52 protein-coding genes and 1 other RNA gene (1 of these 53 running past the window's edge) are annotated in these 56,228 nt (G+C 61.7%); 26 read left to right on the top strand and 27 right to left on the bottom strand.

Annotated features, from left to right (window positions below; all coding sequences use genetic code 11):
- Both LCH64_RS17515 and LCH64_RS17510 read left to right on the top strand, forming a co-directional pair.
- Positions 1-1,707, top strand: partial view of a type II/IV secretion system protein gene (locus LCH64_RS17515; RefSeq protein WP_226500862.1) — the 3' portion only. Its footprint begins 78 nt before the window's first position; only the last 1,707 of its 1,785 coding nucleotides appear in the window; the start codon falls outside the window, past its left edge; the stop codon is at positions 1,705-1,707.
- A gap of 65 nt (positions 1,708-1,772) precedes the next feature.
- Complete coding sequence (locus LCH64_RS17510) at positions 1,773-2,093, top strand: DUF2388 domain-containing protein (protein ID WP_177434708.1); 321 nt, start codon at positions 1,773-1,775, stop codon at positions 2,091-2,093.
- Between the two features lie 188 nt (positions 2,094-2,281).
- Here LCH64_RS17510 and gcvP read toward each other — a convergent pair whose 3' ends face one another.
- On the bottom strand, positions 2,282-5,155 hold the full coding sequence (gcvP, locus tag LCH64_RS17505) for an aminomethyl-transferring glycine dehydrogenase (protein ID WP_226500861.1): 2,874 nt from the start codon (positions 5,153-5,155) through the stop codon (positions 2,282-2,284).
- A gap of 156 nt (positions 5,156-5,311) precedes the next feature.
- Here gcvP and LCH64_RS17500 point away from each other — a divergent pair, with 156 nt between their 5' ends.
- Positions 5,312-6,454, top strand: coding sequence for a DegT/DnrJ/EryC1/StrS aminotransferase family protein (locus LCH64_RS17500; protein WP_226500860.1), 1,143 nt, complete (start codon positions 5,312-5,314; stop codon positions 6,452-6,454).
- A gap of 56 nt (positions 6,455-6,510) precedes the next feature.
- On the opposite strand, the gene gcvH is transcribed toward LCH64_RS17500, so the two are convergent.
- From gcvH to LCH64_RS17455, 9 genes are all read right to left on the bottom strand, one after another.
- Entirely contained in the window at positions 6,511-6,894 is a 384-nt protein-coding gene (gene gcvH, locus LCH64_RS17495) for a glycine cleavage system protein GcvH (RefSeq protein WP_226500859.1), read from the bottom strand.
- Between the two features lie 48 nt (positions 6,895-6,942).
- Entirely contained in the window at positions 6,943-8,025 is a 1,083-nt protein-coding gene (gene gcvT, locus LCH64_RS17490) for a glycine cleavage system aminomethyltransferase GcvT (protein WP_226500858.1), read from the bottom strand.
- 156 nt (positions 8,026-8,181) lie between these two features.
- Complete coding sequence (locus LCH64_RS17485) at positions 8,182-9,798, bottom strand: iron ABC transporter permease (protein WP_003229293.1); 1,617 nt, start codon at positions 9,796-9,798, stop codon at positions 8,182-8,184.
- Between the two features lie 200 nt (positions 9,799-9,998).
- On the bottom strand, positions 9,999-11,003 hold the full coding sequence (locus LCH64_RS17480; protein ID WP_226500857.1) for an extracellular solute-binding protein: 1,005 nt from the start codon (positions 11,001-11,003) through the stop codon (positions 9,999-10,001).
- A gap of 220 nt (positions 11,004-11,223) precedes the next feature.
- Entirely contained in the window at positions 11,224-12,441 is a 1,218-nt protein-coding gene (locus LCH64_RS17475; protein WP_226500995.1) for a 2-octaprenyl-3-methyl-6-methoxy-1,4-benzoquinol hydroxylase, read from the bottom strand.
- A gap of 9 nt (positions 12,442-12,450) precedes the next feature.
- Complete coding sequence (locus tag LCH64_RS17470) at positions 12,451-12,936, bottom strand: DUF4442 domain-containing protein (RefSeq protein WP_103483640.1); 486 nt, start codon at positions 12,934-12,936, stop codon at positions 12,451-12,453.
- Positions 12,929-14,116 (bottom strand): 2-octaprenyl-6-methoxyphenyl hydroxylase, encoded by a 1,188-nt coding sequence (ubiH, locus tag LCH64_RS17465; protein ID WP_226500856.1) that lies wholly within the window; start codon positions 14,114-14,116, stop codon positions 12,929-12,931. The genes LCH64_RS17470 and ubiH overlap by 8 nt, the downstream gene beginning before the upstream one ends.
- Positions 14,113-15,447, bottom strand: coding sequence for a Xaa-Pro aminopeptidase (gene pepP, locus LCH64_RS17460; RefSeq protein WP_226500855.1), 1,335 nt, complete (start codon positions 15,445-15,447; stop codon positions 14,113-14,115). The genes ubiH and pepP overlap by 4 nt, the downstream gene beginning before the upstream one ends.
- A 27-nt stretch (positions 15,448-15,474) precedes the next feature.
- On the bottom strand, positions 15,475-16,035 hold the full coding sequence (locus LCH64_RS17455) for a YecA family protein (RefSeq protein WP_226500854.1): 561 nt from the start codon (positions 16,033-16,035) through the stop codon (positions 15,475-15,477).
- Positions 16,036-16,169: 134 nt separating this feature from the next.
- Here LCH64_RS17455 and LCH64_RS17450 point away from each other — a divergent pair, with 134 nt between their 5' ends.
- From LCH64_RS17450 to LCH64_RS17435, 4 genes are all read left to right on the top strand, one after another.
- Positions 16,170-16,379, top strand: coding sequence for a TIGR02449 family protein (locus LCH64_RS17450; RefSeq protein WP_103483758.1), 210 nt, complete (start codon positions 16,170-16,172; stop codon positions 16,377-16,379).
- Positions 16,376-16,693: a cell division protein ZapA gene (locus tag LCH64_RS17445; protein WP_007967943.1), complete on the top strand. Its 318-nt coding sequence runs from the start codon at positions 16,376-16,378 to the stop codon at positions 16,691-16,693. The genes LCH64_RS17450 and LCH64_RS17445 overlap by 4 nt, the downstream gene beginning before the upstream one ends.
- A 30-nt stretch (positions 16,694-16,723) precedes the next feature.
- Positions 16,724-16,902, top strand: a non-coding RNA gene (ssrS, locus tag LCH64_RS17440) — 6S RNA.
- A gap of 80 nt (positions 16,903-16,982) precedes the next feature.
- A complete protein-coding gene (locus tag LCH64_RS17435; RefSeq protein ID WP_201136289.1) occupies positions 16,983-17,588 on the top strand; it encodes a 5-formyltetrahydrofolate cyclo-ligase in 606 nt (201 codons plus the stop codon).
- Positions 17,589-17,623: 35 nt separating this feature from the next.
- On the opposite strand, the gene LCH64_RS17430 is transcribed toward LCH64_RS17435, so the two are convergent.
- The gene (locus LCH64_RS17430) at positions 17,624-17,779 is read right to left on the bottom strand and encodes a hypothetical protein (RefSeq protein WP_003229308.1); all 156 of its coding nucleotides are present in this window, start codon (positions 17,777-17,779) and stop codon (positions 17,624-17,626) included.
- A 197-nt stretch (positions 17,780-17,976) separates the two neighbouring features.
- Between LCH64_RS17430 and LCH64_RS17425 the strand changes: the two genes are divergently transcribed.
- From LCH64_RS17425 to LCH64_RS17410, 4 genes are all read left to right on the top strand, one after another.
- A complete protein-coding gene (locus LCH64_RS17425) occupies positions 17,977-18,426 on the top strand; it encodes an EVE domain-containing protein (protein ID WP_103483644.1) in 450 nt (149 codons plus the stop codon).
- Positions 18,427-18,547: 121 nt separating this feature from the next.
- The gene (locus LCH64_RS17420; RefSeq protein ID WP_226500853.1) at positions 18,548-19,513 is read left to right on the top strand and encodes an efflux RND transporter periplasmic adaptor subunit; all 966 of its coding nucleotides are present in this window, start codon (positions 18,548-18,550) and stop codon (positions 19,511-19,513) included.
- Entirely contained in the window at positions 19,510-22,236 is a 2,727-nt protein-coding gene (gene rbbA, locus LCH64_RS17415; protein WP_226500852.1) for a ribosome-associated ATPase/putative transporter RbbA, read from the top strand. Before LCH64_RS17420 ends, rbbA begins: the two co-directional genes overlap by 4 nt.
- The gene (locus LCH64_RS17410; RefSeq protein WP_226500851.1) at positions 22,236-23,354 is read left to right on the top strand and encodes an ABC transporter permease; all 1,119 of its coding nucleotides are present in this window, start codon (positions 22,236-22,238) and stop codon (positions 23,352-23,354) included. Before rbbA ends, LCH64_RS17410 begins: the two co-directional genes overlap by 1 nt.
- A gap of 16 nt (positions 23,355-23,370) precedes the next feature.
- Here LCH64_RS17410 and LCH64_RS17405 read toward each other — a convergent pair whose 3' ends face one another.
- Complete coding sequence (locus LCH64_RS17405) at positions 23,371-23,778, bottom strand: flagellar basal body-associated protein FliL (RefSeq protein ID WP_027610485.1); 408 nt, start codon at positions 23,776-23,778, stop codon at positions 23,371-23,373.
- A gap of 150 nt (positions 23,779-23,928) precedes the next feature.
- On the opposite strand from LCH64_RS17405, the gene LCH64_RS17400 reads away from it, so the two are divergent.
- On the top strand, positions 23,929-24,906 hold the full coding sequence (locus LCH64_RS17400) for an NADPH:quinone oxidoreductase family protein (protein ID WP_226500850.1): 978 nt from the start codon (positions 23,929-23,931) through the stop codon (positions 24,904-24,906).
- A 90-nt stretch (positions 24,907-24,996) separates the two neighbouring features.
- On the opposite strand, the gene LCH64_RS17395 is transcribed toward LCH64_RS17400, so the two are convergent.
- Together LCH64_RS17395 and LCH64_RS17390 are read right to left on the bottom strand one after the other, a co-directional pair.
- Positions 24,997-25,221: a hypothetical protein gene (locus LCH64_RS17395; protein WP_226500849.1), complete on the bottom strand. Its 225-nt coding sequence runs from the start codon at positions 25,219-25,221 to the stop codon at positions 24,997-24,999.
- Positions 25,222-25,398: 177 nt separating this feature from the next.
- Positions 25,399-26,028: a flagellar basal body-associated protein FliL gene (locus LCH64_RS17390; protein ID WP_226500848.1), complete on the bottom strand. Its 630-nt coding sequence runs from the start codon at positions 26,026-26,028 to the stop codon at positions 25,399-25,401.
- A 226-nt stretch (positions 26,029-26,254) separates the two neighbouring features.
- On the opposite strand from LCH64_RS17390, the gene glpT reads away from it, so the two are divergent.
- A complete protein-coding gene (gene glpT / locus LCH64_RS17385) occupies positions 26,255-27,604 on the top strand; it encodes a glycerol-3-phosphate transporter (protein WP_003229323.1) in 1,350 nt (449 codons plus the stop codon).
- On the opposite strand, the gene LCH64_RS17380 is transcribed toward glpT, so the two are convergent.
- Positions 27,580-28,248, bottom strand: a complete 669-nt coding sequence (locus tag LCH64_RS17380; RefSeq protein WP_045122668.1) for a gamma-glutamylcyclotransferase — start codon at positions 28,246-28,248, stop codon at positions 27,580-27,582. The two genes, glpT and LCH64_RS17380, sit on opposite strands and share 25 nt — an antisense overlap.
- Before the next feature lie 354 nt (positions 28,249-28,602).
- On the opposite strand from LCH64_RS17380, the gene LCH64_RS17375 reads away from it, so the two are divergent.
- Positions 28,603-29,079: a hypothetical protein gene (locus LCH64_RS17375; RefSeq protein WP_003229327.1), complete on the top strand. Its 477-nt coding sequence runs from the start codon at positions 28,603-28,605 to the stop codon at positions 29,077-29,079.
- 23 nt (positions 29,080-29,102) lie between these two features.
- Here the strand turns inward: LCH64_RS17375 and LCH64_RS17370 are convergent, their stop codons facing one another.
- The 6 genes from LCH64_RS17370 to LCH64_RS17345 all read right to left on the bottom strand — a co-directional run bounded on the left by LCH64_RS17370 (position 29,103) and on the right by LCH64_RS17345 (position 36,379).
- Positions 29,103-30,071, bottom strand: coding sequence for a CDP-6-deoxy-delta-3,4-glucoseen reductase (locus tag LCH64_RS17370; protein ID WP_226500847.1), 969 nt, complete (start codon positions 30,069-30,071; stop codon positions 29,103-29,105).
- A complete protein-coding gene (gene ubiD / locus LCH64_RS17365) occupies positions 30,071-31,537 on the bottom strand; it encodes a 4-hydroxy-3-polyprenylbenzoate decarboxylase (RefSeq protein WP_003229330.1) in 1,467 nt (488 codons plus the stop codon). Before ubiD ends, LCH64_RS17370 begins: the two co-directional genes overlap by 1 nt.
- A gap of 80 nt (positions 31,538-31,617) precedes the next feature.
- Positions 31,618-33,573 (bottom strand): acyltransferase family protein, encoded by a 1,956-nt coding sequence (locus tag LCH64_RS17360; protein WP_226500846.1) that lies wholly within the window; start codon positions 33,571-33,573, stop codon positions 31,618-31,620.
- Between the two features lie 141 nt (positions 33,574-33,714).
- Positions 33,715-34,974: a transcription termination factor Rho gene (rho, locus tag LCH64_RS17355; RefSeq protein ID WP_003229334.1), complete on the bottom strand. Its 1,260-nt coding sequence runs from the start codon at positions 34,972-34,974 to the stop codon at positions 33,715-33,717.
- 247 nt (positions 34,975-35,221) lie between these two features.
- Positions 35,222-35,551 (bottom strand): thioredoxin TrxA, encoded by a 330-nt coding sequence (trxA, locus tag LCH64_RS17350; protein WP_003206727.1) that lies wholly within the window; start codon positions 35,549-35,551, stop codon positions 35,222-35,224.
- Between the two features lie 120 nt (positions 35,552-35,671).
- The gene (locus tag LCH64_RS17345; RefSeq protein ID WP_226500845.1) at positions 35,672-36,379 is read right to left on the bottom strand and encodes an FCD domain-containing protein; all 708 of its coding nucleotides are present in this window, start codon (positions 36,377-36,379) and stop codon (positions 35,672-35,674) included.
- A 256-nt stretch (positions 36,380-36,635) separates the two neighbouring features.
- Here LCH64_RS17345 and LCH64_RS17340 point away from each other — a divergent pair, with 256 nt between their 5' ends.
- The 5 genes from LCH64_RS17340 (at position 36,636) to ppx (ending at position 41,193) form a co-directional block, all read left to right on the top strand.
- A complete protein-coding gene (locus LCH64_RS17340) occupies positions 36,636-37,421 on the top strand; it encodes a transporter substrate-binding domain-containing protein (protein ID WP_201136280.1) in 786 nt (261 codons plus the stop codon).
- A gap of 22 nt (positions 37,422-37,443) precedes the next feature.
- Positions 37,444-38,112, top strand: a complete 669-nt coding sequence (locus LCH64_RS17335; RefSeq protein WP_103483655.1) for an amino acid ABC transporter permease — start codon at positions 37,444-37,446, stop codon at positions 38,110-38,112.
- Entirely contained in the window at positions 38,109-38,759 is a 651-nt protein-coding gene (locus tag LCH64_RS17330) for an amino acid ABC transporter permease (RefSeq protein WP_226500844.1), read from the top strand. Before LCH64_RS17335 ends, LCH64_RS17330 begins: the two co-directional genes overlap by 4 nt.
- A complete protein-coding gene (locus LCH64_RS17325; protein ID WP_103483657.1) occupies positions 38,746-39,483 on the top strand; it encodes an amino acid ABC transporter ATP-binding protein in 738 nt (245 codons plus the stop codon). The genes LCH64_RS17330 and LCH64_RS17325 overlap by 14 nt, the downstream gene beginning before the upstream one ends.
- A gap of 207 nt (positions 39,484-39,690) precedes the next feature.
- A complete protein-coding gene (gene ppx / locus LCH64_RS17320; RefSeq protein WP_003229345.1) occupies positions 39,691-41,193 on the top strand; it encodes an exopolyphosphatase in 1,503 nt (500 codons plus the stop codon).
- Between the two features lie 248 nt (positions 41,194-41,441).
- On the opposite strand, the gene ppk1 is transcribed toward ppx, so the two are convergent.
- Complete coding sequence (gene ppk1 / locus LCH64_RS17315; RefSeq protein ID WP_003229347.1) at positions 41,442-43,667, bottom strand: polyphosphate kinase 1; 2,226 nt, start codon at positions 43,665-43,667, stop codon at positions 41,442-41,444.
- A gap of 18 nt (positions 43,668-43,685) precedes the next feature.
- Positions 43,686-44,699 (bottom strand): porphobilinogen synthase, encoded by a 1,014-nt coding sequence (gene hemB / locus LCH64_RS17310; RefSeq protein ID WP_226500843.1) that lies wholly within the window; start codon positions 44,697-44,699, stop codon positions 43,686-43,688.
- Between the two features lie 207 nt (positions 44,700-44,906).
- Between hemB and LCH64_RS17305 the strand changes: the two genes are divergently transcribed.
- Positions 44,907-45,557, top strand: coding sequence for a DedA family protein (locus tag LCH64_RS17305; RefSeq protein WP_003229351.1), 651 nt, complete (start codon positions 44,907-44,909; stop codon positions 45,555-45,557).
- Here the strand turns inward: LCH64_RS17305 and LCH64_RS17300 are convergent.
- Positions 45,538-46,773: a sterol desaturase family protein gene (locus tag LCH64_RS17300; protein WP_226500842.1), complete on the bottom strand. Its 1,236-nt coding sequence runs from the start codon at positions 46,771-46,773 to the stop codon at positions 45,538-45,540. The two genes, LCH64_RS17305 and LCH64_RS17300, sit on opposite strands and share 20 nt — an antisense overlap.
- Positions 46,774-46,887: 114 nt before the next feature.
- Here LCH64_RS17300 and elbB point away from each other — a divergent pair, with 114 nt between their 5' ends.
- A complete protein-coding gene (gene elbB / locus LCH64_RS17295; protein ID WP_201136275.1) occupies positions 46,888-47,556 on the top strand; it encodes an isoprenoid biosynthesis glyoxalase ElbB in 669 nt (222 codons plus the stop codon).
- Between the two features lie 130 nt (positions 47,557-47,686).
- Here elbB and LCH64_RS17290 read toward each other — a convergent pair whose 3' ends face one another.
- The 3 genes from LCH64_RS17290 to LCH64_RS17280 all read right to left on the bottom strand — a co-directional run bounded on the left by LCH64_RS17290 (position 47,687) and on the right by LCH64_RS17280 (position 51,133).
- Positions 47,687-48,142: a YaiI/YqxD family protein gene (locus LCH64_RS17290; RefSeq protein ID WP_226500841.1), complete on the bottom strand. Its 456-nt coding sequence runs from the start codon at positions 48,140-48,142 to the stop codon at positions 47,687-47,689.
- A 109-nt stretch (positions 48,143-48,251) separates the two neighbouring features.
- Positions 48,252-50,147 carry an FTR1 family protein gene (locus tag LCH64_RS17285; protein WP_226500840.1) on the bottom strand — a complete coding sequence of 632 codons (1,896 nt, stop codon included), beginning with the start codon at positions 50,145-50,147 and terminating at the stop codon, positions 48,252-48,254.
- A gap of 86 nt (positions 50,148-50,233) precedes the next feature.
- Positions 50,234-51,133, bottom strand: a complete 900-nt coding sequence (locus tag LCH64_RS17280) for a LysR family transcriptional regulator (RefSeq protein WP_226500839.1) — start codon at positions 51,131-51,133, stop codon at positions 50,234-50,236.
- 193 nt (positions 51,134-51,326) lie between these two features.
- On the opposite strand from LCH64_RS17280, the gene LCH64_RS17275 reads away from it, so the two are divergent.
- From LCH64_RS17275 to LCH64_RS17255, 5 genes are all read left to right on the top strand, one after another.
- On the top strand, positions 51,327-52,721 hold the full coding sequence (locus tag LCH64_RS17275) for a hypothetical protein (protein ID WP_226500838.1): 1,395 nt from the start codon (positions 51,327-51,329) through the stop codon (positions 52,719-52,721).
- A 214-nt stretch (positions 52,722-52,935) separates the two neighbouring features.
- Positions 52,936-54,330 (top strand): hypothetical protein, encoded by a 1,395-nt coding sequence (locus tag LCH64_RS17270; RefSeq protein WP_226500837.1) that lies wholly within the window; start codon positions 52,936-52,938, stop codon positions 54,328-54,330.
- Positions 54,331-54,345: 15 nt separating this feature from the next.
- On the top strand, positions 54,346-54,720 hold the full coding sequence (locus tag LCH64_RS17265; RefSeq protein ID WP_003229363.1) for a YcfL family protein: 375 nt from the start codon (positions 54,346-54,348) through the stop codon (positions 54,718-54,720).
- Positions 54,721-54,756: 36 nt separating this feature from the next.
- A complete protein-coding gene (gene lpoB / locus LCH64_RS17260) occupies positions 54,757-55,344 on the top strand; it encodes a penicillin-binding protein activator LpoB (protein WP_003229365.1) in 588 nt (195 codons plus the stop codon).
- Between the two features lie 3 nt (positions 55,345-55,347).
- The gene (locus LCH64_RS17255; protein ID WP_003229366.1) at positions 55,348-56,091 is read left to right on the top strand and encodes a hypothetical protein; all 744 of its coding nucleotides are present in this window, start codon (positions 55,348-55,350) and stop codon (positions 56,089-56,091) included.
- Positions 56,092-56,228: the final 137 nt, after the last annotated feature.

The raw sequence follows: 56,228 nt of genomic DNA, 5'->3' as shown, positions 1-56,228 counted from the left end.
ATCAGCCAGGATTCGGCGGAGCAGGCGCTCAATGCCCGGCGCCGCCACGCGCCCCACGGCCAGCAGCATCCGCTGGAATTCATTGCCAGCCAGCAACTGGATGACCTCAGCCGTCCGGGCAAGCATCTGGATCTGGAAAGCCTGACCCTGTGGCTGGCGCAACAGGCCGGCCAGCCGTACATGCGCATCGACCCTTTGAAGATCAACGTTGCGGCGATCACCCCGCTGATGTCCTACGCCTTTGCCCAACGCCACAAGATTCTCGCGGTGGCGGTCGACCGCGACGCGGTGGTCGTGGCCAGCGCCCAGCCCTACGTCACCGGTTGGGAGGCTGACTTGACCCACGTGCTGAAGCTGCCGATCAAACGGGTCGTCGCCAACCCGGCGGATATCCAGCGTTTCAGCGTCGAGTTCTTCCGCCTCGCCAAATCGGTCAGTGGCGCCAGCAATGCCGACGCGCAGAGCGGCAACCTCGGCAACTTCGAACAACTGCTCAACCTCGGCGCCAGTGATCAGGAGCCGGACGCCAACGACGCGCATATCGTCAACATCGTCGACTGGTTGTTTCAGTACGCCTTCCAGCAGCGCGCCAGTGATATCCATATCGAACCGCGCCGCGAACAGGGCACCGTGCGTTTCCGCATTGATGGCGTGTTGCACAACGTCTATCAATTTCCGCCGCAGGTGACCATGGCGATCGTCAGTCGCCTGAAAAGCCTCGGGCGGATGAACGTCGCCGAGAAGCGCAAACCCCAGGACGGCCGGGTCAAGACCAAGACCCCGGACGGTGGCGAGGTGGAGCTGCGGCTCTCAACGTTGCCCACCGCGTTTGGCGAAAAAATGGTCATGCGGATTTTTGACCCGGAAGTGCTGCTCAAGGACTTCGACCAGCTGGGCTTTTCCGCTGACGACCTGCGCCGCTGGCAGGACATGACCCGTCAGCCCAACGGCATTATTCTGGTCACCGGGCCAACCGGTTCGGGCAAGACCACCACGCTCTACACCACGCTGAAGAAACTGGCGACGCCGGAGATCAACCTCTGCACCATCGAAGACCCGATCGAAATGGTCGAGCCGGCGTTCAACCAGATGCAGGTCCAGCACAACATCGACCTGAGTTTCGCCGCCGGGGTACGCGCGCTGATGCGGCAAGACCCGGACATCATCATGATCGGCGAGATTCGCGACCTGGAAACCGCAGAAATGGCGATTCAGGCTGCACTCACCGGCCACCTGGTGCTGTCGACCCTGCACACCAACGATGCCCCCAGCGCGATCAGTCGGCTATTGGAACTCGGCGTGCCGCACTATCTGATCAAGGCTACGGTGCTCGGGGTCATGGCCCAGCGCCTGGTGCGCACGCTGTGCCCGCACTGCAAGGCGCCGCTGACGCTGGAAGAGGAAGACTGGCAAACCCTGACCCGGCCCTGGCAGGCGCCGCTGCCGGGCAATGCGCAACGCGCTATCGGTTGCCTGGAGTGTCGCGACACCGGTTATCGCGGACGCGCCGGGGTCTACGAAATCATGCAGTTGAGCGACAGCCTCAAGGCCTTCATCACCCCCGACGCCGACCTCACCGCGATCCGGCGGCAAGCCTTCAAGGAAGGCATGCGCAGCCTGCGCCTGTCGGGCGCACAAAAGGTTGCGGCGGGGCTGACCACCATTGAGGAGGTGCTGCGGGTAACACCGCAGAGCGAACAGAAATAGGCCACTACGGAACCGGATTGGCGAATCGTTATCCAACGCCTTAGATAACCCCCAGGAGTCACTCAATCATGCGTCTCAAACTTGCTGTCGCGACCCTTGCCTTGCTGTCCCTTCCCGTTGGTTCAGCGATGGCCGACGGCTTTTGGCGTAACGTCATTTCCTCCGGTGCCACCACCGGTTCGACCTACCTGACTTTCAAGGATCACAAGCTGATCGTCGCCGCGCAGGACGACGCCGGCAGCTTCGTCGCCAGCGACGGCGGTATCCGCGGGCCGTACCTGGAAGCGGCGATGCAGAAAGTCCGCGCCGACAACCCGGGCCTGCAGGCCACGGACATGGAACTGGCGAATGCGATTCTGGCGAAGAACGCGGTGGAATCCGAGTAAGCCTTGCGCCGACAAAAATGCCGCTCGATCGAGCGGCATTTTTTTGCCCGTCATTCCGAATTCACCACGCCACCCCGTGGGAGCGGGCTTGCTCGCGAAGGCGTCCGGTCAGAAAAAATACATATGCCTGACCCACCGCCTTCGCGAGCAAGCCCGCTCCCACAATGGGTCTGTGTGTTTCCTGAGGATCAGCGGTAATCGTCCACCGGAACGCAGGCACAGAACAGATTGCGATCCCCATAAACGTTATCGACCCGATTCACCGCCGGCCAATACTTGTGCGCTTTGGTATGCGCATCCGGGGTGATCCCCTGCTCGATGCTGTAAGGCCGCTCCCACACTCCGGTGACATCCGCCAGGGTATGCGGCGCGCGCTTGAGCGGGTTGTCCTCCGCCGGCCAGTTGCCGTTCTGCACTTCGCTGATTTCCGCGCGGATGCTCAGCATCGCGCCGATGAACCGATCGAGTTCGGCCTTGGACTCGCTCTCGGTTGGCTCGACCATCAACGTCCCTGGCACCGGGAAGGACATGGTCGGCGCATGGAAGCCATAGTCCATCAGGCGCTTGGCGACGTCCTCTTCGCTGATCCCGGTCTGCGCCTTCAACGGCCGCAGATCGAGAATGCACTCATGGGCCACCCGCCCGTTGCGCCCGGTGTACAGCACCGGAAATGCGCCGGATAAATGCTGCGCCAGATAATTCGCGGCGAGGATCGCCACTTCGCTGGCATCTGCCAACTGCGGCCCCATCATCGCGATGTACATCCAGCTGATCGGCAAAATGCTCGCACTGCCCCACGGCGCCGCGCTGACTGCGCCGTTCTGTGGCAACGGGCCGTCAATCGGCACCACCGGGTGATTGGCAACGAACGGCGCCAGATGCGCGCGAATGCCGATCGGCCCCATGCCCGGCCCGCCGCCGCCATGGGGAATGCAGAAAGTCTTGTGCAGGTTCATGTGCGACACGTCGGCGCCAATGTCCGCCGGCCGGGCCAGCCCGACCTGCGCATTGAGATTGGCGCCGTCCATGTACACCTGCCCGCCGTGCTGGTGGATAACTTCGCAGATCTCGCTGATGCCCTCCTCGTACACACCATGGGTCGACGGATAGGTCGCCATCAGACACGACAACTTGTCCCCCGCCGCGGCCGCCTTGGTTTTCAGGTCGTCCAGATCGACGTTACCGGCCTCGTCGCACTCGACGATCACCACGCGCATCCCCGCCATCTGCGCCGAGGCCGGGTTGGTGCCGTGGGCCGAAGACGGGATCAGGCAAATGTCCCGCGCGCCCTGCTGCCGGCTTTCGTGATATTTGCGAATCGCCAACAACCCGGCGTATTCGCCCTGGGCTCCGGAGTTGGGCTGCATGCAGATCGCATCGAACCCGGTGATCGCGCACAACCAGCGCTGCAGTTCTTCGATCATCAAGGTGTAACCGACCGCCTGCTCCCGAGGCGCAAACGGGTGCAGGTTGGCGAACTGCGGCCAGGTGATCGGGATCATCTCGCTGGTGGCGTTGAGTTTCATGGTGCAGGAGCCCAACGGGATCATCGACTGGTTGAGCGCCAGATCCTTGTTCTCCAGTTGCTTGAGGTAGCGCAACATCTCGGTTTCGCTGTGATGCGCATTGAACACCGGATGGCGCAGGTACGGCGTGTTGCGTTGCAGGTGCTCGGGAATCCCGGAAACCAGCTCTTCTGCATCAATTTCGTCGACGTTCAACCCATGATCGGCACCCAACAGCACATCAAACAGTTTGGCCACCGTGTTTGCATCGCAAGTCTCGTCGAGGCTCAACCCCACTCGGCCACGGCCGAGAATCCGCAGGTTGATCTGCGCGGCCCTGGCGCTGTCGATGATCGCGCTTTGCGCGCCGCCCACCTCCAGCGTGAGGGTGTCGAAAAACTGCCCGTTGACCCGCTGGATGCCATGGCGCTCAAGGCCCGCGGCCAGAATGCAGGTCAAGCGGTGCACACGCTGGGCGATGCGTTTCAAGCCTTGCGGCCCGTGATACACCGCGTAGCAACTGGCGATGTTGGCCAGCAGCACCTGCGCGGTGCAGATGTTCGAATTGGCCTTCTCGCGGCGAATATGCTGCTCACGGGTTTGCAGGGCCATGCGCAACGCCACATTGCCTCGGGCATCTTTCGACACGCCGATGATCCGCCCCGGAATCGCCCGTTTGTACTCTTCGCGGCTGGCAAAAAACGCCGCATGCGGGCCGCCGTAGCCCATCGGTACGCCAAAGCGCTGGGACGAACCGAACACCACATCCGCGCCCAGTTCACCCGGCGGCGTCAACAGCAACAGGCTCAGCAGATCGGTAGCGACACAGGCCAACGCCTGCTGCGCGTGCAGCTGATCAATGACCGGGCGCAGATCACGGATCTCGCCGTGGCTGTCGGGATACTGCAGCAACGCGCCGAACACCTGATGCTGGCTGAGGTTATCCACAGCGTCGATGATCAGCTCGAAACCGAAGCCTTCGGCGCGGGTCTGCACCACGGAAATGGTCTGCGGATGACAGTTTTCATCAACGAAAAACAGATTGCTCTTCGACTTCGCCACACGCTTGGCCAGGGCCATGGCTTCCGCGGCGGCCGTGGCTTCGTCGAGCAACGAGGCGTTGGCCAGTTCAAGTCCGGTGAGGTCGATGGTCAGTTGCTGAAAATTCAGCAGCGCTTCGAGACGGCCCTGGGCGATCTCCGGTTGATACGGGGTGTACGCGGTGTACCAGCCGGGATTTTCCAGCACGTTACGCAAGATGACGGTTGGCGTCAGCGTGCCGTGGTAACCCATGCCGATCAGGCTGGTCCAGACCTGATTCTGCTCGGCATACCCGCGCAGCTTGGCCAACGCCGCCTGCTCATCGAGGGCTGGCGGCAAATCCAGCGCCCGATTCAGACGAATGCCCGGCGGCACCGTCTGCTCGATCAGTTCGACCCGGCAGCCGAGGCCGAGGCTGTCGAGCATCGCCTGCTGTTCGGCGGCGTCGGGGCCCAAATGGCGACGCAGGAAGGCTTCGGGGTCGCGTAACTGGCTCAAGGATGGCAACTGGGACATGACGGGCTCTCTCTTGGCTGGCGCTCGGCGTCAATGCAACACGGTCAAACCAGCATAGCAGCCGATCCCGACGCGCACGGCTTGGCGGCAGAGGGGGTTCCGGGGCATGCTGTAGCGCCTGCATCAGGCGTCCAACTTTCGGATGATCGAATCCTCATGAGCCAACTGCCGTTCCTGCCGTTTTCCAAACCTGTCATTGATGAAGCCACGATTGCCGCCGTCGGCGATGTGCTGCGCTCCGGCTGGATCACCAGCGGGCCGAAGGTCCAGGCCTTTGAAGCACAACTGTCGGAATACTTCGGCGGGCGCCCGGTGCGCACCTTCAACTCCGGCACCTGCACCATGGAAATCGCCTTGCGCATCGCCGGCATCGGGCCGGGTGACGAAGTGATCACCACGCCGATTTCCTGGGTCGCCACCGCCAACGTGATCCTCGAAGTCGGCGCCACACCAGTGTTTGCCGACATCGATCCGGTGACCCGCAACATCGATCTGGACCAGTTGGAAGCGGCCATCACCCCGCGGACCAAAGCGGTGATTCCGGTGTACCTCGCCGGCCTGCCGGTGGACATGGAGCGCTTGTACGCCATCGCCCGCAAACACAACTTGCGCATTGTCGAAGACGCCGCTCAGGCCCTGGGTTCGAGCTGGAACGGTCAGCGCATCGGCGCCACCGGCGATTTCGTCTCGTTCAGTTTTCAGGCGAACAAGAACGTCACCTGCTCCGAGGGCGGCTGTCTGGTGCTGAACACCCCGGAAGAAGCACGGCTGGCGGAGAAGTACCGCCTGCAGGGCGTGACCCGCAACGGCTTCGACGGTCTGGACGTCGACGTGCTCGGCGGCAAGTTCAACATGACCGACGTCGCCGCCACCATCGGCCTGGGTCAATTCGCGCATATCGAGGCGTTGACCGCCCATCGTCAGGAACTGGCCCGGCACTACTTCAAATGCTTTGGCGATGACTTCGAAGCGACCTATGGCGCGCAACTGCCGCCAGCGGATTTCACCCAGAGCAACTGGCACCTGTTCCAGCTGGTCCTGCCCGAGCGCAAGGACGGCTTGCCGGCCCGCGCCACGTTCATGGAACAGATGCAGGCCAAAGGTATCGGCATCGGCTATCACTACCCGCCGATCCACTTGCTGAGCCTGTACCGCGAGCGCGGGTTCAAGGAAGGGATGTTGCCAGTTGCCGAGCGCGTTGGACGCTTGATCGTGTCATTGCCGATGTTCACCAGCATGGCCAAGGACGACGTCGAGCGGTCGGTGGCGGCGGTGAAAGCGGTATTGCGCGACGCCTGATCGACGCCCACAAAAAAGCCCCGAGAGATCGGGGCTTTTGCAGTATTACAGTCTGCTTATTCGCCGATGGCAGCCTTGTAGGCAGCAGCGTCCAGCAGCTTGTCCAGCTCGGCCTTGTCGCTTGGCTTGAGCTTGAAGATCCATGCAGCGTACGGATCGTTATTCAGTTCTTCAGGCGAGTCAGCCAGCGCTTCGTTGACCGCGATCACTTCACCGCCGACCGGGGAGTAGATGTCGGACGCGGCCTTCACCGACTCGACAACACCTGCTGCATCACCGGCGCCAAACACCTTGCCGACTTCGGCCAGTTCAACGAACACCACATCACCCAGCGCTTCCTGCGCGTGATCGCTGATGCCCACGGTTACGGTGCCGTCGGCTTCCAGACGTGCCCACTCATGACTTTCGGCAAAACGCAGTTCAGCGGGGATATTGCTCATGCTCGGTGTCCTCAAGAAATTGTCAGCGGTCAGGCCCGCCGGAAAAGGTTAGATCAAGGTTTTGCCATGGCGCACGAAGGTCGGTTTGACCACTCGTACCGGATACCACTTGCCACGGATTTCCACTTCGGCGCGGTCGGCTGTGGCCATCGGTACACGCGCCAGGGCAATCGATTTGCTTAGCGTAGGAGAGAAACTACCACTGGTGATCTCTCCTTCGCCAACATCGGCGATACGAACCACTTGATGGGCGCGCAAAACACCCCGCTCCTCAAGCACCAGCCCCACCAGTTTGTGCGCAACACCGGCAGCTTTTTCCGCTTCCAGCGCAGCACGGCCGATGAACTGCCGCGAGGCCGGTTCCCAGGCAATGCTCCAGGCCATATTGGACGCCAGCGGCGAGACATCTTGATGAATGTCCTGGCCGTAGAGGTTCATCCCGGCCTCGACCCGCAGCGTATCGCGGGCACCGAGACCGATGGGAGAAATGCCGGCGCCGACCAGATCGTTGAAGAAGCCCGGTGCCTGCTCGGCCGGCAAGGCGATTTCCAGCCCGTCTTCACCGGTGTAACCGGTGCGCGCAATGAACCAGTCGCCATCGACTTCGGCTTCGAACGGTTTGAGGTGCTGGATCAGTGCGGCGCGGGACTGGGTCACCAGTTCGGCAATCTTGTGCCGGGCCTGCGGGCCTTGAATGGCGAGCATCGCCAGTTCCTGGCGCTCGTGCAGTTGCACCTGGTAACCGGCGACATGCGCCTGCATCCACGCCAGATCCTGGTCGCGGGTGGAGGCGTTGAACACCAGGCGATAACGGTCTTCGAGGCGATAGACAATCATGTCGTCGACGATGCCGCCACGCTCGTTGAGCATGGTGCTGTAGAGCGCACGGCCGGGGCGGTGCAGGCGTTCGACGTCATTGGCCAGCAAATGCTGCAGCCAGGCCTTGGCCTGGGGGCCATCAACGTCGATCACGGTCATATGGGAAACATCGAACACCCCGCAATCGCGGCGCACCTCGTGGTGTTCCTCGACCTGCGAGCCGTAATGCAGTGGCATGTCCCAACCGCCAAAATCGACCATCTTCGCGCCGAGGGCAAGATGCAGGTCATACAGAGGCGTACGCTGTCCCATGGGTTTCTCCTTCCGGGCGTGGCGAAGGTGCGGACAGCCGCTGTACGGGGTGAAAGCCACGAAATAGAAGGCTTTCAGCCGATTTCAGCGAACGGGTCTATCAGACGAACCGCACCGAATGCCGCGCATTGTAGCCGCATGATTCAGGACTCACTACTAAGTGTTTCGGTGCGCCGAGCGGCGGATCAGGCCGATGACCGGCAATAAACCAACCAACACCAGGGTCAGCGCCGGCAGCGATGCACGCGCCCACTCGCCCTCGCTGGTCATTTCAAAGATCCGCACGGCCAGCGTGTCCCAGCCAAACGGGCGCATCAGCAGGGTGGCGGGCATTTCCTTGAGCACATCGACAAACACCAGCAACGCCGCGCTCAGCGTGCCGGGCAGCAACAACGGAAGATACACTTTGAAAAACAGTCGCGGCCCACTGACACCCAGACTACGTGCCGCTTCGGGCAATGAAGGCCGTATACGCGCCAGACTGTTTTCCAGCGGCCCGTAGGCCACCGCGATAAAGCGCACCAGATAGGCCATCAGCAACGCCGCCAGACTGCCCAGCAGCAGCGGCTTGCCGGCGCCGCCGAGCCAGCCCGACAGCGGAATCACCAATGCGCGGTCGAGATAACTGAACGCCAGCATGATCGACACTGCCAGCACCGAACCCGGCAGCGCATAACCGAGATTGGCCAGACTGACTCCGGAACGGATCGCCCGGGTCGGCGCCAGACGTCGGGCAAACGCCAGCAACAGCGCGACGCTGACGGTGATCAACGCCGCCATAGCGCCCAGATACAGGGTGTGCAGGATCAGCCCGGCGTAACGCTCATCCAGATCGAAGCGCCCGCGCTGCCAGAACCACACCAGCAGTTGCAGCAGCGGAATCACGAACGCGCAGGCAAACACCACCAGGCACCAACCGGTCGCCGCGAACGCTTTGAGTCCGCGCAGCTGATACAGCGCCTTGACTCGTGGTCGCTCGTTGCTCGCCCGGTTGGCGCCGCGCGCGCGTCGCTCGCCGTAGAGCACCAGCATCACCACCAGCAGCAACAGGCTGGCCAGTTGCGCCGCGCTCGGCAGGCTGAAGAAGCCGTACCAGGTCTTGTAGATGGCGGTGGTGAAGGTGTCGAAGTTGAACACCGACACCGCGCCGAAATCCGCCAACGTCTCCATCAGCGCCAGTGCGACACCGGCGCCAATCGCCGGACGCGCCATCGGCAACGCCACCCGCCAGAACGCCTGCCAGGGCGACTGGCCGAGTACCCGCGCTGCTTCCATCAGGCCTTTGCCCTGCGCGAGAAACGCGGTGCGCGCCAGCAGGTAAACGTAGGGATAAAACACCAGCACCAGCACCACGATCACCCCGCCGGTGGAGCGTACCCGTGGCAGGCGCAAGCCGCTGCCGAACCACTCACGCAGCAGCGTTTGCACCGGGCCGGCGAAATCCAGCAGGCCAACGAAGACGAACGCCAGCACGTAGGCGGGGATGGCGAACGGCAGCATCAGCGCCCAGTCGAGCCAGCGCCGTCCGGGGAATTCGCAGAGGCTGGTGAGCCACGCCAGACTGACACCGAGCAGCGTCACGCCGACACCGACGCCAAGCACCAGCATCAACGTGTTGCCCAGCAGGCGCGGCATCTGGGTTTCCCACAGGTGCGACCAGATTTGCTGATCGATGGTCTGCCACGACAGCAGCAGGACACTCAGGGGTAACAGCACCAGCGCGGCAATGGCGAGGACGATGGGATACCAGCGGCGTTGGGCGGGGTGGGCCAAGGGGGTTCTCTGCAAGAGGGCCAACGCCCATTCGACGTCGACCACATGTTGTGGCGAGGGAGCTTGCTCCCGCTCGGCTGCGAAGCAGCCGCAGGAAGTTAACAGTTCAATTCACGCCAGACGCAAGGGCGCCAGGGGCCGCTTCGCGACCCAGCGGGAGCAAGCTCCCTCGCCACAGAGGGCTCGCCGTGGTGGCCGGCTTAGTTCCAGCCCGCGCGGTCCATCATGCGGATCGCTTCCGCCTGACGCTTGCCCGCCACTTCCACCGGCAAGGTATCAGCGACGAACTGGCCCCACGCCGCCACTTCCTCCGAAGGTTTCACCGCCGGGTTGGCCGGGAATTCCTGGTTCACGTCAGCGAAGATCTTCTGCGCCTCAGGCGTGGTCATCCACTCGACCAGCGCCTTGGCTGCTTCCGGGTGCGGCGCATGCTTGGTCAGGCCGATGCCCGACAGGTTCACGTGTACGCCGCGGTCGGCCTGATTCGGCCAGAACAGTTTCACCGGCAGGTCGGGCTTCTGCTTGTGCAAACGCCCGTAGTAGTAGGTGTTGACGATGCCGACGTCGCACTGGCCGGCATTGATCGCCTCCAGCACTGCGACGTCATCGGAGAACACATCGGTGGACAGGTTGTTGACCCAGCCCTTGAGGATCTTTTCGGTCTTCTCGGCGCCGTGCACTTCGATCATGGTTGCGGTCAGCGACTGGTTGTAGACCTTCTTCGCCGTGCGCAGGCACAGGCGCCCTTCCCAATTCTTGTCGGCCAGCGCTTCGTAGGTGGTCAACTCGCCCGGTTTCACCCGTTCGGTGGAATAGGCGATGGTCCGCGCGCGCAGGCTCAGACCGGTCCAGGCGTGACTGGAGGAGCGGTATTGCGCAGGAATGTTGCTGTCGATGGTTTTCGAGGTGAACAGCTGCAGGATGCCCATCTGCTCGGCCTGCCAGAGGTTGCCGGCATCGACGGTGAGCAGCAGGTCGGCAGTGGCGTTTTCGCCTTCGGCCTTGATGCGCTGCATCAGCGGCGCTTCCTTGTCGGTGATGAACTTGATCTTCACCCCGGTTTTCGCGGTATAGGCGTCGAACACCGGTTTGATCAGCTCATCGATACGCGAGGAGTAGACCACCACCTCGTCGGCGGCCTGGGCGGCGGCGCTGCCGATCAGGGTCAGGGCCAGTGCGGTCAGAAGACGCTTGGGTGCCAACATGGGAGTGGTCTCTCGGTCGGAAAATGTGGGCCAAATGATAAGGACTCACATTTACCAGCTCAATCGAACACTTGAGCAAGGAGTTACCAGATGTTGCACAAGCTGAAATTCATGGCGTCGGTTCTGGCCCCTTCGCGAGCAAGCCCGCTCCCACCCTTGAAATGCATTCCAATGTGGGAGCGGGCTTGCTCGCGAAGGGGCCATCAGCCTCAAACAGATCTCAGGGTTTGGCCAGTACCGGCAGATCCCCGGTCAACCCCAGCGCCTCACGCACAAACAACGCCTTCGCCTCGGGCATCTGCTCCACCAGCTTCAACCCGGCGTTGCGCAACCAGCGCAGCGGCAGCGGATCGGCCTGGAACAGACGCTCGAAGCCCTCCATCGCCGCCATCAACGCCAGGTTATGCGGCATGCGCCGGCGTTCGTAGCGGCTCAGCACTTTCACATCGGCCAGACGCTCGCCACGTTCGGCGGCCTGCAACAGCACTTCAGCCAGCACCGCCGCATCGAGGAAACCAAGGTTCACACCCTGCCCGGCCAACGGGTGAATGGTGTGCGCGGCGTCGCCGATCAGTGCCAGGCCTTCGGCCACGTAACGTTTGGCGTGGCGTTGACGCAACGGCACGCACAGGCGCGGATCAGCGCTGATCACCTCGCCCAGGCAGCCTTCGAACGCCCGCTCCAGTTCACGGCAGAACGCGGTTTCATCCAGCGCCATCAGGCGTTCGGCTTCACTCGGGGTGGTCGACCAGACGATCGAGCACCAGTCCTGCTGCCCGTCACGCTCCAGCGGCAGAAACGCCAGCGGCCCGTGATCGGTGAAGCGCTGCCACGCGGTCATCCGGTGTGGCTTGCTGCTGCGCACACTGGTGACGATGGCGTGGTGCAAGTAATCCCACTCGCGGGTGGCGACGCCGGTCAGGCGGCGCACCGCCGAGTTGGCGCCGTCCGCGGCAATCACCAGCGGCGCACGCAACTGGCGACCGTCGGCCAGGGTCAGCAGCCAGTCGTCGCCGGAGCGGCGCATCTGCTCCAGCCGTGCGTTGGCCAGCATGCCCAGATCGCAATCGTGCAAACGATCGAGCAAGGCATCCTGCACCACGCGGTTTTCGACGATATGGCCGAGCACTTCGGCATGCACACTGCTCGCCGAAAAATGAATCTGTCCGGTGCCGCTGCCGTCCCACACGTGCATGTCGGTGTACGGGCTGCTGCGACGCTGGGCGATGCCGTCCCAGACGCCGAGGCGTTCGAGAATCCGCTGGCTGGCCGCCGACAGCGCGCTGACCCGCGGCTCGAACGACGCGTCGGCATCGAACGGTTTGACGCTCAGCGGGCTGCCGTCGAGCAGCAGCACTTCCAGGCCACTGTCCTGCAACGCCAACGCAAGGGCGCTGCCGACCATTCCGGCTCCGACAATCAGCAGATCTGCGCGCATTTCCATGCTTTAAGCCTGTCTCGCTTGCGGCTTGAGCCGCACGTAAAGGGTTTTTCCGACTCGCGCCACGAGGTTGCCGGCGCCGTCATGAATGTCGACCTGCAACTGCGGCAGGTATTTCTCGCCACTGGCGGTCTGCCGGCGGATCTCGTCGAGCAGGGTGTCGTCGATGTTGAACCGGGCAAACACCGGGCCCTTGCCGGGGGCGATGAAATCGATGTCGGCCGCTTTGTCCCAGACGATGTAACGCGGCCCGAGGTTCTCCATCAGCATCAGCATGTAGAACGGATCGACCATCGAGTACAGGCTGCCGCCAAACTGGGTGCCGACGTAGTTGCGGTTGTACCAGCCCAGCCCCATCGACACCTGAACGTCGCGAAAATCATCGCTGATGTGCCGCACCCGCACCCCGGAGCCGAGGTACGGTGGGTAGAAGGTCATCACCCAGCGCATCAAGCGCGCCTTGCCGAACGAACGGCTCAACCACTCAAGCATCCGGCCGCGTCCCCAGCCCCATGGCCTGACGGGCGAACCAGCGTTTGGCCGGCGGCAGCAGATCGAGGCCGAGCAGGCCGATGTTGCGCCCCAGCGAGACCAGCGGCTGGGTGCTGCCGAACAGTCGGGTGACCTGATCGGAGAAGCCCACGGTAAGCTCCTGATCCAGGCGCTGCCGCTCGCGGTACGCCTGCAATGTAGGGAAGTCGCCCAGCGGTTTGTCGCTGGCAAGCAGTGCGGCGGCCAAGGCATCGGCATCACGCAGCGACAGGTTGAAACCCTGTCCGGCAATCGGGTGCAGGCTGTGCGCGGCATTGCCCAGCACGGCCAGATGCGAGCGCACCTGCTCCTCGGCCTCGACCAGCGACAACGGATACAGATGCCGCGCACCGACCTGTTTCAAGGTGCCGAGGCGGTAGCCGAACACGCTTTGCAGTTCACTGAGGAAATCGCGTTCGCTCAAATCGGCCAGGCGTTGCGCGTCCATGCCCAGACGGGTCCAGACCAGCGCGCAACGGTTGTCCGGCAGCGGCAGCAAGGCCATCGGCCCTTCGTCGGTGAAACGCTCGAAGGCCATGCCGTTGTGCGCTTCGCTCGGGGTGATGTTGGCGATCAGTGCGCTCTGGTTGTACGGACGCTTGCGCACGTTGATGCCCAGTTGCTCGCGCAGACCGGAACGGCCGCCATCGGCGAGCACCGCCAGATCGCACTCGACGGTTGTTTCATCGTTGAGGGTCAGGCGATAGCCGTCGGGCAGCGGCTCCATGCGCGTGACTTCCGCCGGGCAGCGCCAGCTGATCACGTCTTTATCCAGATGCTGCCACAGGCATTGGCCGAGCCAGGCGTTTTCCACCACGTAGCCCAAGGCCGGCACGCCCTCTTCCATCGCCGACAGACGAGCGGTGGAAAAGCGACCACGGTCGGAGACGTGAATCTGTTTGATCGGCTCGGCGCGGCGGGAAATTTCCTGCCACACGCCCAGCCGCTGATAGATCTGCCGCGAGCCGAAGGACAGCGCCGACGAACGTGCGTCGTAGCTCGGCTGCCAGCTGTCGCCGGGGGCGAACGGTTCGATCAGGACGATTTTCCAGCCACGCGCCTTGGCCCCGGCCTGCAAGGCCAGCGCCAGGCTGGCGCCGACCAGGCCGCCACCGATGATTGCCAGATTGACTCGACTCATGCCGCGTGTGTCCGTGCTTGCGCCATCAGCGCTTCGATTTCGGCGACGGTTTTCGGTACGCCGTTGGTCAATATTTCACAACCGGTCTTGGTCACTACCACGTCATCCTCGATGCGCACGCCAATGCCGCGCCATTTCTTCGCTACGTTCTGGTTGTCCGGGGCGATGTAGATGCCCGGCTCGACGGTCAGCGCCATGCCGACCTCCAGCACCCGCCATTCGCCGCCGACCTTGTACTCGCCGACGTCGTGTACATCCATGCCCAGCCAGTGGCCGGCACGGTGCATGTAAAACGCTTTATAGGCTTCGGTCGCGATCAACTCATCGACCTCGCCTTGCAGGATTCCGAGCTTGACCAGTCCAGTGGTAATGACCCGCACCGTGGCTTCGTGCGCCTGATTCCAGTTTTTGTTCGGGGCGATTTCAGCGAATGCGGCTTCCTGCGAGGCCAGCACCAGTTCGTAAATCGCTTTCTGCTCGGGTGAAAACTTGCCGTTGACCGGCCAGGTGCGGGTGATGTCGCTGGCGTAGCAGTCGATCTCGCAACCGGCGTCGATCAACACCAGATCACCGTCCTTGAGCAGCGCGTCATTCTGCTGGTAATGCAGGATGCAACTGTTGCGCCCGGCAGCGACGATCGAACCGTAGGCCGGCATCTTCGCCCCGCCCTTGCGGAACTCGTAATCGAGCTCGGCTTCCAGGCTGTACTCGTACAGTCCCGGCCGGCTGGCCTGCATAGCGCGGATATGCGCCTGAGCGGAAATCCGTGCGGCTTCGCGCATCACCTTCACTTCTGCCGCCGATTTATACAGGCGCATGTCGTGCAGCAGGTGATCCAGGGCAACGAATTCGTTCGGTGGCTGGGCGCCGAGGTGCGCCTTGGAGCGGATCACGTTGATCCAGTCCATCAGGTGCCGATCGAATTCCGGGTTGCTGCCCATTGCCGAATACACCCGGTCGCGGCCTTCGATCAGGCCCGGGAGGATGTCGTCAATGTCGGTAATGGGGAACGCGTCGTCGGCGCTGTAATCACGGATCGCGCCTTCCTGGCCGGCGCGCAGGCCGTCCCATAACTCGCGTTCGGCATTGCGTTCACGGCAGAACAGCACGTACTCGCCGTGCTCGCGGCCGGGCATCAGGACGATGACCGCCTGTGGCTCGGGGAATCCGCTGAGGTACTGGAAGTCGCTGTCCTGGCGGTAGACGTGCTCGACGTCGCGGTTGCGGATCGCGACCGCGGCGGCGGGCAGGATCGCGATGCTGTTGGGTTCCATCTGCGCCATCAGGGCCTTGCGGCGACGGCTGTATTCCGCTTTGGGGATATGGGTCATGGGCAGATGGCTTTCCCTGGCACGCGATTAATGCAGCGACGGCTTGGCGGCTGGCGGCACGTCGGCTTTTTTGGTTTCCGAGAACAGCAGCAGCGGCGCGACGCGCAGGTATTCCATGACTTCCATGTAGTCGCTTTCGCCGTCTTCGGATTCTTCCAGAGCGTCTTGCACCTGGGAGATCGCCGCGAGATCCTGCAGCACTTCGGTGGCTTCGGTGCTGAGCATGCTGCTGTCGCGGCAGTTCAGGCCGAAACCGCTGAGGAAGCCCTGGCACCATTGGCCCAGTGCGGCGGCGCGGTCGGCCAGCGGCGCGTCATCGGTCGGCAGCAGCAGAACGACGGTGACGTCGCTGCCGGTCAACTCACCCTTGACCATCTCTTGCAGGCCGATCAGGGCGTTGCGGACGTTGTCCTGTGGCTCGTTTTCCAGAAGTTCGGCGGCATCGATCAGCCACTCGTCGGCGTCGAAGCCGGCACCGGCGCAGCTGCGGCCGAGCAGCAGGCCATGCAGTTCGGCAGGCGAGACGTTGTGGCCGCTGGCAGTCAGCAGGGTGGCAAAGGCTTGGTACGGGGAATTCGCAATGGTCATGGGCAGCTAGGCGCCAGACGGCGCTATGTCTAGAATGAAGGCCTTGTATCCTACATCGACAGACTCGCCAAGACTATTAAAGGCTGTCCGCCAGCCAGGCGCCTGCCGCCCATCAGATGAATTCAGTGGACACAATGGAAGACACCGACCTGCAAGCGCTGATGGCCAGACTCGAGAAGCTGATTACCCGAGTCGAGCAACTAAAGAGTCAAAACGCACTCTTACTAGCTCAGGAAAAGACCTGGCGCGAGGAACGCGCTCACCTCATTGAAAAAAACGAAATCGCCCGGCGTAAGGTCGAATCGATGATTTCGCGCCTCAAGGCCCTGGAGCAAGACTCATGAGTTCAAGCAATAGCGTTACCGTGCAGATCCTCGACAAAGAATATTCGATCATCTGCCCCCAGGAAGAACGCAGCAATCTGGTCAGCGCCGCCCGCTACCTGGACGGCAAGATGCGCGAGATCCGCAGCAGCGGCAAAGTCATCGGCGCCGACCGTATCGCCGTGATGGCCGCGCTGAACATCACCCACGACCTCTTGCACAAAGAAGAGCGCCCGGACATCCAGGCCAGCGGCTCGACTCGTGAACAGGTGCGCGACTTGCTCGATCGTGTCGATCTGGTGCTGGCCGACGATCCGGACATCAGCAAGGGCTGATTCGCCAGGCCGCTTGGGGTATACTCGCCGCACTCCCTGGGGTGCTTGCCAGTTGACGATGTCCCTGAGCCGATTCGCACTACCCTGGAAGTTGCACGTTGGGCTGGTGTGCATGTCCGCCAGACGGAAAGCCTTAAAGTCTACTGCATCTTCCACCTTGAACTTTCGGGTTCAAGGGCTAAGTTGACAGCGGTTCATCCGGGGAGCCTGATTCGAATCCGATGCCGGTTTTTGCCGGCATCGGATTTTTTATGCGTGCGTTTTCGCCCTCACCTGCCGAAGCCGAACCATGACCGAACCTGCGCTGCTGCCCCGCCCGCAACTCCGCCGCCTGCTGCGCAAGGCGCGCCGTGCACTGACTCCCGGTGAACAACGGCAGGCCGCCAAAGGCTTGTTCCGGCAACTGGCGCAAGACCCGCACTTTCGCCGGGCCAGACACATCTCTCTGTACCTGCCCACCGATGGCGAAATCGATCCGCGCCTGCTGCTGCGCGAAGCCCAGCGTCGCGGCAAGGCCACCTACCTGCCGGTGCTCAGCGCCTGGCCGCGAACCAAAATGGTGTTCCAGCGGATTCGCCCCGGCGACAAGCTCAAGCCCAACCGCTTCCGCATTCTCGAACCACGAGCCAATCTGGCCCATCAGCGCAAGATCTGGACCCTGGATCTGGTGTTGTTGCCACTGGTGGGGTTTGACGATGCTGGCGGACGCCTGGGGATGGGCGGCGGATTCTACGATCGCAGTCTGGCGTACCTGGCCCGGCGCAAAAACTGGCGCAAGCCGACGTTGCTGGGCCTGGCCCATGAATGTCAGAAGGTCGAACGCCTGGCGCAGGCCAGCTGGGATGTACCGTTGCAAGGCACGGTCACCGATAAGGCGTGGTATTTCGCGGGATAGACGCCGCGCAGATCAGCGGCGTCGGGAAGGCAGTTTCAGCGCTTGAAGGCGGTCGACTGTTGGACCTGTTGCGCGACTTCAACCGGAGCATCGGTCTTGCTCGTCCACAGACTTTGCGCGTAACCGGTGGTCACGACGCCAAGGCCGAACAAAATAACCAAAGTCCATAGCAAATCCGGTTTGCGTTTCATCGATTGCCCCCCTCAAGGCACATCATCACGATGACAGCAGCGGTTTCCATTCGTAGGCCGTGCAGCAGCGTCAAGCTTTAAAGGCCGGCATTTTGCGACAACGTGAACCTCGGCGCAAACGCTGACGTCAACCGACCGTCGGTTTGTCATAAAATTGCCCGACAACCTGCCCAATGACCGCTTGAGGAGCAAAAGACATGGCCTATTGGCTGATGAAATCCGAGCCCGACGAACTCTCGATCAAAGATCTGGAGAAACTCGGCAAAGCGCGCTGGGACGGGGTTCGCAACTATCAGGCGCGCAATTTCCTACGGGCGATGGCGGTCGGCGATGAGTTCTTTTTCTACCACTCCAGCTGCCCGGAGCCGGGTATCGCCGGAATCGGCAAAATAATCGAGGCGGCGTACCCGGATCCCACCGCACTGGAACCCGAGAGCCATTACTTCGACCCCAAGGCCACACCCGATAAAAACGCCTGGACTGCGATTGATGTGGCGCATGTCGAGACGTTTGCCCGGGTGCTGAAGCTCGATTATCTGAAACAGCAGACCGCCCTGGCTGAAATGCCGTTGGTGCAAAAAGGCAGTCGTCTATCGGTGATGCCGGTGACAGCCGAACAGTGGGCCGCCGTGCTCGGCTTGCGCTGAGAACTTGCCGGTCACGGTTTTTAGCGACAAAAGGGGCTAGGCTTGACGCTCATTTGACTGACATCAAGCGAACGGAACGCTTGAACAGTCAGACTGCAAGCCACTGCCGCAGGATGCCCCCATGTCGACGCACAGCCGTTCTTCACTTGTATACGCCGGTTCGCTCCTGGTGTTACTCGCCGCCGCTGGCGGATTGGGTTACTGGATGTCCATCAGCAGCCGCCTGGTCGAAGGACTGTCGATGGGCAACGGGAGGCTGGAAGCCACCGAAGTGCAGATCGCCAGCAAGACTCCCGGGCGCCTCGCCGAGGTGCTTGTGGATGAAGGCGACAAGGTCAGTAAAGGGCAACTGCTGGCGCGCATGGACACCCGAACCCTCGAAGCCCAGCGCAATCAGGCCGAAGCCGAAGTGTTGCGCGCCCGGGAAAATCTCAACGCCGCTCAGGCCAATGTGCAATTGCGCCAGAGTGAGCTGTTGCTGGCCCAGCAAGAGCTCGGGCGTTCGCAATCACTGTTCAAGCACGGTTATGTCAGCGCGCAAATCATCGATCAACTGCAGTCACGTCTTGGCACCGGTAATGCCGCCGTTGTCGCCGCCCGGGCCCAGGTGTCTGCTGTCAGTGCGGCGATTGGCGCGGCACAGGCTCAAGTCGCGCAGTTGACCAGCGAAATTGACGACAGCAGTCTGCGCGCGCCGATTGATGGCGTGATCCAGCTGCGCATGGCCGAGCCCGGCGAAGTGCTGGGAGCCGGGGGCCGGGTCTTGCTGCTGATCGATCCCAACGACCAGTACATGAACCTCTATCTGTCAGCCGCGGTGGCCGGACGCCTGGCGGTGGGCGACGAGGCGCGAGTGCTGCTCGATGCCTTGCCCGATAAACCGCTGCCGGCAAAAATCAGTTTCGTCGCGGCCAAATCGCAGTTCACCCCCAAAGAGGTCGAGACCCGCGACGAGCGGCAAAAACTGGTGTTCCGTGTCAAGCTGCGCCTGGTCCAGCCCAGCGCCGTGCCGCAGGCCAAACCCGGCATGCCCGGCGCCGGCTACGTGCGGATCGCGCCCGTCGAATGGCCGGCCAATCTGCAATGAGCGGCCTTGCGGTTCAAGCGAACGGTATCGCCCACCGCTATGGCAAACAGCAAGCGCTGTGCGACATTGCCTTCAGCCTGCCCACCGGCACCCGCTGCGGGCTGATCGGCCCCGATGGTGCGGGCAAGTCCAGCCTGCTGGGATTGATTGCCGGCGTGAAGACCTTACAGCAAGGGCAACTGGAGGTGCTCGGTGGCGCGATCGAGGATCGCCGGCATCGCGACACACTCTATGCGCGCATCGCCTTCATGCCGCAGGGGCTGGGCGGCAACTTGTACCCCGAGCTGTCGATCCGCGAAAACATCCAGTTCTTTTCGACGTTGTTCGGCCTGTCCAAGGCTGAAAGCGAGCAACGCATGCATAGCCTGCTGCTCGCCACGGATCTGCTGAAGTTCGCCGAGCGCCCCGCCGGCAAGTTGTCCGGCGGCATGAAGCAGAAACTCGGGCTGTGCTGCGCGCTGATCCATGAACCGGATCTGCTGATCCTCGATGAGCCTACCACCGGCGTCGACCCACTCTCGCGCCGGCGCTTCTGGGAGTTGGTCGACGATGTGCGACGCCAGCGCCCGCAACTGACGCTGCTGGTTGCCACGGCCTATATGGAAGAAGCCGAGCAGTTCGAGCATTGCCTGATGCTCGACGCCGGCAAGTTGATCGCCACCGGCCTGAGTCGTGAGCTGGCGACCGTCACCTCCAGCGGCAAGCTCGATGACGCCTTCACTCACTTTCAGGGTGACAGCCATCACGACGTTCAGCCGCTGGTGATTCCACCGCGCACCGGCAACAGCAGCGACATCGCCATCGAAGCCCACGATCTGACGCTGCGCTTCGGCGATTTCACCGCTGTGGATCACGTCAGTTTTGCCATTGGGCGTGGCGAAATTTTCGGCTTTCTTGGCTCCAACGGATGCGGCAAGACCACCACCATGAAAGTCCTGACCGGGTTGATGCCGGCCAGCGAAGGCAGTGCAACGCTGCTCGGCAACCCGGTGAACGCCAAGGATCTGGCCACGCGCAAGCGGGTAGGCTTCATGTCGCAGAGTTTTTCGCTGTATGGCGAACTGAGTGTGCGGCAGAACCTCGAGCTGCACGCGCGGCTGTTCGATCTGCCAAAAACCGAGAGTGCACAACGCATCGAGGCATTGATTCAGCGCTTCAATCTGCTTGCGGTCGCCGACCAGCCTTCCGGGGCGTTGCCATTGGGACTGCGCCAACGTCTGTCACTGGCGGTGGCGGTGCTGCACCGCCCGGAAGTGCTGATCCTCGATGAGCCGACTTCCGGCGTCGATCCGGCGGCTCGCGATGACTTCTGGCGACTGTTGATCGAGTTGTCCCGCGAGCAAGGCGTGACGATCTTCCTCTCCACGCACTTCATGAACGAAGCGCAGCGCTGCGACCGCATCTCACTGATGCACGCCGGCAAGGTCCTCGCCTGCGACACCCCGGCGGCGCTGCAACGCCAGTTTGCGGGAGAGACGCTGGAAGCGGCCTTCGTCACCTGCCTGGAACAGGCTCAGGGTGCTCAGGCATCAGCGCCTGTGGCCGAGCCGCAAATGGCGCCGCCGAGCGCTGCGACAACACCAGTGCCCCAGCACGGTTTCAGCCTCGGTCGCCTGTTGGCCGTGGCCAGTCGCGAAGGCAAGGAGCTGCTGCGCGACAAAGTGCGTATGGCATTTGCCCTGGCCGGGGCGATTTTCATGATGGTGATCTTCGGTTACGGCATCTCGCTGGACGTGGAAAACCTCGCGTTCGCCGTGTACGACCAGGATCAGACACCGCAAAGCCGAGCTTATCTGGAGGCGTTTCGCGGCTCCCGGTACTTCGACGAACAGCCGGCCATTCATGACCCGCAGGAACTGCACCGACGCCTGCAACGCTCGGAAATCAAACTGGCGCTGGAGATCCCCCCCGGATTCGGCCGCGATCTGTACGCCGGGCGCCAACCCGCCGTGGCGGCGTGGCTGGATGGCGGCATGCCGTTTCGCGCCGAAACCAGCCGTAACTATGTTGAAGCCGTGCACCTGGGCAATCTGCAACAGCTGGCCGAGCAGAGCAGCCCCGCGCTGGCCCACCCGGCGGCCGCTAGTCTGGAAACCCGCTTTCGCTACAACCAGGACGTGGTCAGCGTCAACGCCATCGGCCCCGGGGTCATGGCGCTGATCCTCGCCTTCATTCCGGCGATGCTCACGGCTCTCGGCATCGTCCGCGAAAAGGAGCTGGGGTCGATCACCAATTTCTACGCCACGCCCCTGACCCGTCTGGAGTTTCTGCTGGGCAAACAGGCGCCGTACCTGCTGGTCAGTCTGGTCAACCTCGCAGTGCTGGTGGCGATGAATCGCTGGCTGTTCGGCGTGCCGTTCAAGGGCAGCCTGCTGACGCTGGCATTCGGCGGACTGCTGTATGTGTTGGCCACCACCAGCATGGGCCTGCTGATTTCGGCATTCACCCGCACACAAATCGCCGCGATCCTCGGCACCATGATCATCACCAGCCTGCCGACCATCCAGTTCTCCGGATTGATCGTGCCGCGCTCTTCACTGGAAGGTGCGGCAGCAGTGATGGGCATGCTGTTTCCGGCGGGGCACTTCCTCGACATTGCGGTGGGCACGTTCACCAAAGCGCTGGACTTGCGTCAGCTGTGGCCGCAGTGCCTGGCGCTTTTCGGGTTCTTTGTCGGATTCACCGGGCTGAGCCTGATCATGCTGAAAAAGCAGGAGGCCTGATGCACAAGTTCGCGCACATCCTGCGCCTGGGACTCAAGGAACTGACCAGCCTGCGCCATGACAGCGTGTTGCTGCTGTTCCTGTTCTACGCTTTCACCGTGGCGATCTACATGCCCGCCGCCGGTTCGGTGATCGGCGTGCACAACGCCAGCGTGGCCATCGTCGACGAAGACCACAGCGCCCTCTCACGCCAATTGGCCCAGGCCCTGCAGCCGCCGGAATTCCAGACGCCGGTGTTGTTGCCTTATGCGCAGCTGGACCAAGTGATGGACAGCGGCCAGTACACCTTCGTGATCAATATTCCGGCGGGCTTTCAAACCGACCTGCTGGCGGCGCGGCAACCGGCGATTCAGGTCAACGTCGATGCCACCGCCATGAGCCAGGCGTTCATGGGCGCCGGTTACATCGGCCGGATTTTCCAGCGCGAACTGCTCGACTATGCCGGTCAGGGCAACGCAGCGGCCAAGGCACCCGTGCTACTGACCACCCGCGCGCTGTTCAACACCAATCTGGAGGGTGGCTGGTTTCTGGCGGTGATTCAGATCGTCAACAACATCACCATTCTGGCGATCATCCTCACCGGTACGGCGCTGCTGCGCGAACGCGAACACGGCACGCTCGACCATTTGCTGGTGCTGCCGCTGACGGCGCTGGAAATCATGCTGGCGAAAATCTGGAGCAACCTGCTGGTGGTGGTGTTGTGCACCTGGCTGTCGCTGGAGGTGGTGGTCAAAGGCCTGTTGAATGTGCCGCTGGCCGGCTCGATGAGCCTGTTTTTGCTGGTGACTGCGGTTTATCTGTTTGCCAGTACCGCGCTGGGTATCTTTCTGGCGACGCTGGCGCGCTCGACGCCGCAGTTCGGTCTGCTGGCGATTCCGGTGATCATCCCGATGCTGCTGCTGTCGGGCGGCAGCACGCCATTGGACAGCATGCCGCAGTGGCTGCAATGGGTCATGCAGGGCTCGCCGTCCACACACTTTGTCAGCCTCAGCGCCGCGATTCTGTTTCGCGATGCCGGGCTGAGCGTGGTCTGGCCGGACTTGCTGGCGCTGACGACCATCGGCCTGCTGTTCTTTCTCATCGCGCTGGCGCGCTTTCGCAAGAGCCTGGCGTCCTGAACAGCGGCCAGCGTGGTTACTGAATGATCAGGTTGTTGAACAACAGATCTTCAACCACCGGCTTGCCGGTCTCGTCATTCATCACTTGCTGGGTCTGCTTCAGGGCTTCCTGACGCAGCTTTTCCTTGCCTTCGATGCTGCCCATCGCCTCGGTGGTCTGCTGAGTGAACAGCGCCACCAGTTGATTGCGGATCAGCGGCTCGTTGGCCTTGACCAGTTTGGTCGCCTCTTCGCCGGTCACACGCAGCGCCACGTCGGCCTTGTAGACCTTCAGCTTGGGCGTGCCGTCCAGCCCGTAGTTGCCCACGAACGGCGGGCTCAGGGTGATGTAGTTGACCTTCGGCGCCTCGCCTTCTTTGGCTTCTTCGGCCAGCGCTGCCACAGGCAGAGACAGGGCCAGCAACAACATGATCCACGCTTTCACAATTCGCTCCTTATCCGGTTTGCGGCCTAGCATAACGACCCGCCGCGCAAGCACAAGCTTATGGCTGACTATCAGGGCCGGGCATGCTCGTTGACCCGTTGACTGACACACCTACACTTATCGGCCATCACTCCCAAAGGAATAGCCCTGATGAAAGCCGTGCTGTGCAAAGCCTTCGGCCCTGCCGAATCGCTGGTGCTGGAAGACGTCACCAGTCCTGTCGCGAAGAAGAACGAAATCCTGCTGGAGGTGCACGCCGCCGGGGTCAACTTCCCGGACACGCTGATCATCGAGGGCAAGTATCAGTTCAAGCCGCCCTTCCCGTTTTCGCCGGGGGGCGAAGCGGCCGGCGTGGTCAGCGCCGTCGGTGAGAAAGTCAGCCACCTGAAAGTCGGCGACCGGGTCATGGCCCTGACCGGCTGGGGCAGCTTCGCCGAACAGGTCGCGGTGCCGGGTTACAACGTGCTGCCGATCCCGCCGTCGATGGATTTCAACACCGCCGCCGCGTTCAGCATGACCTACGGCACTTCGATGCACGCCCTCAAGCAACGGGCCAACCTGCAACCGGGCGAGACCCTGCTGGTGCTCGGCGCTTCCGGTGGCGTGGGCCTGGCGGCAGTGGAAATCGGCAAAGCCATGGGCGCCAGGGTCATCGCCGCCGCCAGCAGTGCAGAGAAACTCGCCGTGGCCAAGGCCGCCGGTGCCGATGAACTGATCAACTACAACGAAACCAGCCTCAAGGACGAAATCAAACGCCTCACCGACGGCCAGGGCGCGGACGTGATCTACGACCCGGTCGGCGGCGACCTGTTTGACCAGGCCATTCGGGCCATCGCCTGGAACGGCCGCTTGCTGGTGGTCGGCTTCGCCAGCGGGCGCATCCCCGAACTGCCGGTCAACCTTGCCCTGCTCAAGGGCGCGGCAGTGGTCGGCGTGTTCTGGGGCTCCTTCGCCCAGCGCCAGCCACAGGACAACGCGGCGAACTTCCAGCAGTTGTTCAGCTGGTTCGCCGAGGGCAAGTTGAAACCGCTGGTATCGCAGGTGTATCCGCTGAGCAACGCGGCGCAGGCGATCAATGATCTGGGGCAACGCAAGGCTGTGGGCAAGGTGGTGGTGCAGGTGCGCTGAGTTTTTCAGGCCGGTGACTTCCCGCAACCGGCTTGAGCCGCGCACAGCAGCGACGCAGCGTCACCCTCAGCGGCGCTGCGTCGCCACCTGTCAAAGCAAATCACGAACCTCCCCCGGCAGAAAACTCATGTATCTACGCATAGGGTTTTCCCGGCAGCCCCTGACGATCATCGGTACGCGCCGGTTCATCTCGGCGATGATCGCCAGTCGCTGCTCATAGGCCAACTGACTCTTATGGATCACGTTGAGCAACCCTTCCGCTGCCAGCGCGAGGCTGAAGATCATCAATAAAAGCCCAGCAAAAAACCATCGCATGATCCCGCCTCTTCCCTAGTGAAATGCCTGTTCGGCAACTACAGAAAGGTTACGGAGCAAGGTCCTTTAACTGAATGGCGCAGCTTCGCTTTGCGATGCAGGACATTTCCTGATCTCGGTGGGAATTCTGGCGAGTCCCCTGCGCAAAGGGCTGCAGGTACATTTTCTGACGGACGTTTAGCCGCCGTTTGCACCAGCGAGGTCGCCCGGCAACAGGTGTTCCTGCACTTTATGGCTGCGAGACGGGATCAGTCGCCCGTTCTCATCGAAGCGCAGGACGATCAGCCAGTCGAATACATCATCCGGCCATTTTTCCTGTCCCATCAGCGCTGTCGCGTCGCCACCGAAAGCCTTGATCAGCTTATTGATATGGCCGTGATGCCAGGCGATCAGCACCGTCGGCGCCTGATTGCTTTTGCGCAACAACCCGACCAGTTGATGGAGATCGCCATTGAGGTAGGGCTGCTCGATCGGCAGTTTCAAACGCTCGGACAGCGGCGTCAGCGTCAGGCGCGAGCGCGAACTCTCCGGGGTGTCGCCGGCAGCGATCAAGCGCTGGGGGGTGAGCGTCTGGCCGTCGAGTTTCAGCGGATTGAAATAGTCGACGTAGGCGGCCGCACGCTGTTCGCCGCGGGCATTGAGTAGCGATCCCGCATCCGGCTTTTCCGCGTGCCGAATGATCAGCACCGTGGCGTTGCGCAGACCGGAATGGGCCGGATGATCGGTGACGATCAAGAGCAGCATGACAACGGCGATTCCAGCCGCCACCAAAAATCTCGGCACCAACATGCGAACCTTCAGTGACATTTCTTATCTCGGCTGATCAATCGGCTGAACGGGCCGCGAGTCTAAGTCACCCAATGTTAATAAGGGGTGAAAACGCTCTGTTCTTACAGCTGAGCGACAGGTTCGTAAAAGAACGTGCGACTTCCAACATTTTCCGCTGTTTTGCCGATGCGAACCGGTGCTATTTTCGGTAACGAAACTGTAACATTCGCATCCGCAGTCAAAACAAGAAATCTGGAGCTCTTGAATGTTTGCTTTCTTTCGACCTGCCGCACATCAGGCTCCATTGCCTGAAGAAAAAATAGACAGTACTTACCGACGCCTGCGCTGGCAGATCTTCGCCGGTATCTTCTTTGGTTACGCCGGTTACTACCTGCTGCGCAAAAACTTCTCGTTGGCCATGCCGTACCTGATCGACGAGGGCTACAGCCGTGGCGATCTGGGTCTGGCGATGTCGGCCATCGCCATTGCCTACGGCCTGTCCAAGTTCCTGATGGGCCTGGTCTCCGACCGTTCCAACCCACGCTACTTCCTGCCGTTCGGTCTGCTGGTGTCGGCGGGAGTGATGTTCATTTTCGGTTTCGCGCCGTGGGCGACGTCCAGCGTGACCATGATGTTCATCCTGCTGTTCATCAACGGCTGGGCCCAGGGCATGGGCTGGCCGCCGAGCGGTCGCACCATGGTGCACTGGTGGTCGCAGAAGGAACGTGGCGGCGTGGTTTCGGTATGGAACGTGGCGCATAACGTCGGCGGCGGCCTGATCGGCCCGCTGTTCCTGATCGGCATGGGCCTGTTCAACGACTGGCACGCAGCCTTCTACGTTCCGGCAGCGGTGGCGCTGGGCGTGGCGGTGTTTGCCTTCATCACCATGCGCGACACCCCGCAATCGGTCGGCCTGCCGCCGATCGAAAAGTACAAGAACGACTACCCGGAAGGCTACGACGCCAGCCACGAAGACGAATTCAGTGCCAAGGAAATCTTCGTCAAATACGTGCTGCGCAACAAAATGCTCTGGTACATCGCCATGGCCAACGTCTTCGTCTACCTGCTGCGTTACGGCGTACTGGACTGGGCGCCGACCTACCTGAAAGAAGCCAAGCACTTCGACGTCGACAAGACTTCGTGGGCCTACTTCTTCTACGAATGGGCGGGCATTCCGGGCACGCTGCTGTGCGGCTGGATGTCGGACAAGATCTTCCGTGGCAACCGTGGCCTGACCGGCATGGTGTTCATGGCGCTGGTGACCGTTGCGACCCTGGTTTACTGGCTGAATCCGGCCGGCAACCCGACCGTGGACATGATCGCGCTGTTCTCCATCGGCTTCCTGATCTACGGCCCGGTGATGCTGATCGGCCTGCAGGCGCTGGAACTGGCACCGAAGAAAGCCGCCGGTACGGCAGCGGGCTTTACCGGTCTGTTCGGCTATCTGGGTGGTTCGGTCGCGGCAAGTGCGGCGATGGGCTACACCGTTGACCACTTCGGCTGGGACGGTGGTTTCGTGCTGCTGGTGGGCGCTTGCCTGCTGTCGATGGCCTTCCTGGCGCCGACGCTATGGCACAAACAAGTCGCCAGTCAGAGTCGTGAAGCCGTCGCCTGATCGGCTTTTGACTGACAGCGCTTGAGCCGCGCCTCCAGATTTCGATCCGGCATGGCGTGGCTGCGCAGGGCGTGGGCGGTCTGCTCGACATAATCGCGAGTGGTGCCGTAGCGCCCGCAAGCGCTTTCGAACACCTGACTCAGCACATGATCCGGCAAGTTGCCGGCATAGCTGGGCAGGTGTCGCTCCAAAACAAACCCCAACGCCTGAACCTGGCTACCGTCCTCAAGACGGCAGTTGAGCCAGTGTGGGCGATAGGACGGAAACGGCATCTCGCGTTTCCACAGTGCGTACAGCGCAGCGTCGAGATTTTCTTCCGGCAGCCGATAGGCAAAGCCGCTGCACGAACCGCCGCGATCCAGACCGAATACCAGCCCGGGCATTTCCGGCGTCCCACGGTGCTCGTGCGACCACAGATACAAACCGCGATGATAGCCATGCACTCGCCCGCGCACCCGCTCCACCGCCGAACATTCCGGGCGCCAGATCAGCGACCCATAGGCGAACAGCCACACCGGCCCGCCCTTGTGGCGCGCCATGGTCGATTGCATGGAAGCGAGAAGTTGTTCGTGAGTGAGCTGCGGCCCCAGATCGAGCCGCGGAGGATAAGCCAGATTCAGAAAAGCAGATTCTATGGCTGTCATGACGGAAGTGTTCGGCCCCGCAAGTATTACAAGATGTAAGCGCAATTCGTTCGATAGAACATATAGCAGTAAATCTAAAACGAAAAGTGCTAAAGGATGTATGACCTGCTCGATAGCGCTAAATCGGGTGTATCAGTCAACGCTATGCGGTTTCATATAGCCTAATACCATTGCCGAAATATCTTAAATACCCGAATGAAATATGCATAAGCCTTCGCTTGTTCAGGATTGGTTCAAGAAAGCGCAGGAATCTTCCTACTAAACTGTCGGACTTTCTGTCTTTCCCGTCGCTGAACGCCTACGTATAACGGCCTTCCTCTGGCGCAAGCCATCCCGTTTAACCGAGGCTGCACAATGAAGAAACCAAGGCTTTTGGCCGCATTGCTATTGATTCAAACCGACCAGGCGCTGGCCGAGGATGACACTCAAAAAGACCAGGGCTTCTGGTATGCACAGACCAGTGTCTATACCCGACATTATTCGCCCGACCCCGAACACAATAATCATCAGGACTTGATCGGCATCGAACGCAATCAGGCTTCCGGCTGGGTATTTGGCGGGGCAACTTTCCGTAACTCTTTCCGCCAGCGATCGAATTACGCCTATGCCGGCAAACGCTATGACAGCAGCGAGTATCCGGTGTATCTGAAAGTCACGGGTGGGCTGTTGCAGGGCTATCGCGGTGATTACAAGGACAAGATTCCACTGAACCGCTACGGCGTTGCGCCGGTGATCATTCCGTCCGTCGGCACTCACTACGGCCCATTGGCCGCCGAGCTGGTGTTTCTCGGCGCCAATGCGGCGATGGTGACGACCGGCGTGCGTTTCTAAGGGCGCGGCTCAATTCGCACGGATCAGGATCGAGGCGCGTAGGCAAATACGTCGGCGCGCATCTGGTGTGCATCCATGCCGGCTTCCACCAGAGCATCCAGCGTGCCGTAGACCATCGCCGGCGAGCCGCTGGCGTAGACGTGCAGGGACTTCAGATCGGCGAAGTCTTCACACACGGCCTGGTGCAACATCCCGCAGCGCCCTTCCCAACCGCACTGGTCGCTGACGACTTTGTGCAGGAACAGATTGGGCAGCTTCAACCATTCGTCCCAATGCTCGATCTCGTAGAAATCTTCCGGACGGCGTACACCCCAATACAGATGCACCGGGTGTTTGAAGCCGTTGGCACGGCAGTGTTCGATCAGGCTGTGGATCTGGCCCATGCCGGTACCGGCGGCGATCAGCACCAGCGGCCCGTCGGGCAATTCGGCGAGGTGAGTGTCACCGAACGGCAATTCGACGCGCACCAGCGGGTTGCGCTGCAGTTGCTCGATCAGACTCAGGGCACTGGCTTCGCGGGCCAGTACGTGGATTTCCAGGTCGCGCCCGCCGTGCGGCGCCGAGGCCATGGAGAACGCCGACTTCTCGCCGCTCTCACGCTCGATCATCAGGTACTGCCCGGCGTGATAACGCGGCGGCTTGCCGGCCGGCGCCCGCAGACGCACACGCCAGGTGTCGCCGCCGACGTCCCGGCATTCGATGACCTGACACGACAGGCTGCGCACCGGCAGTTCTCCCAACGCGAGCACGCCATCCCACAGCAGGACGCAGTCTTCCAGCGGCTCGGCTATGCAAGTGTAGAACTCGCCGTGGTCGTGCACCTTGCCGGCCTGTTCGACCCGGCCTTCCACCAGCAGCGCCGCACACACATGGCAATTGCCGTTGCGGCAGCTTTGCGGGCAGTCGTAGCCCAGGCGCCGCGCACCATCGAGAATCCGCTCGCCGGGCCGTATCTCAAGCACCGCTCCGGAGGGCTGCAGGGTTACACGCATCAATCTATTCCTAACTGATTCCAGATGGCATCGATTCGCTGGGTGACGGCGTCGTCCTTGACGATCACACGGCCCCACTCGCGAGTGGTTTCGCCCGGCCACTTGTGGGTGGCATCCAGGCCCATTTTCGAGCCCAGGCCGGACACCGGCGAGGCGAAGTCGAGGTAGTCGATCGGCGTGTTGTCGATCATTACCGTGTCGCGCTTGGGATCCATGCGCGTGGTGATGGCCCAGATCACGTCGTTCCAGTCCCGGGCGTTGATATCGTCGTCAGTGACGATAACGAACTTGGTGTACATGAACTGTCGCAAAAACGACCAGACGCCGAGCATCACGCGCTTGGCATGCCCCGGATACGACTTCTTCATCGTCACCACGGCCATGCGGTACGAGCAGCCTTCGGGCGGCAGGTAGAAGTCGGTGATTTCCGGAAACTGCTTCTGCAGGATCGGCACGAACACTTCGTTCAGCGCCACGCCGAGAATTGCCGGCTCATCCGGCGGACGACCGGTATAGGTGCTGTGGTAGATCGGCTTGATCCGGTGAGTGATGCGTTCGACGGTGAACACCGGGAAGCTGTCGACTTCGTTGTAGTACCCGGTGTGGTCGCCGTACGGGCCTTCGTCGGCCATTTCGCCCGGATGGATCACGCCTTCGAGGATGATCTCGGCAGTGGCCGGCACTTGCAGGTCGTTGCCACGGCACTTCACCAGTTCAGTGCGATTGCCGCGCAACAGGCCGGCGAAAGCGTATTCGGAGAGGCTGTCCGGCACCGGCGTCACGGCACCGAGAATGGTCGCCGGGTCGGCGCCCAGCGCCACGGACACCGGGAACGGCTGACCCGGGTGCTTCTCGCACCACTCACGGAAGTCCAGCGCACCGCCACGGTGGCTGAGCCAGCGCATGATCACCTTGTTGCGGCCGATCACTTGCTGACGGTAGATACCGAGGTTCTGGCGATCCTTGTTCGGGCCTTTGGTGACGGTCAGGCCCCAGGTGATCAGCGGGCCGACGTCACCGGGCCAGCAGGTCTGCACCGGCAGCATCGCCAGGTCGACGTCGTCGCCTTCGATGACCACTTCCTGGCACACCGCGTCTTTGACGACTTTCGGCGCCATCGAAATGATCTTGCGGAAGATCGGCAGTTTCGACCACGCGTCCTTCAGGCCCTTCGGCGGCTCCGGTTCCTTGAGGAAGGCCAGCAGCTTGCCGATCTCGCGCAGCTCGCTGACCGACTCGGCGCCCATGCCCATGGCCACCCGCTCAGGAGTGCCGAACAGGTTGCCGAGCACCGGAATGTCGTAACCGGTCGGTTTCTCGAACAGCAGCGCCGGCCCCTTGGCCCGTAGCGTGCGGTCGCACACCTCGGTCATCTCCAGCACCGGCGAGACGGGAATCTGGATGCGTTTCAACTCTCCGCGCTGCTCAAGCTGCTGCACGAAATCCCGAAGATCCTTGAATTTCATTGACGATGGCACCCTCAAAATAGGCGTACATCCTACCTGCTCTGACGGGCAAACAGCAGCCCGTCAGTGCCCGGCATCGCTCAATTCTGGCTAGCGCCCAGCAGCATTGGCGCAAATAACGGGCTCAATCGGGCGCTGCCGACATCCGACAGGTGATCCTCGTCCCGGTACTGCGAGTGACCGTTGACTTCAATGTTGCAAACGCCGTTCGCGCACATCATCGGCGTCGGGTCGATCACATGGACCCCCGGGTCGGCAGCACTCATGGCGTCGAACAATGTACTGATGAAATGCTGTCGCGCCAGATGTTCTTCCAGCGGGCGACCGAGGCCCTCGGCCGAACGCCCGATCCGCGCCAGGCTGGTGAGGCGGTTGATGCTGCCTTTGCGTTGCAGCGGCACATCCTTGAACAGCCAGACTTGCACCCCGGCCTCTCGCAACCCGGCCACGCGTGCCTTGAGCCCGGCTGCCATGCGTTGTTCAGCTTCGGCGTTATTGTCTCGGGGGTTGAGCAAAACCTTTTTGTCGCCGTCTTCGCGACCATACATGTACAGGCTCCAGTTGGACGCCAGCACCACATCCTTGATCCCGAGGCTGCGCACCTTTTCCATGGTGTGGACGTTGAAGTCTTTGCACCGTTGACGCTGGTCATCGCTGATAATCGGCGAGCAGGCGCTCATGCTGAACAACCAGACAGGGCGGCCTTCGTGACGTGCATTGCTATCAATGGCCGGCAGCAGCGCAGCGGCGTGACTGTCACCCCAAACCATTTGAGTGGCCGGTACATCCTGATTGTCACCGAGCAGACAGGCCTTGTCCGGCACCGTGTCCTGGGTGACCAACATGCATTTCATCTGCCCGTTCCGCCATTCGCGGGACTGTGCATATTCCAGGGCCTTGCCGGTCAACCGCTGCGGAACACCGTCAGACTCGCGGATCATCGTGCCTGTCGTCGCCAGTAGCACGATGGCAGCGACAGCCCCGGTCAACACCGCCTTACGGCTGGCGAGCAGACGCTTCTCCCGGAACGGCAACTCGACATAGCGCAGGCTCAGCCACGCCAGGCCCAGCGACAGGGCAATCCAGCCCAGCGCCTCCAGCGGCTGAATACCGTCGATGGAAATGGCGTTGGCGTAGACATAGACCGGCCAGTGCCACAGATACAGCGAGTAAGAGAGCAAACCGACCCAGACCAGCGCACGCAGACTCAACAGGCGCGCCGTCCAGCTCGGCCCTTGCGCACCCGACCAGATCAGCGCCGTGGTGCCCAAGACCGGCAACAGCGCGGCCCAGCCCGGGAACACGGTGGACTTGTCGAACGTGAACACCGCGACCAGCACCGCCGCCAGACCGGCGAGTCCCACCCCTTGGTAAACCCAGCCACGCACGGCCTGCCTTGGCGCCGGGATCACCGCCAGCATGGCGCCACAGAGCAGCTCCCAGGCCCGGGTTGGCAGCGAAAAGAAGGTGAATTCCGGCTTGTACCCGATGTGATGAATATTCAGGCCGAACGACAACAGCAGCACGGCGAACAACATCCAGCGCCAATGACGGGCATAACGAATCAGGGCTGCCATCAGCAACGGGAAGAAAATGTAGTACTGCTCTTCCACCGCCAGCGACCAGGTATGCAGCAGCGGCTTCAGATCGGAGGCAGGCTGAAAGTAGCCGTCCTCGCGCATGAACAGAATGTTGGAGATGAACAGCGACTGATAGCGCACCGTTCGTCCCAGTTCGGCAAAGTCTTTGGCTGTCAGCAGCAGCCAGCCGAACGCCAGCGTGACCAGCATCACCACGGTCAGGGCAGGGATGATGCGGCGGGCACGGCGCGCCCAGAAATCAACGAAGCTGAAACGCTGTGCACTGATTTCACGGAACAGGATGGTGGTGATCAGGAAGCCGGAGATGACGAAGAACACATCAACGCCGATAAAGCCGCCACTGAATGTATTGAATCCGAAATGAAAAAGTACGACGGGAATAACCGCCAGTGCCCGTAATCCGTCGATATCACGGCGATTGCCAAACGTGTGCATGAAAGCCCTTTCTCGTTTTTCGGATACAAAGTCCAAGGAAAGGGCGAAAGTTATCAGTCGTACAAATTTCAATCCAGATACAAATATACAGATACAAAAAAAAGCGCCCTTGCGGGGCGCTCTTTTTAAACAGCTTTCGTCTTACTTGCGCTTCATCGACAGGAAGAACTCGTCGTTGGTCTTGGTCGTTTTCAGCTTGTCGACCAGGAACTCGATGGCAGCCACTTCGTCCATCGGGTGCAGCAGTTTGCGCAGGATCCACATGCGCTGCAGTTCGTCGTCGGCGGTCAGCAACTCTTCGCGGCGGGTGCCGGAACGGTTGATGTTAATGGCCGGGAAGACGCGCTTTTCCGCAATCTTGCGGTCCAGCGGCAGTTCCATGTTGCCGGTACCCTTGAACTCTTCGTAGATCACTTCGTCCATCTTCGAGCCGGTTTCAACCAGCGCGGTGGCGATAATGGTCAGCGAGCCGCCTTCTTCGATGTTGCGCGCAGCACCGAAGAAACGCTTCGGTTTCTCCAGGGCGTGGGCGTCAACACCACCGGTCAGCACTTTGCCGGAGCTCGGGATCACGGTGTTGTAGGCACGGGCCAGACGGGTGATGGAGTCGAGCAGGATCACCACGTCCTTCTTGTGTTCGACCAGGCGCTTGGCCTTCTCGATCACCATTTCGGCAACCTGCACGTGACGGGTCGGCGGCTCGTCGAAGGTCGAGGCAACCACTTCGCCGCGCACGGTGCGCTGCATTTCGGTCACTTCTTCCGGACGTTCGTCGATCAACAGCACGATCAGGTGAACTTCAGGATTGTTCCGGGCGATGTTCGCCGCGATGTTCTGCAGCATGATCGTTTTACCGGCTTTCGGCGGTGCAACGATCAGACCACGCTGGCCTTTGCCGATCGGGGCGCACAGGTCGATCACACGACCGGTCAGGTCTTCGGTGGAACCGTTACCGGCTTCCATCTTCATACGCACGGTCGGGAACAGCGGGGTCAGGTTCTCGAAGAGAATCTTGTTCTTCGCGTTCTCCGGACGATCGAAGTTGATCGTGTCGACCTTGAGCAGAGCGAAGTAACGCTCGCCTTCCTTTGGAGGGCGAATCTTGCCAACGATGGTGTCACCGGTGCGCAAGTTGAAACGACGGATCTGGCTCGGCGAGACGTAGATATCGTCCGGGCCGGCGAGGTAGGAAGCGTCAGCGGAGCGCAGGAAGCCGAAGCCGTCCTGGAGAATCTCCAGCACGCCATCACCGGAGATTTCCTCGCCGCTTTTCGCGTGCTTTTTCAGCAGGGAGAAAATCACGTCCTGCTTGCGCGAACGGGCCATATTTTCTATGCCCATCTGTTCGGCCAATTCGAGCAGTTCGGTAATCGGCTTTTGCTTGAGTTCAGTCAGATTCATATAGGAATGACGTAATCATTTATGGAGGGGGGAAATTAAGCTTTTGGCTTAATGAGGCCGCGCCGCGGAGAAGGCGACAGGATCGCGAACTTGTTCGAAAAGGAGTGCGTCGGCGACGGCTAGCAGGGGGCAGTGGAGAAACCAGTGCGGGGCCGAATGTACCACCTGAATTTCGGAGCGTCTAGCCCTGAATACGCAAAAAGCCCCGCAATTTGCGGGGCTTTTTCAGGGCACTTTGCAGCGACGCTTAGATGTTGGCGTCGAGGAAAGCAGCCAGTTGCGACTTCGACAGCGCACCGACCTTGGTCGCTTCAACGTTGCCGTTCTTGAACAGCATCAGCGTCGGGATACCACGCACGCCGTGCTTGGCCGGGGTTTCCTGGTTTTCGTCGATGTTCAGTTTGGCGACGGTCAGCTTGCCTTTGTAAGTCTCGGCAATCTCGTCCAGAACCGGAGCGATCATTTTGCAAGGGCCGCACCATTCAGCCCAGTAGTCGACCAGTACAGCGCCTTCGGCCTTGAGTACGTCGGCTTCGAAGCTGGCGTCGCTAACGTGTTTGATAAGATCGCTGCTCATGGAATTCTCCAGGTTGTAAGCAAAAAAACGTGGCCCATCATATCCGCCCTTCCCCTGTTCAGGAAGCCGCAGATGATTGAGTCTTGCTATGGCGGCCCATGAGTCTGGGTATAGCTCAAGTCACGCGGTGGCGGGGGCGATGAAGGCGATCCCGGTGCGCAGTGCCGCGTTGCGCACGTGCTCCTGCATGGCTTTCTGGGCGGCAGCGGACGCCCGGCGGGCCAGGGCACGAAGGATCTTGCGGTGCTCCTGCCAGGTTTCCATCGCCCGTTCGGCGCGGATGAACGGTAGCTTCTGACTCTCGAGAAAGATTTCGGCGCTGACGGTGAGGATGCTCAGCATCGCCTGATTGCCGCTGGCCAGCAGAATGCGCCGGTGGAATTCGAAGTCGAGTTTCGCCGCGGCCTCGAAGTCTCCAGCCTTCAATTGCTCGCGCATCGCCGCGACGTTGTCCTCCAGCGCATCCAGATCGAACGTGCTCAAGGTCACCGCCGCCAACCCGGCGGCAAAACCCTCCAGTGCATAGCGCAACTGAAAGATATCCAGCGGCGAGGCCTGCGCCGCGAACGGCCAGCCCGGGGCATTTTCACCGTGTCCAAGTTCCACCGGCGCCTGCACGAACACGCCTTTGCCCGGCTGGATGCTGACCACGCCCAGCGCACTGAGCGACGACAGCGCCTCACGCAACGACGCCCGGCTGACCCCCAGTTGCACCGCCAGGTCCCGTTGCGACGGCAACGCATCGCCCGCGCCGAAACCCTGTTCGGTGATCAGTTTGCGGATCGCTTGCAGCGCCACTTCGGGTACGGCGCGGGAGATCGAGTTCATGGTTTTTCAGACGAGCCAGGCCAAGGTGCGGCTAGTTGTAAAGCTATTCGCCGGATCCGGCAAGTCGTGCCCCAGCGGGGTTCGGCGTCCGCTGTCGATGCGCTATCGAGGTGCGAAAAACCACCTGACTGTTCAGACCAGTAAGACCGAACAAACCCGGCAAACCCGCGGCCTGCCGGGGATAAATCCGGGTATTGGCACGGCGCGTGCTCTGTCCGATCGCAGAAAACACTTCCCGCCGATCCGGAGATTTGCCATGAGCCTGCGTTACAGCGCCCTCCTCACCGCCCTGTTTGCCAGCCTGCTGCTGAGCCAGGCCCCCGCCCACGCCGACGGTCTGGACGACGTGGTCAAACGCGGCACGCTGAAAGTCGCGGTGCCCCAGGACTTCCCGCCATTCGGCTCGGTCGGCCCGGACATGAAACCCCGTGGCCTGGACATCGACACGGCAAAGCTGCTGGCCGACCAACTCAAGGTCAAACTTGAACTGACCCCGGTCAACAGCACCAACCGCATCCCGTTCCTGACCACCGGCAAGGTCGACCTGGTGATCTCCAGCCTGGGCAAGAACCCGGAGCGCGAGAAAGTCATCGACTTCTCCAACGCCTACGCGCCGTTCTACCTCGCCGTGTTCGGCCCGCCGGACGCGGCAATCAGCAGCCTCGACGACCTTAAAGGCAAGACCATCAGCGTCACTCGTGGCGCCATCGAAGACATTGAGCTGACCAAGGTCGCCCCCGAAGGCGTGACCATCAAGCGTTTCGAAGATAATAACTCGACCATCGCCGCCTACCTCGCCGGGCAAGTCGACCTGATCGCCAGCGGTAACGTGGTGATGGTCGCCATCAGCGAGAAGAACCCGAAACGCGTACCGGCGCTGAAAGTGAAGCTAAAGGATTCGCCGGTCTACGTTGGCGTGAACAAGAACGAGCCAGCGCTGCTGGGCAAGGTCAACGAGATCCTCGCCACCGCCAAGGCTGACGGCGCGCTGGAGAAAAACTCGCAGACCTGGCTCAAAGAGCCGCTGCCGGCCGATCTCTGATCGATCGCGCGGGAGACAATTGATGGCTTATCAGTTCGATTTCATGCCGGTGCTGCAAAACACCGATCTGTTGCTGCGCGGCGCACTGTTCACCCTGGAACTGACGGCCATTGGCGCGCTGTTCGGGATCGGCGTGGGCATTGTCGGCGCGCTGGTGCGGGCGTGGAACATCCGCCCGTTCTCGGCAATCTTCGGCGTCTACGTCGAGTTGATCCGCAACACGCCATTCCTGGTGCAACTGTTCTTCATCTTCTTCGGCCTGCCCTCGCTCGGGGTGCAGATTTCCGAGTGGCAGGCGGCGGTGCTGGCGATGGTGATCAACCTCGGTGCGTATTCGACCGAGATCATCCGCGCCGGCATCCAGGCGATTCCGCGCGGACAACTGGAGGCCGCCGCCGCACTGGCGATGAGCCGTTTCGAGGCGTTCCGTCACGTGATCCTGCTGCCGGCGCTGGGCAAGGTCTGGCCGGCCCTGAGCAGCCAGATCATCATCGTCATGCTCGGCTCGGCGGTGTGTTCGCAAATCGCCACCGAGGAGCTGAGCTTCGCCGCCAACTTCATTCAGTCGCGCAACTTCCGCGCCTTTGAAACCTATGCGCTGACCACGCTGATCTACCTGTGCATGGCGCTGCTGATCCGCCAGCTGCTGAACTGGGTCGGTCGCCGCTATATCGCGAGGAGCAGCCGATGAGCGACTTCACCTTCTGGGACATCCTGCGCAACCTGCTCACCGGCCTGCAATGGACGCTGGCGCTGTCGCTGGTGGCGTTCATCGGCGGCGGCCTCGTCGGGCTGCTGATTCTGGTGATGCGCATTTCGAAAAACCGCTTGCCGAGCAACATCGCCCGCACCTGGATCGAGCTGTTCCAGGGCACGCCGTTGCTGATGCAGCTGTTTCTGGTGTTCTTCGGCGTAGCGCTGGCCGGGATCGAGATCTCGCCGTGGTCGGCCGCGGCGATTGCCTTGACGCTGTTTACCAGTGCCTATCTGGCGGAGATCTGGCGCGGCTGCGTCGAAGCGATCCCCAATGGCCAGTGGGAAGCCTCGTCGAGCCTGGCGCTGAATCCGCTGGAGCAGTTGCGCTACGTGATCCTGCCGCAGGCGCTGCGCATCGCCGTGGCGCCGACCGTGGGCTTCTCGGTGCAAGTGGTCAAAGGCACTGCGGTGACCTCGATCATCGGTTTCACCGAGCTGACCAAGACCGGCGGCATGCTCGCCAACGCCACCTTCGAACCATTCATGGTCTATGGCCTCGTCGCCCTCGGCTACTTCCTGCTCTGCTACCCCTTGTCGCTCAGTGCGCGCTACCTGGAAAGGAGACTGCATGCCTCTGCTTAGAATTTCCGCCCTGCATAAATACTACGGCGATCATCACGTACTCAAAGGCATCGACCTCAGTGTCGAGGAAGGCCAGGTGGTGGCGATCATCGGCCGTAGCGGCTCGGGCAAATCCACCCTGCTGCGCACCCTCAACGGCCTGGAGTCGATCAACGACGGGGTGATCGAAGTCGACGGCGAATACCTCGACGCCGCCCGCGCCGACCTGCGCAGCCTGCGACAGAAAGTCGGCATGGTGTTTCAGCAGTTCAACCTGTTCCCGCACCTGACCGTCGGCGAAAACGTGATGCTCGCGCCGCAGGTGGTGCAGAAAGTACCCAAGGCCAAGGCTGCGGAGCTGGCGCGCAAAATGCTCGAACGCGTAGGCCTTGGAGAGAAATTCGACGCCTTCCCGGATCGCTTGTCTGGTGGTCAGCAACAGCGCGTGGCGATTGCCCGGGCATTGGCGATGTCGCCGAAAGTGTTGCTGTGCGACGAAATCACCTCGGCGCTGGACCCGGAACTGGTCAACGAAGTGCTCGCTGTGGTGCGCCAACTGGCCAAGGAAGGCATGACCCTGATCATGGTCACCCACGAAATGCGCTTTGCCCGGGAGGTCGGCGACAAACTGGTGTTCATGCACCATGGCAAGGTGCATGAGGTGGGGGATCCGCAGGTGTTGTTCGCCCATCCGCAGACGGCGGAGCTGGCGAATTTCATTGGGACGGTCGAAACGACAGCCTGAAGGATTTGCAGTGGCTGTAATAGCCTCTTCGCGAGCAAGCCCGCTCCCACTTGGAATGCGGTCACCTGTGGGAGCGGGCTTGCTCGCGAATGGCCGCGCCGCGGTCTCAAGCTTTTATGCGCAGGATCAACGGTTTGAGCCATGCGCGTTGGCGCCAGCGTTTGATCGTGGCACGATGGCGGGGTTATCGACCGAGACCCCCAGACCATGCCGCAATCCAAAGCCAAGAATCTGTCCCTGATCGCCGCAATCGACCTGGGCTCCAACAGCTTCCACATGGTCGTGGCCAAGGCCCAGAACGGTGAAATCCGTATCCTGGAGCGCCTCGGAGAGAAAGTGCAGCTCGCCGCCGGTATCGACGATGAGCGCCATCTCAACGAAGAATCGATGCAGCGTGGCCTCGACTGCCTCAAGCGTTTTGCCCAACTGATCAACGGCATGCCGCTGGGCGCCGTGCGGATCGTCGGCACCAACGCCTTGCGCGAAGCGCGCAATCGCCTGGAATTCATCCACCGCGCCGAAGAAATCCTCGGCCACCCGGTGGAAGTCATCTCCGGCCGTGAAGAAGCCCGGCTGATTTATCTGGGCGTTTCGCACACCCTCGCCGACACCCCGGGCAAGCGCCTGGTGGCCGACATCGGCGGCGGCAGTACCGAATTCATCATCGGGCAGCGTTTTGAACCGCTGCTGCGCGAAAGCCTGCAAATGGGCTGCGTCAGCTTCACCCAGCGTTACTTCAAGGACGGCAAGATCACCCCGGCCCGTTACGCCCAGGCGTATACCGCGGCACGGCTGGAGATCATGAGCATCGAACACGCCCTGCACCGCCTGACCTGGGATGAAGCCATCGGCTCCTCGGGCACCATCCGCGCCATCGGTCTGGCGCTGAAGGCCGGCGGGCATGGCACCGGCGAAGTGAATGCCGAAGGCCTGGCGTGGCTGAAGCGCCGACTGTTCAAACTGGGTGACGTCGACAAGATCGACTTCGAAGGCATCAAGCCTGACCGCCGGGCGATCTTCCCCGCAGGTCTGGCAATTCTCGAAGCGATCTTCGACGCCCTCGAACTGCAACGCATGGATCACTGCGAAGGCGCGCTGCGTGAAGGCGTGCTCTACGACTTGCTCGGCCGCCATCACCACGAAGACGTGCGCGAGCGCACCCTGACTTCGCTGATGGAGCGTTACCATGTCGACCTGGAACAGGCCGCGCGGGTAGAACGCAAAGCCCTGCACGCTTTCGATCAGGTCGCCAAAGACTGGGAACTGGACGACGGCATCTGGCGTGAACTGCTGGGCTGGGCGGCGAAAGTCCACGAAGTCGGCCTCGACATCGCGCACTACCACTATCACAAGCACGGCGCCTACCTGATCGAGCACTCGGATCTGGCCGGGTTCTCCCGAGAAGACCAGCAAATGCTCGCCCTGCTGGTGCGCGGCCATCGCCGCAACATCCCCAAGGACAAGTTCGCCGAATTCGGTGACGACGGCGACAAGCTGATCCGCCTCTGTGTGCTGCTGCGCTTCGCGATCCTGTTCCACCACATCCGTGGCACCCAGGCGATGCCGCAAGTGACGCTGCATGCCAAGGGCGACAACCTCGACGTGGAATTCCCGGAGAACTGGCTGGATGAGAATCAGCTGACTCAGGCCGACTTTGGTCTCGAAGCCGACTGGCTGACGCGGGTTGGCATCGTCCTCACTGTTCACTGAGTTAAATTTCAGCTGCAAAAAAGGCGATCCTTCTGGATCGCCTTTTTTATTGGGTTCGACTTGAGTGCGGGTGTGGACCTGCCCCTCACCCCAGCCCTCTCCCGAGGGAGAGGGAGTCGATCCGTGTTGTTTTCAAAGCCTGACTTCGACCCGATATTTCAGGTCGGCGTAACTCGACCATTCATCTCGGTCAGTCCCCTCTCCCTCGGGGAGAGGGTTAGGGTGAGGGGTTTTTGACCTTCAAGGCCTCAGCTGCTCACCGGCAGAATCGGGCTGCCCAGCCGCTCCAGCAACGTCGCCTGCGCACTGCGCGGGTTCTGGTTGCCGGTTGGCGTGTTGCGGATGTAACGGCCATCCGACTGCAGGCTCCAGCTGTGGGTGTTGTCGGTCAGGTACAGCTCCAGCTCTTTCTTGACGCGGGTCAGCAGCTTCTTGCCTTCCACCGGGAAGCAAGTCTCGACGCGCTTGTCGAGGTTGCGCTCCATCCAGTCGGCGCTGGAGAGGAACATCTGCTCCTCGCCACCGTTGAGGAAGTAGAACACCCGGGTGTGCTCGAGGAAGCGACCGATGATCGAGCGCACATGGATGTTGTGCGAAACCCCGGCGATGCCCGGACGCAGGCAGCACATGCCACGCACCACCAGATCAATGCGCACGCCGGACTGGCTGGCCTTGTACAGCGCGCGGATGATCTTCGGATCGGTCAGCGAGTTGAACTTGGCGATGATGTGCGCCGGTTTGCCATCGAGGGCGAACTGGGTCTCCCGGGCAATCATGTCGAGCATGCCCTTCTTCAGGGTGAACGGCGCATGCAGCAGCTTCTTCATGCGCAGGGTTTTACCCATGCCGATCAACTGGCTGAACAGTTTGCCGACGTCTTCGCAAAGCGCGTCATCGGAGGTCAGCAGGCTGTAGTCGGTGTACAGACGGGCGTTGCCGGCGTGGTAGTTACCGGTGCCCAGGTGCGCGTAACGCACGATCTCGCCGGCCTCGCGACGCAGGATCAGCATCATCTTGGCGTGGGTCTTGAAGCCGACCACGCCGTAGATCACCACCGCACCGGCCGCTTGCAGACGGCTGGCCAGTTGCAGGTTGGACTCTTCGTCGAAGCGTGCGCGCAGTTCGATGACCGCGGTCACTTCCTTGCCGTTACGCGCGGCGTCCACCAGCGCATCGACGATTTCCGAGTTGGCGCCGGAGCGGTACAGGGTCTGGCGCACGGCGAGAACATGCGGGTCTTTCGCCGCCTGGCGCAGCAGGTCGACCACCGGGGTGAACGACTCGAACGGGTGCAGCAACAGGATGTCCTGCTTGCTCACCACGCTGAAAATGTTCTCGCTGTTCTGCAGCAGTTTCGGGATCTGCGGGGTGAACGGCGTGTATTGCAGCTCCGGGTGGCTGTCCAGACCGGTGATGCTGAACAGACGGGTCAGGTTGACCGGGCCGTTGACCTGATACAGCTCGGTCTCGCTCAGGTTGAACTGCTTGAGCAGGTAGTCCGACAGGTGTTTCGGGCAGGTGTCGGCGACTTCCAGACGCACCGCATCACCGTAGCGCCGCGAGAACAGTTCGCCACGCAGGGCGCGCGCCAGGTCTTCGACGTCTTCGGAGTCGAGCGCCAGGTCGGCGTTTCGGGTCAGGCGGAACTGGTAGCAGCCCTTGACCTTCATGCCCTGGAACAGGTCATCGGCGTGGGCGTGGATCATCGACGACAGGAACACATAGTTGTCGCCCGGGCCGCCGACTTCTTCCGGAACCTTGATGATCCGTGGCAGCAGGCGCGGTGCCGGGATGATCGCCAGACCGGAGTCGCGACCGAAGGCGTCGATGCCTTCCAGTTCGACGATGAAGTTCAGGCTCTTGTTCACCAGCAACGGGAACGGGTGCGTCGGGTCGAGGCCGATCGGGGTGATGATCGGTGCGATCTCATCGCGGAAGTAGCGGCGCACCCAGGTCTTGATCTTGGTCGTCCAGTGACGGCGACGGATGAAGCGCACCTGATGCTTTTCCAGCTCCGGCAGCAGGATGTCATTGAGGATCGCGTACTGGCGGTCAACGTGACCGTGCACCAGCTCGCTGATCCGCGCCAGCGCCTGATGCGGTTGCAGACCATCGGCACCGGCCTGTTCGCGGGCGAAAGTGATCTGCTTCTTCAGGCCGGCGACGCGGATCTCGAAGAATTCGTCGAGGTTGCTGGAGAAGATCAGCAGGAACTTCAGCCGCTCCAGCAACGGATAGGACTCGTCCAGCGCCTGTTCCAGCACGCGGATGTTGAACTGCAGTTGCGAGAGCTCGCGGTGGATGTACAGGCTGCTGTCATCCAGCCCCGGGATCGCAATCACTGGCGCCGCCGCGACGGGTTCGGTGACCGGCGCGGGTGGCGCAGGCTCCAGTTCCGGCGGGGTTTCGGTGATTTGCTCCACCACCGGTTGAGCTTCTTTTACTGCAGTTTCAGTGAGTCCTTCGGTATTCATCGAATGTTCCTGGGAGGGCTATTTCTGCTCTCGTAACAATTGAGCGGCACGGACAGCAAAGTAAGTCAGGATGCCATCAGCGCCGGCACGTTTAAAGGCGGTCAGTGATTCAAGAATCACCGCCTCGCTCAACCAGCCATTCTGGATCGCCGCCATGTGCATGGCGTATTCGCCGCTAACCTGATAGACGAAGGTCGGCACCTTGAAGGCATCTTTTACCCGGAAAAGAATGTCCAGGTACGGCATGCCGGGCTTGACCATGACCATGTCCGCGCCTTCAGACAAGTCCGCACCGACTTCGTGCAGCGCTTCGTCGCTGTTGGCCGGGTCCATCTGATAGGAGGCCTTGTTGGCCTTGCCCAGATTCGCTGCCGAACCCACGGCATCACGGAACGGCCCGTAATAGGCGCTGGCGTACTTGGCCGAGTAGGCCATGATCCGCACGTTGACGTGACCGGCCAGCTCCAGCGCCTCGCGGATCGCCTGGATGCGACCGTCCATCATGTCCGATGGGGCCACGACCTGAGCGCCGGCTTCGGCGTGGGACAAAGCCTGTTTGACCAGTGCGTCGACGGTGATGTCGTTCTGCACGTAGCCTTCTTCGTCGAGAATTCCGTCCTGACCGTGGGTGGTGAACGGATCGAGCGCGACGTCGGTAATCACTCCCAATTCCGGGAAACGCTCACGCAAGGCGCGGGTGGCGCGCTGGGCAATGCCCTGCGGGTTCCAGGCTTCGGCAGCGTCGAGGGATTTCAATTCGGTTGGCGTGACCGGGAACAGCGCCAGCGCCGGGATCCCCAGTTCGACCCATTGCGCCGCCTCTTCAAGCAGCAGATCGATGGTCAGACGTTCGACACCGGGCATCGAGGCCACGGCTTCGCGACGGTTTTCACCCTCAAGCACGAACACCGGCAGGATCAGGTCATCGACCGTCAGCACGTTTTCCCGTACCAGCCGGCGCGAAAAATCATCACGACGGTTGCGGCGCAAACGCGTGGCTGGGAACAAACGGTTGGCAGGGGTAAAGCTCACGGCAGACTCCTGAGCCCGCGCAAACGGGCGAGCGTGACAGTTATAAGCGGCCATTATGACCAACAGATTACAGTTGTGCGCACCCCGTGACATGTAGCCGCATTCCATTGTCAGCGTAGGAATTGTTCACGTCGAGACACATTTCGACACTTTCCTGAATGTGTCCGAAGGGTTAGGCTGCGCGTTCATTTCGCCAGCACCCAGACAATGCTCCAACAATTTCTGCATGACTTCGGCTACTTTGCCTTGTTCCTCGGCACGTTCTTCGAAGGCGAAACCATCCTGGTGCTCGCAGGCTTCCTCGCGTTCCGTGGATACATGGACATCAACCTGGTGGTGGTCGTGGCGTTCTTCGGCAGCTATGCCGGCGATCAGCTGTGGTACTTCCTGGGGCGCAAACACGGGCGCAAATTACTGGCGCGCAAACCGCGCTGGCAGATGATGGGCGACCGCGCGCTGGAACACATCCGCAAGCACCCGGACATCTGGGTCCTGAGCTTCCGCTTCGTCTATGGCCTGCGCACGGTGATGCCGGTGGCGATCGGCCTGTCGGGGTATCCGCCGGGACGTTATCTGCTGCTCAACGGCATCGGTGCGGCAATCTGGGCCACCGCCCTCGCGGCCGCCGCCTACCACTTCGGCGCGGTGCTCGAAGGCATGCTCGGCAGCATCAAGAAGTACGAACTGTGGGTCCTCGGCGCGCTGCTGGTGCTGGGTGTCGGCCTGTGGCTGCGTCGCCGCTTCAAGAATGCGCGCCTGGCCAAGCAGGTTTACGCCGACGAGCAAGCCGCAAAAGCGGCGCACCTGCTTCAAGCGGAGCAAACCAAACCCGCCGAACCTAAGACGCCAGCCGAGTAACGCGCTGGCGACAGCCATACAGCCCGATGCCGCTGAGCAGGCTGTAACCGAGCAAACCAGCCCAGGCCAACGGGCTGGCCGGCCATAGCCCGAGCAGCGGCGCCAGCCACACCAGCGGCAGGTTCGACGCCAGCCGCAGCAGCTCGACCGACAACGCCCATGGGCGACTTTCCAGCGCCACCCCCAGCACAAACAACCCCCACGCCACCGCGCCCCACCCCAGCACCAACGCGGCGATCGGCAGATGCTGCGCCTGCCCCATCAGGTAACTGCCCAGCGCGATATAGACGCAGAACTGCAAGGCCACATACCACTGACGGCGGCTGTCGAGCGGCACTTCGAATTTGCGGAAGCGGCTCAGGTCCGGCTTGTTCAGCGGGTACTTGGCCGCGACATCCGCCGGACGCCAGCCAGTGCGCATGAACCAGATTCGCAGCTTGTCCCACGGGCGTTCGGCGCGGCGGGCGTCGTCCCACAGCTGCGCATAAAACTGCACGTTGGCCCACAGCGGATTCCAGCTCGCCAGCGGCGTGGTCACACCGAATATCACTGGCTCGTTGTCGTCCTCTTCCTGGAACGTGCCGAACAGCCGATCCCAAAGAATGAACACCCCGCCGTAGTTGCGATCCATGTAGAGAGCGTTCTGTGCATGGTGGGCCCGATGATTGGATGGCGTAACGAAGAACCACTCGAACCAGCCGAGCTTGGGAATGTGCCGGGTGTGCACCCAGAACTGATACAGCAGATTCATCGCCGCGACGCTGACAAACACCAGCAGCGGCACGCCGAGCACGGCCATCGGCAAATAGAAGATCCAGCCCAGCAGAAACCCGGTACTGGTCTGGCGCAACGCCGTGGAGAGGTTGTACTCCTCGCTCTGGTGATGCACCGAGTGCGCGGCCCAGAGAATGTTGCGCTCGTGGCCCAACCGGTGCAGCCAGTAATAGCAGAAGTCATAGAAGACGAAGGCCAACACCCAGACCCAGAGGCTGTCGGCCGACAATCTGATCAGCGCCAGATGATCCAGGGCAAACGCATACGTCAGCAGCCCAACCCCCTTGGTCAGCAGGCCGGTGGTGGTCGACAACACCCCGGCGCTGAGGCTGTTGACAGAGTCGGCGAGGCGATAGTGGCTGGTCCCGCGCCAGCGATCGGCAAGCAGCTCGGCGGCCATCAGCACGAAGAAAAACGGCACTGCATACAGAATGAAGTCCATGGCGCGCCCCGGTCGGATTCTATGGACAGATCCTAGGTGTAGCCGCCCTTTCCCCCTATGGCAACGCGCGACAATTTAGTGGACATTTAGCGCCATGAACCTGGAGAGAAACCCATGAGCAAAAAAGTTGCAGTGATCCTGTCCGGCAGCGGCGTGTACGACGGCGCCGAGATCCACGAGAGCGTCATCACCCTGCTGCGCCTGGATCAACGTGGCGCGCAGGTGCAATGCTTCGCCCCGAACATCGCGCAATTGCATGTAATCAATCACCTGACCGGTGAAGAAATGCCCGAGACGCGCAACGTGCTGGTCGAGTCGGCGCGCATTGCCCGCGGCAACATCAAGGACATCCGCGAGGCCAACGTCGATGACTTCGACGCGCTGATCGTGCCTGGCGGTTTTGGTGCGGCGAAGAACCTCTCGAATTTCGCCGTTGAAGGCGCCGGCTGCAGCGTGCAGCCGCAAGTGCTGGAACTGGCCGAAGCGTTCGCCGAAGCGGGTAAACCGGTGGGCCTGATGTGCATCTCGCCGGCACTGGCGGCAAAGATCTACGGCCCGGGCGTGACCTGCACCATCGGCAACGATACCGACACCGCCACCGCGATGAACAAGATGGGCGCCACCCACGAAGACTGCGCGGTGACCGACATTATCGAAGACAAGGCACGCAAACTGGTGACGACCCCGGCTTACATGCTGGCGCAGAACATCAGTGAAGCGGCTTCGGGGATCAACAAACTGGTCGATCGGGTGCTCGAACTGACCCACGAGAACGATGTTTGATCTCTGACTGCATGCAGAGCGAAATGTGGGAGCGGGCTTGCTCGCGAAAGCGGTGTGTCATTCCAATCAATGTTGTCTGATACGACGCCTTCGCGAGCAAGCCCGCTCCCACATGGGGTTTGTGTTTGGCTCAGGGCTGGCGGATCAGCCGGGTGAGAATCCGGTCCAGCGCATTGGCAAACGCCTGCTTTTCGCGCTCGCCGAACGGTGCCGGGCCGCCGCTGATCTGGCCCTGTTCGCGCAGGTCGGTGAACAGGTTGCGCACCGCCAGTCGCTCGCCCATGTTCTGCGCGTCGAACTCCTTGCCGCGCGGATCCAGCGCCGCCACGCCCTTCTTCACCAGACGATCGGCCAGCGGAATATCGCTGCAGATCACCAGCTCACCGGGCACGGCGTGCTCGACCAGATAATCGTCCGCCGCATCCGGGCCGCTGGGCACCACGATCAGTTTGACGATGGCCAGCCCCGGTTTGGTCTGCGGCTGCCCGGCCACCAGCACCACTTCGAACTGACGCTTGAGGGCGAACTTCACCACCAGATCCTTGGCGGCCCGGGGGCAGGCGTCGGCATCGATCCATACACGCATGATTTTTTTCCTCTTCTAAAAGCATCGCGGGCAAGCCCGCTCCCACAAGGTTAACGCTAAACCTGTGGGAGCGGGCTTGCCCGCGAATGTGAGCGCCAGCGAATGCTTTTTAAGCGACGACCCGCCGCTTCTCGGCCATCCGGCTCCGCCCATACAACACAACAATCGCCAGAATCGCCAGCGCCTGCGCTGTCAGCGAATAGGCATCGGCATGAATCCCCAGCCAGTCGAATTCAAAGAACGCCACTGGCCGCGTGCCAAAGATCCCGGCTTCCTGCAGCGCTTTCACGCCATGCCCGGCAAACACCACCGACAACGCACAGAGCAGACCGGCGTTGATGCTGAAGAACAGCGTCAGCGGCAGTTTCGCCGAGCCACGCAGGATCACCCAGGCCAGACCGATCAACAGCACCAGCGCCGTCGCACCACCGGCCAACACCGCGTCGTGCCCGGCGGGGCCGGCCTGCAGCCACAGGGTTTCGTAGAACAGGATCACTTCGAACAACTCGCGGTACACCGAGAAGAACGCGAGGATCGCGAAGCCGAAACGCCCGCCGCCGCCCACCAGACTCTGCTTGATGTAATCCTGCCAGGCCGCCGCGTGCCGCCGGTCGTGCATCCACACGCCGAGCCACAGCACCATGACGCTGGCGAACAGCGCCGTAGCGCCCTCAAGCAGTTCCCGCTGCGAGCCGCTGACGTCGATCACATACGCCGCCAGCGCCCAGGTGCCAAGCCCGGCGAGCAGCGCCAGGCCCCAACCGATGTTGACGTTGCGCACTGCCGACTGCTGGCCGGTGTTGCGCAGGAACGCGAGGATCGCCGCCAGCACCAGAATCGCTTCGAGGCCTTCGCGCAGCAGAATCAACAGGCCGGAAATGAAGCTCAGCGACCAGCTCAGGCCATCGCTGCCGAGCAGTTCGGCGGACTCTTTCAACTTGCCCTTGGCCGCGTCCAGGCGCTGCTCGGCTTGCGCCACCGGCAAGCCGTCCTGCAACGACTGACGGTAGGCCATCAGCGATTTTTCGGTGTCCTTGCGCACGTTGGCGTCGACGTTATCCAGCGAGCTTTCGACCAGTTCAAAACCTTCCAGATACGCCGCCACCGACAGGTCATAGGCCTGATCGCGATCACCGGCGCGATACGCCGCCAGGCTCTTGTCCAGCGTGGCGGCGGTATAATCGAGCAACTGCGCCGGGCCGCGCTTGACCTGCGGTGGCTGGGCGCGCTGAGCACGGAAGGTCGCCGCCGCTTGCGGGCCTTCGGCGGCCTGCACCTCGGCCGGGGTCTGGCGCGCCAGATCGGCAATGTTGAAGGTCTTGTCGGACTTGGCTGCGGCCGGGTCGGCACTGAAACCGGCAATGTAGGTCGCCAGATCCCAACGCTGACGGTCGTCCAGTTGATCGGCGAACGCCGGCATGTCGGTGCCTTCGACGCCTTGGCCGAGGGTGCTGTAGATCGCGTACAGGCTCAGGTGATCGATGCGTGCGGCATCGCGCAGATTGGCCGGCGGCGGCGTCATGCCGAGGCCCGCCGGGCCGTCGCCGGCACCGCTGGCGCCGTGGCACACCGAGCAGTTCTGGGCGTACAGCGGCGCGCCCCGGGTCGGATCAGGAGTGATGATCGGCGCCTGGCTGACTTCATACGCCACCGCCAGTTGCGCCCCCAGTTGTCGGGCCTGACGCGCGACTTCAGCGCCGTCCTGCTTCGCGGTGATAGCCGCATGCAGAGCCTCGACGCCCTGCTCCAGCGCCGCCTTCTCCGGTTTGGCCGGCAGGCCGCCGATCAACCCCTGCAACACCTGGGTGAATTCCAGTTGCTCACGGTACTCGCCGTCGTCGACCACCTTGCCCGCCTCGACCGTCGGCGGGTAGTCGGCGCTGATGTAATCGAGCAGGTGCAGCGCCTGCGGGGCGCCTTCCACGGTGTCGGCCAGCAGGCTGGAACTGCTCAGGGCCAACAGAGGGAACACCAGCCAGGCCAGGAATCGGGACGCGGCAGTCATGAATGAGTCTCAAATGGAAATGCGAAGTTACATATTGTTCACTTCGAACGCTTTTCACTCAAGCTCTGTCGATGTCTCGTGGCGTTTTAACGCAGCGCGACGGGTGTGTTGCGGTAATGCTCCAGCATGAATTCGACGAACACCTGCACCTTCAGCGCGACATGCCGGGCATGCGGATAGAGCGCGTAATAGTGGCGCTGCCCCAGGTTGTAGTTGGGCAGGATCTGCACCAGCCGACCACTGAGCAGATCCTCCTGCACCGTGGCCCGGGTGAACGCGGCGATACCGACCCCGGCCAGCGCGGCAGCATGCAACGCACTGATCGAATCGGCCTTGAAGCGGCCCTGCGCGCGCACGCTGCTGGTGAGCCCGCGCGCATCGGTCAGCGTCCAGTCACTGCCACCGGCAAACGCCAGCAACTGATGCTCGGCGAGTTCGCGCACCAGACGCACCAGACCATTGCGCGCCACGTAAGCCGGCGAAGCCACCAGCAACATGTCCGAGACGGTCAGCAACCGCGCCACCATGGATGAATCGGCCAGGGGTCCGCAGATGCGCAGGGCTACATCGAAGCCCTCGGCGATCAGATCGACGAAACGGTCATCGCAGGACAGGTCCACCTCAATCTCGGGATAGCGCTGCTGGAATGCCGGCAGCCAGCTCGCCAGTTCCAGCGTACCGATCACCATCGGTGCACTGATGCGCAGCACACCGCTGGGGCTTTCATGGGCCTGACCGACCGCCAGCGCGGCTTGATCGAGGCGTTCGAGAATGTCCACGCACGCCGCGTAATACTGCTGCCCCGCCGTGGTCAGGTTGAACCCACGAGTGTTGCGGTTGATCAGCTGCGTGCCCAGTTCGCTTTCCAACTGCTGCAACTGTCGGGAGATCGTCGAGTGAGTGGTGTCGAGGCGCTCGGCAGCGGCGCTGAACCCGCGACACTCGACGATGCAACGAAACGCGCGCATGGCTTGCAGTTGATTCATTGAAGTCCCGCAATGGTTAAGCGTCAGGCCAGCAAGGCTAGCCCAAACCCCGCATCCATCCCACCGGTAAATCCGCCGCGTGATCCAAATGATCTGTGCAATCAGCAAACAAAAACCACGCATCACTTGGCCACTATTGCCGCCTATAATGCGCCACCTCGTCGCATTTCCCGCTCAAGGATGAACCCCCCTCATGCGCCACCGCTTGCTGCTGCCCCTGTTGATCACCGCTGTTGTGCAACTGAGCGGCTGCGCCGCGTATCGCAACTACGACCTGGAACTGCAACAGACCACCGACCAGTTCAAGGCCGGCAATATCGACGGCGCCCTGGCGCTGATCGAAGCGCACAACCCGGATCCGGAAAAAGACCTGCTCTACTACTTCGAAAAGGGCGCCGTCCTCAGCGCCGGCGGCGCGCTGCCGCAGAGCCAGACAACCTGGCGCAGCGCCGAGCAGATGATCATCGAGCGCCAGGACACGATCGAGACCACCGGTGACAAGTTGCTCGCGGCGATGGGCGATCACTGGGGCGGCATCATCAATGACAAGCTGCGGCGCTACGATGGCTACGACTATGAAAAAGTCATGCTGACCACGCAAATGGCCCTCAACCAATTGGCACTGAATGACTTCGACGGTGCCCGTGCCGACATCAAGAAAACCCACGAACGCGAATCGCTGATCGCCCGGCAGCGGGAGCTGGAATACGAACGTATCGAAGATGCGGCCAAGGCCCAGGGCGCGCGCGTGCACTACAAGGACCTGCAGGGTTATCCGGTGGTGATGCTCGAATCCCCGGCAGTGATTGCCCTGAAAAACGGTTACCAGAGCGCGTTCAGTCACTACCTCGCCGGCTTCACCTATGAGGCGCTCGGCGAAAAAGACCTGGCGGCGCCCGGTTATCGTCAGGCCATCGAGCTGCGCCCGGACATGCCGTTTTTCCAACAGGCACTGCGCGACCTCGACAGCCCCGGAATCAAGGCCGACGAAAGCGATGTGCTGATCATCGTGCAAAGTGGTCTGGCACCGGCCCGCAGCTCGGTGCGCGTACCGTATCCGGTGCAGCTCAAGGACGGTCAGGTGATCGTCGCCAACATTTCCTTCCCGGTGATGGTGCCGGATAACTCCACCGCGCCGTTCAATCAGGTCCGCATCGACGGTCGCGAGAAAAAGCTGATCTCGGTCAACAGCATCACCGATATGTCTTTGCGCACACTGCGTGACGACATGCCCGGGATTATCCAGCGCACCACCTACCGGGCGTTCCTCGCGGCGGACGTTCAAGGTACCGACAATCGCCGCAATCCGGCCAAGGCCTCCTACGTCACCCAGTGGGATGGTTTCGAGCAGGCCGACACCCGCACCTGGCGCACCCTGCCCAACCTGACACAGGTCGTGCGCCTGCGTCTGAAAAAGGGCGAGCACCAGATCAGCCTGCCGAACACTTCAGGCGCTCCACTGAACATCCGCATCGACCAGAATCGCCAGATGATCGGCCTTCGCGTGCTGGGCGAGCGGATTTACGCAAACGGCAGCGCTTTTCAACCTGCCACGTCGGTGGGAAATCGCGTATCCGCCGTGAAATAAGTAATGGCACCAAACTAACAAGTGCGATTAAAAAGCTATTACATGGCCAGCATCGCCCGCTTATAATGCCGCGCCCGCGCTATAGCGACGCGGCATAAAAGCTCCTCTGGTTATGAGGAATTGGCAGGAGGCCAGCGCCACTGTCGATGGGTCACACCAGCCCGACCAGCACCGGCGGCTGATGCAGTTTCTAGCTCAGGGAAGAAGTACCCCCATGGCATTGCGCACTCCCACCTTGATCGCGCTCAGCGCTGTCACCCTGCTGTCCGGCTGTTCGGCGTTTCGCAACTACGATTCGGAACTGGCCCAGACCAACCAGCAACTGGCCACCGGCAACGTCGATGCCGCGCTGACCCTGCTGGAAAAAAACAACACCGGCCCCGACAAAGACCTGCTCTATTACTTCGAGAAAGGTGAGTTGCTGCGCGCCAAGGGCGACCTGTCCGGCAGCCAGAACGCCTGGACCAGCGCCGATCAGGTGGTCGGGCAGTGGGAAGATTCGGTCAAGCTCGACTCCGGCAAATACCTGGCGCAGTTCGGCAGCTTCATCGTTAACGACAAGGTCCGTCGCTACGAAGGCTACGACTACGAAAAAGTCATGCTGACCACGCAGATGGCCCTCAACCTGCTGGCGGTCAACGACTTCGACGGTGCCCGCACCGCGATCAAGAAGACTCACGAACGTGAAGCGGTGATCGCCGACCTGCGTGACAAGGAATACCTCAAGAGCGAGGAAGAGGCCGAAAAAGAAGGCATCAAGACTCAGTACAAGGATCTGCAGGGTTACCCGGTCGCCAGCCTCGATGCGCCAGAAGTGGTCAGCCTGAAAAACAGCTACCAGAGTGCGTTCAGCCATTACCTGGCCGGTTTCGTCTACGAGGCCCTGGGCGAGAAAGACCTGGCTGCGCCGGGCTACCGCAAAGCCGCCGAACTGCGTCCGAACACGCCGCTGCTGGAGCAGGCGCTGGTCAATCTGGACAAGCCGACCAAGAGCGACGACAGCGATATCCTGATCGTGGTGCAAAGTGGCCTGGCGCCGGCGCGTGACTCGATCCGCGTGCCGCTGCCGTTGCCGATCTCCAACAACGTGGTGATCACCCCGCTGTCGTTCCCGATCATCAAGCCTGACACCTCTACCGCACCGTTCGCGCAGATTGGCGTCGATGGCCAGCAAGTCAACCTGACCGCCCTCAACAGCACCACCGCCATGTCCCGTCGCGCCCTGCGCGATGACATGCCGGGGATCATCGTCCGCACCACCGTGCGCGCGATCACCAAAGGTGTGGCGCAGAAGAAGATCAACGAAACCAACCCGCTGGCCGGCCTCGCCGTGGGTATTTCTTCAGCGGTGCTGGAAGGTGCCGATACCCGTACGTGGCGCACCCTGCCGGACAACACCCAAGTGGTGCGTCTGCGCTTGAAGAAAGGCGAACACCAGGTCAGTCTGCCGAGCGCCGTCGGTGGCTCGGTGGTCAAGGTCACCGTCGATCAGCGCTACCAGGTGATCAGCCTGCGCGCCGTGGGCAATCAGGTGTTCGCTGCGGGCCTCGCCGCCCACGTCATCCCGAGCGCCGGCGCGACCAACGTCGCCAGCCTCAAACAACCTTAAGAACGGAGTCTTTGCATGCGCTTGAAACTCTTCGCCGTTGCCGCTCTCGCCGTCCTGGCCAGCGGCTGCGCCACCCCGCCACCACCGGAGCCGGGCAGCGCCGCGAGCAAGGTCGTGGCCATGGGTCCACAGAAACACATCGCGGTCGGCGCCATGCGCGTCGCCCGTGAGAACGGCTTCATGACCGTCAATGTGCAGTTGACCAACACCCTCAACAGCAACAAGACGTTCTACTACCGTTTCGCCTGGCTGGGCCCGGAAGGTTTCCCGATCGCCGAAGAAGAAGTCTGGAAAAGCCAGATGATGTACGGCGCCCAGACCAGCTTCATCCAGGGCATCGCCCCGACCCCGAAAGCCGTGGATTTCCGCCTGGAACTCAAGACGCCTTAAGTCCGCCACCCTATTTCTGTTTTAGAGAGCATTCCCATGTTTGCACGCTTTTCCTTGATCGCCGTCCTCGCCCTGCTGGCTTCCGGTTGCGCCAACACCTCGCCGACCCTGGGCAGCAAGAACATCAGCTACGGCGACACCAAAGCGGTTGAAACCGTGACCAACGAATTCGGTTCGACCGACCTGCAAATGATCGCCGAATCGATGACCCGTTCGCTGGCCCAGTCCGGCATCCTGCAGGGCCGCCCGGTGGTGCAGGTCTACGACGTGAAGAACAAGACCAGCGAGTACATCGATACCCGCGAAATCACCACCAGCATCAAGACTCAGCTGATGAAGTCCGGCACCGCCCGCTTCGCCAGCGACAACACCGCGATGCAGAGCCAGGTCGACCAGCTCAAGCTGCAAAACCAGAGCGGTCTGTACAAGAAGAGCACCGTGGCCAAGACCGGCAACATGATCGCTGCCAAATATCGCCTGGAAGGCTCGATCAGCTCGATCGTCAAGCGCAGCAGCGACTACAAGGACGTCTTCTACAAATTCAGCCTGCAACTGATCGACGTTGAAAGCGGTCTGGCCGAGTGGATGGACGAAAAAGAGATCCGCAAAACCACGGAGCGTTAATTGATGCGCACATGGATTGGCATGATGGCCCTGGCTTGCGCGTTCAGCGTGCAAGCGGCCCCGAAAGTCGCGGTAACGGATCTGGCGTATCAGGAACGGGTGGAGCAGTACATCCACATCGTTTCGGCGCAGAACAATTATCGCGAGGGTTATTACAGCTCCAGTGGTTCCTCGAACTACAACGAGCTGGAAGCGACCACCAGCTACATCGAACAAGGTGAGCTGCGTAAATTCACCGGCGACATCAAGGGTGAAATCCTCCGCACCGGGATGTTTCAGCTGGTGCAGGGCACGCCGTACACCGCGTCGTCCAAGGGTGACGTGTACGACGTGATCAAGCGGATCAAGGCCGGCAACTTCAAGGGCGCCGACTATGTACTGTTCGGCACCGTGTCGGATATCGACTTCACCCAGGACATGAACGAGCTGGCGCACACCGACAGCTATTCGGCGGTTTTGGGCCTGACGCTGGTGGCCGATTTCAGCCTGATCAACACCAAGACCTACGAGATCACTTCGGCCTTCACGGCGATGGGCGAAGCGCAGGACACCAAACTGGTGAACGGCCGCGACATCAAGATCTCGCTGAACCGCCCTCGGGTGGTACGTGAAGTGTCCAAGGCTTTGGGTGAGGACGTTGCCGGGCAGCTGAGCCAGCAGCTCGGTGGCGGCGGGTACGAGCAGCCGCGCGAAGCGCCGCAGCGCAACAACTTGCCGCGTGATACCGCGCCGGTGATCTTGCGCTGACTCTTGGCTGAACGCGTTCTGTGGCGAGGGAGCTTGCTCCCGCTGGGCTGCGAAGCAGACCCAAAAGCTTGTGAGCGCTGCGCACTCAAGCGGGAGCAAGCTCCCTCGCCACAATTGAGCGTCACTCCAAAGTCTTG

The sequence above is a fragment of the Pseudomonas sp. MWU16-30322 genome (assembly GCF_020515535.1).
In the GTDB taxonomy this organism is placed as follows: domain Bacteria; phylum Pseudomonadota; class Gammaproteobacteria; order Pseudomonadales; family Pseudomonadaceae; genus Aquipseudomonas; species Aquipseudomonas fluorescens_H.
This window is presented reverse-complemented; position numbering and strand designations above follow the sequence as displayed.

Bases quoted from the DNA above. Each gene is read 5' to 3' on its own strand.
- lpoB (WP_003229365.1), top strand. From the start codon at position 54,757: ATGTTTGCACGCTTTTCCTTGATCGCCGTCCTCGCCCTGCTGGCTTCC.
- LCH64_RS17390 (WP_226500848.1), bottom strand. From the start codon at position 26,028: ATGTCACTGAAGGTTCGCATGTTGGTGCCGAGATTTTTGGTGGCGGCT.
- LCH64_RS17445 (WP_007967943.1), top strand. From the start codon at position 16,376: ATGAGTTCAAGCAATAGCGTTACCGTGCAGATCCTCGACAAAGAATAT.
- LCH64_RS17340 (WP_201136280.1), top strand. From the start codon at position 36,636: ATGAGCCTGCGTTACAGCGCCCTCCTCACCGCCCTGTTTGCCAGCCTG.
- gcvP (WP_226500861.1), bottom strand. From the start codon at position 5,155: ATGTCCCAGTTGCCATCCTTGAGCCAGTTACGCGACCCCGAAGCCTTC.
- LCH64_RS17360 (WP_226500846.1), bottom strand. From the start codon at position 33,573: ATGCACACGTTTGGCAATCGCCGTGATATCGACGGATTACGGGCACTG.
- ppk1 (WP_003229347.1), bottom strand. From the start codon at position 43,667: ATGAATACCGAAGGACTCACTGAAACTGCAGTAAAAGAAGCTCAACCG.
- LCH64_RS17470 (WP_103483640.1), bottom strand. From the start codon at position 12,936: ATGCTTGAGTGGTTGAGCCGTTCGTTCGGCAAGGCGCGCTTGATGCGC.
- LCH64_RS17395 (WP_226500849.1), bottom strand. From the start codon at position 25,221: ATGCGATGGTTTTTTGCTGGGCTTTTATTGATGATCTTCAGCCTCGCG.
- LCH64_RS17325 (WP_103483657.1), top strand. From the start codon at position 38,746: ATGCCTCTGCTTAGAATTTCCGCCCTGCATAAATACTACGGCGATCAT.
- LCH64_RS17270 (WP_226500837.1), top strand. From the start codon at position 52,936: ATGGCATTGCGCACTCCCACCTTGATCGCGCTCAGCGCTGTCACCCTG.
- ppx (WP_003229345.1), top strand. From the start codon at position 39,691: ATGCCGCAATCCAAAGCCAAGAATCTGTCCCTGATCGCCGCAATCGAC.
- gcvH (WP_226500859.1), bottom strand. From the start codon at position 6,894: ATGAGCAATATCCCCGCTGAACTGCGTTTTGCCGAAAGTCATGAGTGG.
- LCH64_RS17335 (WP_103483655.1), top strand. From the start codon at position 37,444: ATGGCTTATCAGTTCGATTTCATGCCGGTGCTGCAAAACACCGATCTG.
- LCH64_RS17435 (WP_201136289.1), top strand. From the start codon at position 16,983: ATGACCGAACCTGCGCTGCTGCCCCGCCCGCAACTCCGCCGCCTGCTG.
- LCH64_RS17410 (WP_226500851.1), top strand. From the start codon at position 22,236: ATGCACAAGTTCGCGCACATCCTGCGCCTGGGACTCAAGGAACTGACC.
- trxA (WP_003206727.1), bottom strand. From the start codon at position 35,551: ATGAGCAGCGATCTTATCAAACACGTTAGCGACGCCAGCTTCGAAGCC.
- ubiH (WP_226500856.1), bottom strand. From the start codon at position 14,116: ATGAGTCGAGTCAATCTGGCAATCATCGGTGGCGGCCTGGTCGGCGCC.
- rho (WP_003229334.1), bottom strand. From the start codon at position 34,974: ATGAATCTGACTGAACTCAAGCAAAAGCCGATTACCGAACTGCTCGAA.
- rbbA (WP_226500852.1), top strand. From the start codon at position 19,510: ATGAGCGGCCTTGCGGTTCAAGCGAACGGTATCGCCCACCGCTATGGC.
- LCH64_RS17375 (WP_003229327.1), top strand. From the start codon at position 28,603: ATGAAGAAACCAAGGCTTTTGGCCGCATTGCTATTGATTCAAACCGAC.
- ubiD (WP_003229330.1), bottom strand. From the start codon at position 31,537: ATGAAATTCAAGGATCTTCGGGATTTCGTGCAGCAGCTTGAGCAGCGC.
- LCH64_RS17380 (WP_045122668.1), bottom strand. From the start codon at position 28,248: ATGACAGCCATAGAATCTGCTTTTCTGAATCTGGCTTATCCTCCGCGG.
- LCH64_RS17275 (WP_226500838.1), top strand. From the start codon at position 51,327: ATGCGCCACCGCTTGCTGCTGCCCCTGTTGATCACCGCTGTTGTGCAA.
- LCH64_RS17280 (WP_226500839.1), bottom strand. From the start codon at position 51,133: ATGAATCAACTGCAAGCCATGCGCGCGTTTCGTTGCATCGTCGAGTGT.
- LCH64_RS17285 (WP_226500840.1), bottom strand. From the start codon at position 50,147: ATGACTGCCGCGTCCCGATTCCTGGCCTGGCTGGTGTTCCCTCTGTTG.
- LCH64_RS17290 (WP_226500841.1), bottom strand. From the start codon at position 48,142: ATGCGTGTATGGATCGATGCCGACGCCTGCCCCCGGGCCGCCAAGGAT.
- LCH64_RS17255 (WP_003229366.1), top strand. From the start codon at position 55,348: ATGCGCACATGGATTGGCATGATGGCCCTGGCTTGCGCGTTCAGCGTG.
- LCH64_RS17300 (WP_226500842.1), bottom strand. From the start codon at position 46,773: ATGGACTTCATTCTGTATGCAGTGCCGTTTTTCTTCGTGCTGATGGCC.
- LCH64_RS17500 (WP_226500860.1), top strand. From the start codon at position 5,312: ATGAGCCAACTGCCGTTCCTGCCGTTTTCCAAACCTGTCATTGATGAA.
- LCH64_RS17450 (WP_103483758.1), top strand. From the start codon at position 16,170: ATGGAAGACACCGACCTGCAAGCGCTGATGGCCAGACTCGAGAAGCTG.
- LCH64_RS17455 (WP_226500854.1), bottom strand. From the start codon at position 16,035: ATGACCATTGCGAATTCCCCGTACCAAGCCTTTGCCACCCTGCTGACT.
- LCH64_RS17420 (WP_226500853.1), top strand. From the start codon at position 18,548: ATGTCGACGCACAGCCGTTCTTCACTTGTATACGCCGGTTCGCTCCTG.
- glpT (WP_003229323.1), top strand. From the start codon at position 26,255: ATGTTTGCTTTCTTTCGACCTGCCGCACATCAGGCTCCATTGCCTGAA.
- LCH64_RS17430 (WP_003229308.1), bottom strand. From the start codon at position 17,779: ATGAAACGCAAACCGGATTTGCTATGGACTTTGGTTATTTTGTTCGGC.
- pepP (WP_226500855.1), bottom strand. From the start codon at position 15,447: ATGACCCATATCCCCAAAGCGGAATACAGCCGTCGCCGCAAGGCCCTG.
- LCH64_RS17475 (WP_226500995.1), bottom strand. From the start codon at position 12,441: ATGCGCGCAGATCTGCTGATTGTCGGAGCCGGAATGGTCGGCAGCGCC.
- LCH64_RS17330 (WP_226500844.1), top strand. From the start codon at position 38,109: ATGAGCGACTTCACCTTCTGGGACATCCTGCGCAACCTGCTCACCGGC.
- LCH64_RS17265 (WP_003229363.1), top strand. From the start codon at position 54,346: ATGCGCTTGAAACTCTTCGCCGTTGCCGCTCTCGCCGTCCTGGCCAGC.
- gcvT (WP_226500858.1), bottom strand. From the start codon at position 8,025: ATGGGACAGCGTACGCCTCTGTATGACCTGCATCTTGCCCTCGGCGCG.
- LCH64_RS17370 (WP_226500847.1), bottom strand. From the start codon at position 30,071: ATGCGTGTAACCCTGCAGCCCTCCGGAGCGGTGCTTGAGATACGGCCC.
- LCH64_RS17345 (WP_226500845.1), bottom strand. From the start codon at position 36,379: ATGAACTCGATCTCCCGCGCCGTACCCGAAGTGGCGCTGCAAGCGATC.
- LCH64_RS17305 (WP_003229351.1), top strand. From the start codon at position 44,907: ATGCTCCAACAATTTCTGCATGACTTCGGCTACTTTGCCTTGTTCCTC.
- LCH64_RS17400 (WP_226500850.1), top strand. From the start codon at position 23,929: ATGAAAGCCGTGCTGTGCAAAGCCTTCGGCCCTGCCGAATCGCTGGTG.
- LCH64_RS17425 (WP_103483644.1), top strand. From the start codon at position 17,977: ATGGCCTATTGGCTGATGAAATCCGAGCCCGACGAACTCTCGATCAAA.
- LCH64_RS17480 (WP_226500857.1), bottom strand. From the start codon at position 11,003: ATGTTGGCACCCAAGCGTCTTCTGACCGCACTGGCCCTGACCCTGATC.
- elbB (WP_201136275.1), top strand. From the start codon at position 46,888: ATGAGCAAAAAAGTTGCAGTGATCCTGTCCGGCAGCGGCGTGTACGAC.